The organism is Pseudanabaena mucicola FACHB-723, assembly GCF_014696385.1.
GTDB lineage: Bacteria > Cyanobacteriota > Cyanobacteriia > Pseudanabaenales > Pseudanabaenaceae > Pseudanabaena.
The window spans coordinates 1-57,671 of the sequence record NZ_JACJQB010000022.1 but is presented as its reverse complement, the minus strand read 5'-3'; the positions used below and the strand labels follow the sequence as shown (position 1 = coordinate 57,671).

At 43.3% G+C, this 57,671-nt stretch carries 48 protein-coding genes and 2 tRNA genes (1 of these 50 running past the window's edge); 24 read left to right on the top strand and 26 right to left on the bottom strand.

Annotation, left to right across the window (positions count from 1 at the left end; all coding sequences use genetic code 11):
• The 3 genes from H6F41_RS11725 to H6F41_RS11715 form a co-directional block, all read right to left on the bottom strand.
• Nucleotides 1-525, bottom strand: the 5' portion of a protein-coding gene (locus H6F41_RS11725; protein ID WP_190403660.1) for a tetratricopeptide repeat protein. It extends 330 nt beyond the left edge of the window; 525 of the gene's 855 nt are visible here — the first part of the coding sequence; it begins with the start codon at nt 523-525; its stop codon lies beyond the left edge, outside the window.
• Between the two features lie 89 nt (nt 526-614).
• Nucleotides 615-1,349: a methyltransferase domain-containing protein gene (locus tag H6F41_RS11720; RefSeq protein WP_190403659.1), complete on the bottom strand. Its 735-nt coding sequence runs from the start codon at nt 1,347-1,349 to the stop codon at nt 615-617.
• 75 nt (nt 1,350-1,424) lie between these two features.
• A complete protein-coding gene (locus H6F41_RS11715) occupies nt 1,425-2,531 on the bottom strand; it encodes a type III polyketide synthase (protein WP_190403658.1) in 1,107 nt (368 codons plus the stop codon).
• Nucleotides 2,532-2,675: 144 nt separating this feature from the next.
• On the opposite strand from H6F41_RS11715, the gene H6F41_RS11710 reads away from it, so the two are divergent.
• A complete protein-coding gene (locus tag H6F41_RS11710) occupies nt 2,676-5,696 on the top strand; it encodes a CHAT domain-containing protein (RefSeq protein WP_190403657.1) in 3,021 nt (1,006 codons plus the stop codon).
• Nucleotides 5,697-5,703: 7 nt separating this feature from the next.
• Here H6F41_RS11710 and H6F41_RS11705 read toward each other — a convergent pair whose 3' ends face one another.
• Nucleotides 5,704-6,357 carry a helix-turn-helix transcriptional regulator gene (locus H6F41_RS11705; RefSeq protein ID WP_190403656.1) on the bottom strand — a complete coding sequence of 218 codons (654 nt, stop codon included), beginning with the start codon at nt 6,355-6,357 and terminating at the stop codon, nt 5,704-5,706.
• 173 nt (nt 6,358-6,530) lie between these two features.
• Between H6F41_RS11705 and H6F41_RS11700 the strand changes: the two genes are divergently transcribed.
• Complete coding sequence (locus H6F41_RS11700; RefSeq protein ID WP_190403655.1) at nt 6,531-7,508, top strand: histone deacetylase family protein; 978 nt, start codon at nt 6,531-6,533, stop codon at nt 7,506-7,508.
• 76 nt (nt 7,509-7,584) lie between these two features.
• Here the strand turns inward: H6F41_RS11700 and rpsR are convergent, their stop codons facing one another.
• The 6 genes from rpsR to lnt form a co-directional block, all read right to left on the bottom strand.
• Nucleotides 7,585-7,806, bottom strand: a complete 222-nt coding sequence (gene rpsR, locus H6F41_RS11695; protein WP_055074037.1) for a 30S ribosomal protein S18 — start codon at nt 7,804-7,806, stop codon at nt 7,585-7,587.
• A gap of 44 nt (nt 7,807-7,850) precedes the next feature.
• A complete protein-coding gene (gene rpmG, locus H6F41_RS11690) occupies nt 7,851-8,045 on the bottom strand; it encodes a 50S ribosomal protein L33 (RefSeq protein WP_094535841.1) in 195 nt (64 codons plus the stop codon).
• 52 nt (nt 8,046-8,097) lie between these two features.
• Entirely contained in the window at nt 8,098-8,547 is a 450-nt protein-coding gene (locus H6F41_RS11685; RefSeq protein ID WP_190403654.1) for a DUF29 domain-containing protein, read from the bottom strand.
• A 42-nt stretch (nt 8,548-8,589) separates the two neighbouring features.
• Nucleotides 8,590-9,648 (bottom strand): DUF3326 domain-containing protein, encoded by a 1,059-nt coding sequence (locus H6F41_RS11680; RefSeq protein ID WP_190403653.1) that lies wholly within the window; start codon nt 9,646-9,648, stop codon nt 8,590-8,592.
• A 32-nt stretch (nt 9,649-9,680) separates the two neighbouring features.
• A complete protein-coding gene (locus H6F41_RS11675) occupies nt 9,681-11,387 on the bottom strand; it encodes an ABC transporter ATP-binding protein (protein ID WP_190403664.1) in 1,707 nt (568 codons plus the stop codon).
• Between the two features lie 146 nt (nt 11,388-11,533).
• Nucleotides 11,534-13,072: an apolipoprotein N-acyltransferase gene (gene lnt, locus H6F41_RS11670; protein WP_190403652.1), complete on the bottom strand. Its 1,539-nt coding sequence runs from the start codon at nt 13,070-13,072 to the stop codon at nt 11,534-11,536.
• 133 nt (nt 13,073-13,205) lie between these two features.
• Here lnt and H6F41_RS11665 point away from each other — a divergent pair, with 133 nt between their 5' ends.
• Complete coding sequence (locus H6F41_RS11665; protein WP_322095910.1) at nt 13,206-14,528, top strand: class I SAM-dependent methyltransferase; 1,323 nt, start codon at nt 13,206-13,208, stop codon at nt 14,526-14,528.
• A gap of 145 nt (nt 14,529-14,673) precedes the next feature.
• Here H6F41_RS11665 and H6F41_RS11660 read toward each other — a convergent pair whose 3' ends face one another.
• The 4 genes from H6F41_RS11660 to thrC all read right to left on the bottom strand — a co-directional run bounded on the left by H6F41_RS11660 (nt 14,674) and on the right by thrC (nt 20,607).
• A complete protein-coding gene (locus H6F41_RS11660; RefSeq protein WP_190403651.1) occupies nt 14,674-16,602 on the bottom strand; it encodes a CHASE2 domain-containing protein in 1,929 nt (642 codons plus the stop codon).
• Between the two features lie 174 nt (nt 16,603-16,776).
• Complete coding sequence (locus H6F41_RS11655; protein WP_190403650.1) at nt 16,777-17,790, bottom strand: type I glyceraldehyde-3-phosphate dehydrogenase; 1,014 nt, start codon at nt 17,788-17,790, stop codon at nt 16,777-16,779.
• Between the two features lie 492 nt (nt 17,791-18,282).
• Nucleotides 18,283-19,200, bottom strand: a complete 918-nt coding sequence (locus H6F41_RS11650; RefSeq protein ID WP_190403649.1) for an EAL domain-containing protein — start codon at nt 19,198-19,200, stop codon at nt 18,283-18,285.
• Nucleotides 19,201-19,299: 99 nt separating this feature from the next.
• Complete coding sequence (gene thrC / locus H6F41_RS11645; protein ID WP_190403648.1) at nt 19,300-20,607, bottom strand: threonine synthase; 1,308 nt, start codon at nt 20,605-20,607, stop codon at nt 19,300-19,302.
• Nucleotides 20,608-20,996: 389 nt separating this feature from the next.
• On the opposite strand from thrC, the gene H6F41_RS11640 reads away from it, so the two are divergent.
• Together H6F41_RS11640 and H6F41_RS11635 are read left to right on the top strand one after the other, a co-directional pair.
• Nucleotides 20,997-21,482: a T3SS (YopN, CesT) and YbjN peptide-binding chaperone 1 gene (locus H6F41_RS11640; RefSeq protein ID WP_190403647.1), complete on the top strand. Its 486-nt coding sequence runs from the start codon at nt 20,997-20,999 to the stop codon at nt 21,480-21,482.
• Nucleotides 21,483-21,698: 216 nt separating this feature from the next.
• On the top strand, nt 21,699-22,865 hold the full coding sequence (locus H6F41_RS11635; protein WP_190403646.1) for a homocysteine biosynthesis protein: 1,167 nt from the start codon (nt 21,699-21,701) through the stop codon (nt 22,863-22,865).
• Nucleotides 22,866-22,908: 43 nt separating this feature from the next.
• On the opposite strand, the gene H6F41_RS11630 is transcribed toward H6F41_RS11635, so the two are convergent.
• Nucleotides 22,909-24,147: a dicarboxylate/amino acid:cation symporter gene (locus tag H6F41_RS11630; RefSeq protein ID WP_190403645.1), complete on the bottom strand. Its 1,239-nt coding sequence runs from the start codon at nt 24,145-24,147 to the stop codon at nt 22,909-22,911.
• Between the two features lie 239 nt (nt 24,148-24,386).
• Here H6F41_RS11630 and H6F41_RS11625 point away from each other — a divergent pair, with 239 nt between their 5' ends.
• Complete coding sequence (locus tag H6F41_RS11625) at nt 24,387-25,211, top strand: fumarylacetoacetate hydrolase family protein (RefSeq protein ID WP_190403644.1); 825 nt, start codon at nt 24,387-24,389, stop codon at nt 25,209-25,211.
• A 223-nt stretch (nt 25,212-25,434) separates the two neighbouring features.
• Nucleotides 25,435-26,253, top strand: coding sequence for a COP23 domain-containing protein (locus H6F41_RS11620; protein WP_242023024.1), 819 nt, complete (start codon nt 25,435-25,437; stop codon nt 26,251-26,253).
• 55 nt (nt 26,254-26,308) lie between these two features.
• Here the strand turns inward: H6F41_RS11620 and H6F41_RS11615 are convergent, their stop codons facing one another.
• Nucleotides 26,309-27,511: a phosphoglycerate kinase gene (locus H6F41_RS11615; protein WP_190403643.1), complete on the bottom strand. Its 1,203-nt coding sequence runs from the start codon at nt 27,509-27,511 to the stop codon at nt 26,309-26,311.
• 203 nt (nt 27,512-27,714) lie between these two features.
• Here H6F41_RS11615 and tgt point away from each other — a divergent pair, with 203 nt between their 5' ends.
• The 7 genes from tgt to H6F41_RS11580 all read left to right on the top strand — a co-directional run bounded on the left by tgt (nt 27,715) and on the right by H6F41_RS11580 (nt 36,114).
• On the top strand, nt 27,715-28,833 hold the full coding sequence (gene tgt, locus H6F41_RS11610; protein WP_322095909.1) for a tRNA guanosine(34) transglycosylase Tgt: 1,119 nt from the start codon (nt 27,715-27,717) through the stop codon (nt 28,831-28,833).
• Nucleotides 28,834-28,867: 34 nt separating this feature from the next.
• On the top strand, nt 28,868-29,224 hold the full coding sequence (locus H6F41_RS11605) for a LapA family protein (protein ID WP_190403642.1): 357 nt from the start codon (nt 28,868-28,870) through the stop codon (nt 29,222-29,224).
• A gap of 156 nt (nt 29,225-29,380) precedes the next feature.
• Nucleotides 29,381-31,120: an iron uptake porin gene (locus tag H6F41_RS11600; protein ID WP_190403641.1), complete on the top strand. Its 1,740-nt coding sequence runs from the start codon at nt 29,381-29,383 to the stop codon at nt 31,118-31,120.
• Between the two features lie 307 nt (nt 31,121-31,427).
• Nucleotides 31,428-32,618 (top strand): BMP family ABC transporter substrate-binding protein, encoded by a 1,191-nt coding sequence (locus tag H6F41_RS11595; RefSeq protein WP_190403640.1) that lies wholly within the window; start codon nt 31,428-31,430, stop codon nt 32,616-32,618.
• A gap of 80 nt (nt 32,619-32,698) precedes the next feature.
• On the top strand, nt 32,699-33,790 hold the full coding sequence (locus tag H6F41_RS11590) for an ABC transporter permease (RefSeq protein ID WP_190403639.1): 1,092 nt from the start codon (nt 32,699-32,701) through the stop codon (nt 33,788-33,790).
• A gap of 25 nt (nt 33,791-33,815) precedes the next feature.
• Nucleotides 33,816-34,742, top strand: coding sequence for an ABC transporter permease (locus H6F41_RS11585; protein ID WP_190403638.1), 927 nt, complete (start codon nt 33,816-33,818; stop codon nt 34,740-34,742).
• Between the two features lie 103 nt (nt 34,743-34,845).
• Nucleotides 34,846-36,114 (top strand): DNA cytosine methyltransferase, encoded by a 1,269-nt coding sequence (locus H6F41_RS11580; RefSeq protein ID WP_190403637.1) that lies wholly within the window; start codon nt 34,846-34,848, stop codon nt 36,112-36,114.
• Between the two features lie 41 nt (nt 36,115-36,155).
• Here the strand turns inward: H6F41_RS11580 and cysS are convergent, their stop codons facing one another.
• From cysS to H6F41_RS11560, 4 genes are all read right to left on the bottom strand, one after another.
• Nucleotides 36,156-37,598: a cysteine--tRNA ligase gene (gene cysS, locus H6F41_RS11575; protein ID WP_190403636.1), complete on the bottom strand. Its 1,443-nt coding sequence runs from the start codon at nt 37,596-37,598 to the stop codon at nt 36,156-36,158.
• Between the two features lie 132 nt (nt 37,599-37,730).
• Nucleotides 37,731-40,925 carry an efflux RND transporter permease subunit gene (locus tag H6F41_RS11570; protein WP_190403635.1) on the bottom strand — a complete coding sequence of 1,065 codons (3,195 nt, stop codon included), beginning with the start codon at nt 40,923-40,925 and terminating at the stop codon, nt 37,731-37,733.
• A gap of 229 nt (nt 40,926-41,154) precedes the next feature.
• Complete coding sequence (locus H6F41_RS11565; RefSeq protein ID WP_408962541.1) at nt 41,155-41,598, bottom strand: diacylglycerol kinase family protein; 444 nt, start codon at nt 41,596-41,598, stop codon at nt 41,155-41,157.
• A 246-nt stretch (nt 41,599-41,844) separates the two neighbouring features.
• Nucleotides 41,845-42,738 carry a tetratricopeptide repeat protein gene (locus H6F41_RS11560; RefSeq protein WP_190403633.1) on the bottom strand — a complete coding sequence of 298 codons (894 nt, stop codon included), beginning with the start codon at nt 42,736-42,738 and terminating at the stop codon, nt 41,845-41,847.
• Between the two features lie 347 nt (nt 42,739-43,085).
• On the opposite strand from H6F41_RS11560, the gene psb30 reads away from it, so the two are divergent.
• Nucleotides 43,086-43,217 (top strand): photosystem II reaction center protein Ycf12/Psb30, encoded by a 132-nt coding sequence (gene psb30, locus H6F41_RS11555; protein ID WP_071590161.1) that lies wholly within the window; start codon nt 43,086-43,088, stop codon nt 43,215-43,217.
• Nucleotides 43,218-43,287: 70 nt separating this feature from the next.
• Here psb30 and H6F41_RS11550 read toward each other — a convergent pair whose 3' ends face one another.
• Nucleotides 43,288-44,853: a YcjF family protein gene (locus tag H6F41_RS11550; RefSeq protein ID WP_190403632.1), complete on the bottom strand. Its 1,566-nt coding sequence runs from the start codon at nt 44,851-44,853 to the stop codon at nt 43,288-43,290.
• A gap of 188 nt (nt 44,854-45,041) precedes the next feature.
• Here H6F41_RS11550 and H6F41_RS11545 point away from each other — a divergent pair, with 188 nt between their 5' ends.
• Nucleotides 45,042-45,596: a shikimate kinase gene (locus tag H6F41_RS11545; RefSeq protein ID WP_190403631.1), complete on the top strand. Its 555-nt coding sequence runs from the start codon at nt 45,042-45,044 to the stop codon at nt 45,594-45,596.
• 45 nt (nt 45,597-45,641) lie between these two features.
• On the opposite strand, the gene H6F41_RS11540 is transcribed toward H6F41_RS11545, so the two are convergent.
• A complete protein-coding gene (locus H6F41_RS11540; RefSeq protein WP_190403630.1) occupies nt 45,642-47,330 on the bottom strand; it encodes an NB-ARC domain-containing protein in 1,689 nt (562 codons plus the stop codon).
• Nucleotides 47,331-48,312: 982 nt separating this feature from the next.
• Here H6F41_RS11540 and H6F41_RS11535 point away from each other — a divergent pair.
• From H6F41_RS11535 to H6F41_RS11520, 4 genes are all read left to right on the top strand, one after another.
• Nucleotides 48,313-48,681, top strand: coding sequence for a hypothetical protein (locus tag H6F41_RS11535; protein ID WP_190403629.1), 369 nt, complete (start codon nt 48,313-48,315; stop codon nt 48,679-48,681).
• Nucleotides 48,682-48,803: 122 nt separating this feature from the next.
• On the top strand, nt 48,804-49,187 hold the full coding sequence (locus H6F41_RS11530; protein WP_190403628.1) for a hypothetical protein: 384 nt from the start codon (nt 48,804-48,806) through the stop codon (nt 49,185-49,187).
• A 149-nt stretch (nt 49,188-49,336) separates the two neighbouring features.
• A complete protein-coding gene (gene mscL / locus H6F41_RS11525; protein ID WP_190403627.1) occupies nt 49,337-49,780 on the top strand; it encodes a large conductance mechanosensitive channel protein MscL in 444 nt (147 codons plus the stop codon).
• 107 nt (nt 49,781-49,887) lie between these two features.
• Nucleotides 49,888-50,922, top strand: a complete 1,035-nt coding sequence (locus H6F41_RS11520) for a hypothetical protein (RefSeq protein WP_190403626.1) — start codon at nt 49,888-49,890, stop codon at nt 50,920-50,922.
• Nucleotides 50,923-50,986: 64 nt separating this feature from the next.
• Here H6F41_RS11520 and H6F41_RS11515 read toward each other — a convergent pair whose 3' ends face one another.
• Nucleotides 50,987-52,447 (bottom strand): type IV pilus twitching motility protein PilT, encoded by a 1,461-nt coding sequence (locus tag H6F41_RS11515; RefSeq protein ID WP_190403625.1) that lies wholly within the window; start codon nt 52,445-52,447, stop codon nt 50,987-50,989.
• A gap of 155 nt (nt 52,448-52,602) precedes the next feature.
• On the opposite strand from H6F41_RS11515, the gene map reads away from it, so the two are divergent.
• The 3 genes from map to H6F41_RS11500 all read left to right on the top strand — a co-directional run bounded on the left by map (nt 52,603) and on the right by H6F41_RS11500 (nt 55,383).
• Nucleotides 52,603-53,448, top strand: a complete 846-nt coding sequence (map, locus tag H6F41_RS11510) for a type I methionyl aminopeptidase (RefSeq protein WP_190403624.1) — start codon at nt 52,603-52,605, stop codon at nt 53,446-53,448.
• 92 nt (nt 53,449-53,540) lie between these two features.
• Nucleotides 53,541-54,218, top strand: coding sequence for an SDR family oxidoreductase (locus tag H6F41_RS11505; RefSeq protein WP_190403623.1), 678 nt, complete (start codon nt 53,541-53,543; stop codon nt 54,216-54,218).
• Between the two features lie 7 nt (nt 54,219-54,225).
• The gene (locus H6F41_RS11500) at nt 54,226-55,383 is read left to right on the top strand and encodes a LysM peptidoglycan-binding domain-containing protein (RefSeq protein WP_190403622.1); all 1,158 of its coding nucleotides are present in this window, start codon (nt 54,226-54,228) and stop codon (nt 55,381-55,383) included.
• A 21-nt stretch (nt 55,384-55,404) separates the two neighbouring features.
• Here the strand turns inward: H6F41_RS11500 and H6F41_RS11495 are convergent, their stop codons facing one another.
• Nucleotides 55,405-56,178, bottom strand: coding sequence for a hypothetical protein (locus H6F41_RS11495; RefSeq protein WP_190403621.1), 774 nt, complete (start codon nt 56,176-56,178; stop codon nt 55,405-55,407).
• Between the two features lie 92 nt (nt 56,179-56,270).
• Here H6F41_RS11495 and H6F41_RS11490 point away from each other — a divergent pair.
• A tRNA-Ile gene (locus H6F41_RS11490) sits at nt 56,271-56,342 on the top strand.
• Nucleotides 56,343-56,570: 228 nt separating this feature from the next.
• Here the strand turns inward: H6F41_RS11490 and H6F41_RS11485 are convergent.
• A tRNA-Pro gene (locus H6F41_RS11485) sits at nt 56,571-56,644 on the bottom strand.
• A gap of 393 nt (nt 56,645-57,037) precedes the next feature.
• Nucleotides 57,038-57,541: a hypothetical protein gene (locus tag H6F41_RS11480; protein ID WP_190403620.1), complete on the bottom strand. Its 504-nt coding sequence runs from the start codon at nt 57,539-57,541 to the stop codon at nt 57,038-57,040.
• Between the last annotated feature and the right edge of the window lie 130 nt (nt 57,542-57,671).

Here is a 57,671-nt window from a genome sequence, read left to right as displayed (position 1 = left end):
AGCAGTTTCCGCAGTTTTGAGGGTATCTTGCAAAAGCCCGATCGCCGCTTCAGGTCGTTTGTCGGTTAACTCAATACTAACCAAGCTCTGAATGGCAGGAAGAAAACCGGGTTTGGTGGTCAGAATCTTGCGATATTCTGCCGAGGCATTTTGGGGATCTTTCAGTTCAATATAGGTACGTGCCAAGGTCATCCGATATTCAGGCTGATCGGGGAAAGTATCAGCGAGGGTTTGTAGTGGCTCGATTGTTTCTTTGACATTTCCTAATTGGTTTCTGAGATTAACTAGACCAATTAATGCAGTTTGATTTTTAGGATCGCTTTTTAGTACAGCCTCAAAACCTTCGATTTGAATCTTGATACGTTCTTGTTCTGAAGCATTTTGAGCAGAATTATTAGCTGGTTGTTGCGTTGGTGGTGCGAAGAGTCCGCCAATTAGTGGTGCAATTGATACGCCCAAAAATGAGAGCGTAACTACGATCAAGACACCGTTAATAATCCATTGTCTTGCTGTACGTTGTGACACGATATTTACCCTAAATTCAAATACATCATAGTTTACAACAATTGATGAAGTGCAACGCTCCGCGTTGCGCTTCATCAACAATCAAGAGGTTAGACAATGCTATGTAAAACCCAGCGAAAGGCATAGCGCCACTTTAGCGAAAACTTGGTTAAACCTGCGGCGGTAGCAATACTTTGCAATTCAGGTGATTTGAAACCACGCAAAACTGAGAGTGGCGCATCATTGCGTACCATCGGGGCAGCAGGTAATAGTCGGGTCAGAGCATAGATGCCGTAATAGGCGAGAGGATGACGATGGAGGTCATTCACCACAATTCCCTGTTTGGAGACACGCTGCATCGATCGCAAAATTTGGACTGCGTTGTCATGGGCAAAGTGATGCAAAAACATGGCTGCGATCGCAATATCAAACTGATCGTCGGCATAGGGAAGTGCCAAGGCATCAGCAACCTCGACTTTGATTTTGCGATAAAACTCTGCGGGCAATCGTTTTTGCAAGGCTTGACGGGCATAGTCTACGGTGACAGGATTGGCATCGATTGCCACAATTTCGACATTGATCGGCGGTGATTGAGCTGCTGCCCACCGCACAATATATTCAGGAAAATCACCAATACCTGTCCCTAAATCAAGAATGCGGATTGGCTGTTGAGTGTGGGCTTGCGATCGCAAAAAAGGAGCAAGCACCTCCATTGTGGTGGCATAACCACCGAGCAGTTGATTGATCGGACGCAGTTGCTCAAGGGCATCGGTAAGGCGTTCATCCTGAATTGAGAAATCATCCATCAACTCATCTTGATCGGTACGAATTTGAAATGAAGGCATATATATTCCTAATTAAACTTTTCCTAATTAAACTTTTTGGAAATCAGATAGCGTGCAACAAAAGATTGAGAATACTTACACTGTTTGGAATAGACAACCTTCAATCGATAGTCCTGGTCCAAATGCTAGGGCAATTCCATGATGTAATGCAGGATTGGTTGCCTGATTTTCAAGAATCTGTTTGAGGATAAAGAGAACTGTTGGTGAACTCATATTCCCATAGCGGCGCAAAACTTCATAGGAATCAGAGACCATAGCATCGCTAAGCTCACAAGCGGTTTGAATCTTTTCAATAATTCTTCTTCCCCCTGGATGAATTGCCCAAAAATCTAGATCTTCCTGCTTAAGATGATATTGACTTAAGAAGGTCTGGAGATACTTGGGGACATGCTCTACGACTACATCAGGGACTTTTGGAGATAATCCCATTAAAAAGCCAGTATCCCCAATTGTCCAGTTCATCATTTCCTCTGTATTCTCTATCAACTGACTTGATCCAGCCGTGTAAGTGAGTTTCCCTTCTGCCTGTGAAAATGGTTGTGCAGTCAGGATAGCGGCGGCGGAACCATCGGAAAAAATAGCATTGATAATTGTATTCTCTAGGGTGTCTGCAACTTGAAAATGTAGTGAACATAATTCCACACAAACCAAGAGAACTTTAGCGCAGTGATTGCCTTGACAAATGGCATGAGCCGTTTGTAGCCCATTAAAAGCCGCATGGCAACCCATAAAGCCGATCATCGTCCGTGAAACCGTCGGCTCTAAACCTAGTTGCTTAATGAGTTGAATATCTACCCCCGGCGCAGTGAAACCAGTACAACTCACGACCACCAAATGCGTAATTTCCTTGACGCTGAGATTTGTCTTTGCGATCGCAAGTTGGGCAGCTTGCAGGGCAATTTGGGGTGCGTATTTTGTATATATTTGATTGCGCCTAAAGCTGGTGGGGGCTGGGGTCAGTTCCCAATTTTGAGGATATAGTTCAAATTTCTGCAAATCTCCGCCATAGTCGGGAATGCAGCTATAGCGATAATCGATGCCTGAGTTCGCATAAATTGCAGGTATTCTTTTTCTAATCGCAGGTGATAGACTTTCAGTGTGGAGCATAAAGTCTGCTGCTTGAGACTGAGTAAGCTTATGGGGAGGATTGGCAGTCGCAATCGATTCTAAAACTGTATACATCGGTTTAAACTGCCTAGGCTATGCTGTGAGAACTTTTACAAAGTTTTGCAGATATCTGCAAAATGTATATTTATGATTTTACTTGGGATACCAGCTAGAAATACGCGATTTCTGATTTGATCCACTTTCTCCCCAAAGCTAATTATGCTATATCGCTCCGTCTTAGCAATTTTCCTCATGGCGATCGCCATACCTAGCCCAGCTCAGGCAAAAAATAAGGTTGCAATCCCTTTGCCCCATGCCACAACGCAAAATGTGCATCTGCCCGAACGATTAGCCGAAGGAAAACCCTCATTAAAACAAGGTTTTGAGCTAGTAATTCAGGCAAGACAACAGTTACAGAATGGTCAAAAGGAACAGGGGTTGCAATTATTTCAAAAAGCGATCGCAATTTTTCAGCAAGAAGGAGATCGGCTATCGGAGGCGAGAACTGGCAACTTCATTGGCAATGTCTATCTAGATTTACAGAAAACCGATTTAGCGATTGCTTCCTATCAAAATGCTTTTAAGATTATTCGAGAAATTCAGCTACAAGATGCTGAAGAAAATCGTCGGGTTAGATCTGATGAAGCGCTAATTTTGCAAAATCTTGCCTTTGCCTTCAATCGAGCTAATAATTGGCAACAGGCAATTACCACCTATGAGCAAGCCCTTACAAGAGTGCGCTTAATCTCAGATCAGGCACGAGAATTAACAATTCTCAATAATATTGGCAATATTCAAGTGGAAATTGGTCAATTTAGCCAAGGATTGGAACGATTACAAGAGGCTTTAGCTATTTATGAAGCAAATAACAATCAAAAGGGAACCGCAGGAGTCTTACTAAATATTGGGTTTGCCTATCGCCGCATGGGACAGTTCGAGAAAGCCTTGGACTTTTATCGCAAGTCACTAAAGATCGTAAGAGCCACAGGCGAACGTCGCATCGAAACTAGTATTTTCAATAATATGGCAGGTGTCTATCGCAGTCAGAGTAAATATTTAGAAGCTCTAAATGCCTACAAAGCTTCTCTAGAAATTTCGCAACAACTGAATTTGACTAGCCAAGAAGCAACAACTATCAACAATATTGCGACTGTCTATAAGGAATTAGGTCAACTAGATAATGCCTTAGACTTCTATGGCAGAGCTTTGCCTAAGATTCGGCAGCTCGGTGATCGGCAGCTAGAGAGTATTTTTCTGAGTAATATTGGTTCAGTTTACGATGATAAACGTGATGCTCAAAAAGCCCTCAGTTATTACAACCAAGCGCTCATGATTCATCAAGAACTGAATGACTTACCTGCACAGGGCATCACCCACAACAATATTGGTGAAGTCTATCGGTCTTTAAAACAGTATGAACAGGCTTTGGCAAACTATCAGAAAGCCTTAGAAATTGTGATTGCTATTGGCGATCTTTCGGCTGAAGCGAAAACTTTGAGTAATCTTGGCACGGTCTACGCTAATCTCAATCGCTATCCTGAAGCCTTCAATATCTACCAACAGGCGGCGACAATTCATCGTCAGTTAGGAGAACGACGCAGTGAAAGTATTGATCTCAGCAGTTTGGGAGATTTATTCACCCGATGGAAGCAACCAGAGTTAGCCATTCTCTTTTATAAGCAATCCGTGAATCTGCGCGAATCGATTCGCAAAGAATTGCGATCGCTATCTGTTGCCGATCAACAAACCTTTACGGGCACTGTTGCTGATACCTATCGCGATCTGGCTGATCTATTGCTCAAGCAAAACCGCATTCTCGAAGCACAACAGGTACTGGATTTGCTGAAGGTGCAGGAATTAGACGATTATCTGCAAAATGTACGCGGTAATAACGAAACAGCTAAGGGTATTGAGTTTCTTGCGGCTGAACAAAGATTTTTGGCGGATTATAATGCAATTCAATCCCGTTCCATTCAATCAGGTAAAGAACAACTAGAAATCCTCAAAATCACGCAGAAAAATCGCACACCGCAACAAATTCAGCGTCTACAGGAATTGCGAGAGGTGCAAGAACGGGCGGCGAAACAGATCGACAACTATATTCAAAGTCCTGCGGTGACAACGATTCTTTCCCAAGTCAATCAAACGGGCGATCGCAATCAGGTCAATCTCCAGCAATTTAGCGATCTACAAAAGAATTTGCAACTGCGATCGCAAAAAGCTGCAATTCTCTACCCACTAGTCCTTGATGATCGCCTAGAGCTAATTTTGGTTACTGCTGAAGGTGCGCCAATTCGTCGCACTGTGGCAATTTCTAAAGAGGAACTCAATCGAGCCATTATTACTTTCCGCATCGATGTACGTGACCCTAGTTCCCTCGATATATTAGACTCAGCTCATCAACTCTATACATTGCTGATTGAGCCGATCGCGGCGGATTTAGAAAAAGCTAATGTGCAAACAATTATCTATGCCCCCGATGGACAGTTGCGTTACTTACCAATAGCCGCCCTCCATGATCGCCAACAATGGCTCGTAGAACGCTATGCCATTAATACAATTACCGCCGCTAGCCTGACCAATTTAAGCAATCGCGATCGCAATAATCAGCTCCGTGTACTGGCGGGTGCATTTACCTCTGGCAAATATGTTTTTAAGGTAAATGGACAAACCTTTGACTTTGCGGGATTACCCTTTGCGGGGCAAGAAGTAAACAATCTTGTGGCTAAATTACCTGAGACGACCAAATTTATTGATCGCAATTTTAGTGCGAGTTCTACAGTTTCTAAATTCAAGGATTACAACATCATCCATCTCGCCACCCATGCCGCCTTTGTCAATGGTAAACCCGAAGATTCCTTTGTCATGTTTGGCGATGGCAGTCGTGTATCCCTCCGTGATGTCTCCACATGGTCACTGCAAAACGTCGATCTGGTCATCCTCAGCGCTTGCGAAACAGGGGTTGGCGGCAGACTTGGCAATGGCACTGAAATTATGGGTTTTGGCTATCAAATGGAATATGCAGGTGCAAAAGCGGCGATCGCATCGCTCTGGAAAGTCTCTGATGGCGGCACGCAGGCTTTAATGGACAATTTTTATGATATTCTTCCTAACCCGCAGTTGTCTAAGGCTGAAGTTCTAGCAAAGTCGCAAAGAGCAATGATTAAATCACCCCAAAATCGTGATTTTAGCCATCCTTACTATTGGTCGCCATTTATTATCATTGGCAATGGACTGTAGCCCCAAATCAATCGGGACGCACAAACCAAAGCCGTCGCTTGCCATCATGGGCAATACAATCAAGAACTAAATCTTTAACTTTAATTGGTAACCTCCCCGTTCTCCGCGCCCGTCGCAAACTACTGGGCGAACATTCTACAATTTTGGCAATTTCCGAAGTTGTCCAGAGCCTTGTGAATAAATCATCGGGATAAGAAGATATGCTCTGCGCGAGATCCTTCCAAGTTTGGACATAGGCGGCAGTTGCATCCGTATGCTGAATAACGGTGTCAGCATTGGCGCTGCTGTCGAGTTCCACTAATGCAGGTGGACGCGGATCTAGCTCTCCAAAAATATCCGTGTCAATATAAACCTGCACATTGAAGATGTCATCCCACCGCTTCCGAAAATCTGCCTGATTATCCCCCCCAATATCGTGTATTTCCGTTTCTTCTGAATCCGTAATGCTTTCAGGCAATTGCTCCGTATTTTCAATATTTATGAAAGGATGGTTAACAGCCCTTTTAATCTCAGAAATTAAATTGTCTAAAGAATTGGCGATATTTTGTTGGTTGTGTTGATCGTAGAGACTGATAATCTCTTGGATCTTTGATGCCAGTTCTTGGGGGACGGCTAGCATTTTTGTATCAATCGGCTGTTTTGACTGTAAAGAATCGACCACAGGATAGACCCAAGTAAAATTTGTTGCAGCACTACAAAAAGATTGCAGTCGAAGCTGTAGTTCAAAGCTGTAATTTTAAAAGTATAACGCTAGTCTTTAGGTAGATACCAAGGATAGCAAGTATTCATCCCAGTATTTATTTAAGTATTAATCAATTCCAAGTTATAACAACTATGTTTTCATCTCCCACCATTACTTCAGCCCAAAATAATTACAAATTTCCAATTATTTACTCTGAAGCTTTCTTAGAGCATGACACAGGTACTTATCATCCTGAAAAAGCAGGTCGCCTAACTGCAATCGTTGAAGCCCTCAAAAATTCTGCGATCGCAGAGCAATTAATTTGGCAAGAACCCACCGATATCCATAGCCGTAAGCAGTCAGGCATCGATATTTTGCAAGAAGTGCAGCGCTTTCATACAAAAGCCTATATCGACAGCTTACAAGCCATGACCATGATGGGCGGTGGCTATATCGACGGTGATACCATCGCCTCAGTTAATACCTATGATGTGGCACTTTTGGCGGTGAGTGCATGGCTGGATGGAGTCGATCTGGTGCTAGAGTCTGGTCGCCCTGCCTTTGTGCTAGCCCGTCCCCCCGGACACCATGCTCGCGCCCATACAGGCATGGGCTTTTGCATTTTTGGCAATGCTGCGATTGCCGCTATGTCAGCTTGCGATCGCAAAAACCTTGATCGCGTAGCTATTCTCGACTGGGACGTACATCACGGCAATGGTACACAGGAAGCCGTGTGGGAGCGTCACGATATTGCCTATGTATCCACTCACCAGTCGCCATTTTACCCAATGACAGGTCATCCCGATGAAACAGGCGCACATCGCAATATTTTGAATATTCCCATGCGATCGGGTGCTGCCATTGCGGAATATTTACCCGTCTTCACCAATCAAATCATCCCCTTTTTACAAGATTTTCAACCTGATCTTTTAATTGTCAGTGCAGGTTTCGATGCCAATGCCGATGACCCCTTAGCGAGCATTTTCCTCAAACCAGAGGATTTTGGGACTTTTACGCAACTATGCCTAGAAATTACCCCCAAAATTGTTTTTGGTCTAGAGGGTGGCTATGACTTTGATAGTCTTTCGCAATCGGTGGTTGCTGTGGTTGAGCAATGCCTAAAAAAATAGAGAGACGCATTGCGTCTCTCTATCTCTACAAACAAAAAAGAAAGGACGCATCGCGTCCTTTCTTTTTTAGTATTGTTTAGCCTTCTTTGTTGATGAAAGGAAGCAAGGCAACAACGCGAGCTTGTTTAATCGCAGTTGTTAAGGCGCGTTGCTGCTTTGCAGTTAAGCCTGTGATGCGACGGGGAAGAATTTTGCCACGTTCGGTGATGTACTTACGCAGTAATTCGACATCTTTATAGTCGATTTTGGCAGCAGGCGCAATCGGAGAGAGGCGCTTACGATAAAAAGAGGAGTTCATTGCCATAATTGGGATTACGCGGTTTTAATAATTAGGTTAAGGGACTATTTGATTTCTTTGTGAACGGTATGAGAGTTGCAATGAGGGCAGAACTTTTTGAGTTCTAATCTTGCGGTTGTATTACGACGATTTTTCATGGTCGTATAACGAGACACACCAGGAGAGCGCTTATTAGCATTGGTGCGACATTCGGTGCACTCTAGCGTAACGACAAGACGGACACCTTTGTTTTTAGCCATTTTTTTAGTTGTGAGATTACTTAAAAGTGCGATCTACAATTGTTACACAAAGTCATCCTATTTCTACGCCTATAGGAAAATTATTATCAAAAATCTGGGTGATCGCATAGGGACATACCTCAGGTAAGTCTTTATAATCTAAAGGTGTTTCCCGCACTACGAGATCCAAAGCCGACTCATAACCTTCGGATATTGCCTCATCTAAATAAGACTTTAGGCTAGGATTTTTTGTGATTAGCCTTTGGATTTGTCGTCTTTGCTCACGAATAGTCGATCGCCAACTCTTACCACGTAAATTTGGTTGTAAATCCCACTTGAGTAGATGTCCTAATAAAATTCCTAATCGATTTTCTAATTCTGATCTTTGCTGATTACCCAAAGACTCAATCTCTTCTGCTAAATTTTCTAAATCTAAGTCATCAAATTTGCCTAAGCGCAAACGCTCAACTTGATCAACTGTCCAACGATAAAAATCTGATTCATAAAGCAATTTGATTGTCATACCATATATTTTCCATGGAATACTCTTATTATTGTAAAGACATTAACAAAAAGTATTCCTCAAACTTTGGGGATTAATTCCAGATTTAATCGCTGCTAAAATTCCGATCGCTTCCCAATAATTATTAACTTGAATGCCATTTAAACCAAGTATTTCAGGGGTGACATCCAAAACCGTTTGATTTTCTCTAACAAAAATTGTCTGAACATGGGGCAATTGATTCAATGCTAGTAGCCCTGCCCCACCGCAAGCACTATAGGGCGTGATCATGACATTAATATCCGCAGCCGTCAGATCATTAGTTCTACACAAATCTCGCTTGGTAATGAGCTGTGGCGCACGACTCAACCCCACCAACACGCAGGGCAAAAATGTATAGCCCAATTCCTCCGCCGCCGCACGAGGTGACACACTCGGATCGAGGGGTAATGGTTGCAAGGCAGGAGCATGGGCGCAAGGTATGGCAAACTCACGCACAATCGCATGACTAATTACTGCTTCAGCACCCGCCAGAGCATCGACACCTTTGCCTTGGCGATAGTTCTGTAACGATTCACTATCAGGATCATCGGGAAACCTAGCAACAACTGCGATCGCAGTTACCTGTGCTTCTTGAATTAATTTTTCAGCAGCTCTCAATAAACTATCAAGATTGGCAACTGTTCCCCATGTCGCACCCGATTCTCCTGATCGCAATTCCACCCCTAGCGGCTGATCTGTCACTAAAATATCGCTAACATTCAAGCCTAGGGTTGCCTGTGCGGCGGCAATCGCTTGACGGTGACGTACTTCTAAATCCACCTCCATTCCGCGATCGAGAATCACCCCAATTCGATTAGAGCGCACAGGACGTAAACCCCATTCCCCCTTTGCCATCTGGTCGATCGCAAATCCTTCGGTATACAACACATTCGGCATCGACCAATATAAACTCGCACCATTTAAAACATTAGGATGCGTAATCAAGCAATCAGCAACCGAGGCGATCGTCCTTGCCACTGGTAATGCATCTCCTGCATAGCCGCCAATGGCAGCATTAATTCCTGTGGGGACAAGCAGTAATACATTAAACGGTGGCGAGGAGACTGAACTTGATAACATCTATATTTTTTGTCTTACTGGTCTTATTTGTTTTAACCAATGCTGTCAAATTGGCGAGCGTGCAGTTGGGAATAGCGCCCACCTTTTTGTAACAACTCATCATGGGTTCCCGATTCCACAATTTGACCTTGGTCAAGTACCAAAATGCGATCGCTATTTCTGATCGTGGCTAAGCGGTGGGCAATGATAAATACCGTCCGTCCCTGCATCAAGCGTTGTAAAGCTTCTTGGACAAGACTCTCAGACTCGGCATCTAGCGCCGATGTTGCCTCATCCAGAATCAGGATTTTGGGATTGTGCAGAACCGCGCGAGCAATAGAAATTCGTTGTCTCTGACCACCAGAAAGATTTACGCCACGCTCACCCACCCATGTGTCATAACCTTGGGGTAGTTCCATAATAAAATCATGGGCATTGGCAACACGCGCTGCATTTTCTACAGCTTTCGTATCATAATCCTTCTGTCCAAAGGCGATATTAGAGGCAACAGTTCCTGAAAAGAGGATATTTTCTTGAGGAACAAGCGCTAATTGGCGGCGAAGACTTTGAATCTGCACATCACGGATATCATAACCATCAATCAGAATTTTGCCAGACTTGACATCGTGAAAGCGCATGAGCAAATTCATCAATGTGGATTTACCTGCCCCCGAAGAGCCAACTAGGGCAATGGCTTCCCCTTGATGCGCGACAAGATTGATATCCGTGAGCACAGGACGATCATTTTGATAATGGAAGCAAACATTAATGTATTCGACTTTGCCTGTCACATCAGGAAGTGCGATCGCATTCGGCTTTTCCGTCACAATCGGCTGAATTTCAAAAATTTCAAAAATCCGATCCACAGAGGCTTCGGCCTGTTTGATTTCGTTATAGCTACCTGTAGTATTGGCGATCGGGTCAATTAATAGAGCGACACCCGCACCAAAAGCAACAAATTGTTCGGGCTTGAGCCAATTGTTAGAAATCAACCAACCACCCAGCAGAAATAGGAAACAAATCCCTGCAGCTTCTAAAAAACCAATTACTGGGTATTGAATAGCCCTTACCCGATCAGCAGCATATTTACGGCGGCTATTTTGCTCAGATTCCTGTTTAAATCGTTCGACTTCGTAAGATTCTGTGGCAAAGGCACGCACAAGTCGAATGCCGCTAAAAATCTCTGATAGCAGAGCCGCAAGGTTAGAAACTTGATCTTGACTGCGGCGGCTAAGGTTTAACATGCGATTGCCAAACCAAGCAATTAATAGAGCAATCAATGGCGCAACTGCTAAGGTCGTCAGCGTCAAAATCCAGTTTAAATAGATCATGTACGCCAGTACAAAGATTAATTGCAGGACTGACGGAATGAACTGATGAAAAAATTTGCCAATCACTTCACCAATGCGATCGATATCTTCGGTAAGACGATAGGACAGGTCACCAGTGCGTGATTCGGCGAAATAGTCGAGATCGAGGGTCTGCAAATGAGAGTAGACATCCACCCGCAAATCTCTCGCGGCATTCAGCGCCGCCTTTGCCATCATTGAGTCCTGTCCGTACTGCCCCAAGCCCCGAAAGACAAACATAACGACTGTGAAAATAGCGATTTGGATAATCCCATTCACATCACCTTTGCCTAGTGCCTGCGCGACTCGCCCCAATAGCTCGGCAAGCAGAGGCATCGTCCCAATAAATATCAATGTACATAAGAAAGCTTTAGCAATCAGAAAACGCTGGGGATAGACGTAATCTCGCATTTGCCAGTAAGAGGAGCGCTTTGCAGATTTTCCTGAAGATCGTTGTTTCAAACTTGTAGCTCAAATGATTAAAATTCGCCAAGGATTAGTTTTGCATTTTACAACGCTTTGCGCTGATCAAAGCCCAGATAAATTGTTGGCAAAAATCAAGAATAGAAGCGATGCCTAGTATAAATACCAATACTGACCAAACAGAGCAAAGGTGTCAGCCAATCACCCCACAACACATATAGAGTTTTGGTATCACGAAGATAAACAGTTTCTAGATGGGTTTCATAGGTATTCACATCAGAGAGCCAAACCGTGCGCCCATTCGGATCGACAAAGCCAGAATAACCAGTATTAGTTGCCCTCACTGCCCAGCGATCGCTTTCAATCGCTCTTGCCACATCCTGAGCATGGTGTTGGGCGGACATGTAGGGCGCAAAGTGAGCATTATTGGAAGCAGAGAGAATTAGTCTTCCACCTGCGGCGGTTTGAAAACGGAATGTGGCTGGATATGCCGATTCATAGCAAATCCCCACAATAAAGCGCCCCCAAGGAGTATCAACAAGTTGTTCACTCGAACCTGCATCAACTTCACCACGCAATGGTGATAGACGTTTAATTAAACTTCCTAAAATTGGCTTGAAGGGAATATATTCACCAATGGGAACAAGGCGCACTTTATCGTACTGCCCAAGAATTCGATCAGTACCATCAATTAAAAACAGGCTATTGGTATAGTTATTTGGGTCTTCGGCGTTAGGGTTGCGCGTTGTACCGAAGCCACCGAGCCAGACAGGAACGCGATATTTCTCAACAATGCGATCAAAGGGTTCTCTTCGTGGGTCGTAATTGGGATAGAGGAAAGAAATTGCGGTTTCAGGCGTGACAATCATTTCTGCACCCGATTGTGCTAGTTTCTCATAGCCCTTGGTATAGTTGTTAACGGCAATTTCCCAACCTTTAGGCTTTACAGTTAAGGCATTAGGGAAGTTACCCTGAATGATTCCTGCTTTAATGGGTTGACCATTGCTGCTGGTCATGCGATCGCGATTCATTTCCCATGTGCCATAGCTGACCATGGCGGCGATAAAAGCAATAATTGCGATCGTAAAACCGCGTCTCTCCCGCCAAGTTTTATGCAATAAAATCTCCGCTAACAGTCCATTGATCACCACAATCGCCGATGTCATCGTTTGCTGTCCAGAGATGCGGCTAATCTGCAATAGCAATAAATCGTGAGGGCTCTGGGTATAGCCTAGCGCTGTCCAATAGAGTGGTCCCCAGCTCCAAACAATCTCTAACCCGCTAAAGATGGCACAGGCAATCACAATTCGACTGGTCACATTTAACTGCTGTGTCAGCAATGACATGCCTCCTGCCCACAAGCCCGAGAGCACTGCTCCCCATGCTGTAATCAATACCCAAACTAAAGTGGCAATCCCGAAACTTGTCCACCAAGGTACACCCATCCATTCCATTGGGTGCACAGATGTAATCCAAAATAGAGCCATGCCGTGATAGCAACATCCCCAGACAAATCCCATGACGATCGCAGCTTTGACCTTGAGCTTTTGCGCCAACATCCACAATGGAATTAGGGCAATCCATGCTAACCACCATTGACTAAAGGGATCGGGAGTCAGTCCCATCAGCACTCCCCCAAGGGCAGCAAACAGGAGATTACGTAAATTGTGCATAGGAGGGTGATTGGAGCTTGACCGTCTATCTCACTATAAAAGGTTTGAGCTAAAACTTATTTGAACCTTCTTTAAAATACTAGACAGTTACAATTATGATGTAGCCAATGAATATGACAAAAGCAGAATTTTAGTGAACCTAGATCAATTTCTAATAACAGAAAAAGTCCGTCAACAGTTTGATAGTAGCCCCTATCCGCGTATCCCTTTGGAGCAGTCGCCCAAGGATAATGCTTATCAGTTATATATCCATAATTTAGTGACTGCTTTTTATCGGCGCGATCGCAAAATCATTGATCCAACAGGCAGGTTGATTTTAGATGCGGGATGCGGCTCTGGATATAAGTCTTTGATTTTGGCGGAGTCTAATCCTAATGCCAAGATTATTGGGGTGGATATATCGTCAGAGTCCGTGAAGCTAGCGGAACAAAGGCTGAAATATCATGGTTTTGACAATGCTGAATTTCATTGCGTATCAATTGAGAACTTGATTGATCTAGGCTATCAGTTTGACTACATAAACTGCGATGAGACTTTATATCTGATGCCTGACCCTGCGATTGCCCTAGCAGCAATGAAATCTGTTCTCAAACCTAATGGGATTATTCGCGCCAATTTGCATAGTGCTTTACAGAGAGAGAGCTTCTATCGGGCGCAGCAAGTGTTTAAGTTAATGGGGGTGATGGATGGGGACATTGGAGATCTAGAAATAGAGGCAGTAATTGAGACGATGCAAGCCCTGAAAGATAATGTTAATCTCAAAGTACAGACTTGGGATGCTAGTTTTTTGGGAGAAGCTGGCAAAGAGAAGATATTAACAAATCAGTTATTACAAGGAGATAAGGGATTTGCAATCGCAGATTTATTTTCGGCACTAAGAAAGTCTGAACTAGAATTTGTGAGTATGGTTAACTGGCGAGACTGGAATCTGAGGGAGCTTTTTAAAGAGTCGGATAGCTTGCCGTTAGTTTGGGAAATGAGTTTACCCGATGTAAGTATTGAAGATCAGTTGCGGATGTATGAGCTAATTAATCCAGTCCATCGCCTATTAGATTTTTGGTGTGGTCATAGCCGCCAATCACCTCAGATGACATCCTTTGAAGATGGGAATGAAGATGACTGGTATTCAGCAAGGGTCTACTTACATCCGCAGTTACAGACTCAACGATTTAGCGCTGATTTGCAAAGTTGTGTGATGCAATGTCGTACAGTTAACCTGAGTCAACATTTATCTTTGGTTAAGCCAATTGTGACCATTGATAGCTCTATGGCGGCTTGTCTATTGCCCTTACTCGATTCTCCGCAAACTATTGGCACTTTGAGCGAATATTACGCAAAAATCAGACCAGTCAATCCGCTCACTTTGCGATCGCAGAGTATAGTCGAGATATTACCTTTGGTACAAAATACTATTTGCGATTTAGAGAGCTTGGGATATTTGATAATAGAGCAATAATTTTATGAACATTGAGGTGAGCAAAGTTGTCTAGATTGCAAAACTAGAAGAAGTGCGATCGCAAATTTTGCTAGAATCTCGCACACCAAATTAGATCGACCGCTTTCCATTCTGGATTTACGATCATTGCTTGATTTTCATGCCCTCACGATTCAACTGAGCAGTGTCCGATAACGCGATAAATTTCTGTCTCATGTTTTTTGCCCTTGAGCGCATACTTTCCTACAAATTCCGTGTGGAAACGCTCATCTAAATGATGATGGGTGTCTTCACTGATTAAGATATGATTTGGTCCGCCATCAACTTCTTTGTTAAAGCTTTCTAACCTTGCCGCCACATTCACGGTATCGCCCAAAACTGAATATTCAAGGCGTTCAGTGCTGCCCAAACTTCCTGCAATCACAACACCAGAGTTAATACCAATGCCAGTACCGACGGGGGGTAGCCCCTGTGCCACCCACGTATCATTCATTGCCGATAGCTTGCGAGCAATTGCGATCGCAGCAGTAACTGCCGCTTGGGCATCGTGGGTACGCTCAGATGCTTCGGTATGCGGAATTGGTACGCCAAAAACCGCCATGACCGCATCCCCAATATATTTGTCGATCATGCCACCATGGGCAATTACTTCATTGGCAATCGCACCCAGATAAGTATTCAGCCAATCTAAGGTTTCTCTGGGGGATTGGGCTTCTGCGGCTGTACTAAAGTTCCGCATGTCCGTAAATAGGACAGTCACATAGACTTCTTGACCTGCAATTCTCCCTGCTTGCATAAACTGTTCGCGATTTTTCCAAATCACATCAACCAATTCCTTGGACACATGGCGTGAAAATAAGCCCACTAATAATTTCCGCTCCGATTGCTGGATTGCTAGTTGATAGGCAGTGACAAGGACATTTGCCGTAATCAGACCTAACAATGTCGGAAATAATGGTAGCCACAGCGCTTGTCCAAACGCCCAAAGTCCACCTCCCACTAATCCCACTACAGCAACGCCTAGCAACCCCAGATTTTTACCTGCGTTTTGAATAAAGGCTGCCATTGTGCCACCGATGATTGTCCAAGCCACAATCCAGAGCATTTCCCAATTGTTGTGCCATACCTGAATAAATTTTTGATCATTTAAGGTGGCGCTGACCAAATGACTGACGATATTGGCATGGATTTCCACCCCATACATCACTTCCCCATCAACAGTTACAGGTGTTGGATAACTATCCTTGAGGCTTTCTGCGGTTACGCCAATCAGAACAATGCGATCGCGCAAACGTTCAGGGGCAACTAAACCACTAATAACATCATCCGCCTGAATATGTTCAAATCCTCTCGGTCTGCCACGGTAGCGAATCATAATCTGATAGCCACTATCATCCTCTTGCCGATAAGCGCCATAGTCAGCCGTCAATCGCGGAATGATTTGCTTACCTGCTGTAAATTGAATCGCTGAGGGATTAAATTCTATTTGGGTATTGTGAATCTTTTGGAGATAAAAATTGGCAATTTCAAAGGCAAAGGAGCCAGTATCGCCCACGATCGAAGCGCGGCGCACGATTGCCCCTTTGTCGGTCAGCAAATTGACATAGCCATGTAGACTAATTTTCTCTAAATCCTTCGCAGGTGCAACCCCACTACGCCCCTCTACCGTCGCTACAAATTTGGCATTAACGACATTACCCGCATTTTTAACTGCCTCGATTAGTTCTTCACGCCCCTCTAACACAGGTAAATCTAAATATTTATCAATACCAATTACCGCAGGTTTTGCGATCGCAAGTTGATTGATAAGCTTGGCGAATAGCCGATCACTAAAGGGCCAGCGCAATTTTTGAATATCCGCCTCAGAAATTTCCACAATAACAATGCGTGGGTCGGCGGATTCCTGCAATTGCGATCGCATCAAGCTGTCATACACCCATAGCTCAGGCTGTTTTAAAACACCACTGTTCCTGAGTCCAACGATCCCCAAAGAAAATGCCACAGTAATCACCCCAGCCACAATTGGCTGATGATTACGTTTATACAAACTTTTACACAGATCCCCAAAATTTACCAAAGGAACAGGAAGTTTCATTTTGATTGCCATATAAAATTGCTATTTGCAAATTAAGGAGTTCGGCATAATTAAACTTAAAATCCAGAAGCTTGTGTCACCTGCTTAGTGGGCGATACAAGCTTTGTCTTTTAGCTACGCTAAATATCAAAAAAGAGAGGGGAGCGCTTGGCACTCCCCTCTCTTTTTGATTTCTTACTTCCAGTTCTTAGCAACAATTTCAGCCAAGTCAACTACACGTTGGCTATAGCCCCATTCGTTGTCATACCATGCGACAACCTTAACCATGTTGCCGCCCATGACCATAGTCAAGGATGAGTCAACAATTGAAGATGCATCAGTACCACGGTAGTCAATGGAAACCAAAGGCAATTCGTTATACTCTAAAATTCCCTTCATTGAACCTTCAGCAGCAGCACGGAAAGCTTCGTTAACTTCTTGAGCAATAGTTTTCTTTTCAACTTCTACGACAAAGTCAACGACAGAAACGTTAGGAGTTGGTACGCGCAATGCAATCCCATTGAGCTTACCTGCGAGTTCTGGCAATACGAGAGCTACTGCCTTAGCTGCACCCGTGGATGTAGGGACAATGCTCAAAGCTGCTGCTCTAGCACGACGCAGATCACGGTGGCTAGCATCTAGCAAACGTTGGTCACCTGTGTAACTGTGGGTGGTGGTCATCACACCCTTAACAATACCGAAGTTTTCGAGGAGAACTTTAGCAACAGGGGCTAAGCAGTTGGTCGTACAGCTAGCGTTACTGATGATGTTGTGGATATCGTGGTTGTATTGGTCTTCGTTGACACCAACAACAAACGTACCATCTTCATTTTTGCCAGGGGCTGTAATTAAGACTTTCTTTGCACCAGCATTGATATGTCTGCTAGCGCCCACCTTATCAATGAATACACCAGTAGATTCAATAACTAGATCAATACCCCAATCTTTCCAAGGCAAATTGTCAGGATTGCGATCGGAGACGGTTTTGATGGTTTTACCATTAACAGTAATGGTGGTGTCATCAGCACTAACTTCGCCAGCAAATTTGCCCAGCATGGAGTCGTACTTGAGCAAGTGAGCGTTGGTACGGGGATCGGATGTATCGTTAAGTCCAACTAGTTCTATGTTTGTATCTGTGCGCCCAGCCCAGCATCTGAGGAAGTTGCGTCCGATACGTCCAAATCCGTTAATCGCTACCCTGATAGTCACTTTTTATCGCCCTTTATGTAAATTTAACTTTTTACTTTAATCTGATGCCTATGATACCGAAAAACCGTACCTAATTTATTGGCTCTTTGGGCAAATTTTTGATCTTTTCCAAAAATGTAGCCTTGCCAGTAATTTCGTTAATTTTGAGGATATTTTTACTGAGACATGATCAGCGTCATGCTGATACTAATACTTTCTCAGTGTAAGAAATAGCGTTGCGGCTCTTCGTGCCGCAACGCTATTTCTTATTTTTATATGTCTATTTCTTCGTTGGAAAGGGAGTATCTAAACGATCAATCTTGTCATGATCATGAATAATTATGAATAATTTGAGTGAAATCTCTGACTGAATCATTATTTTCTCCTTTAAGCCTTTGGTAGTCATAGATATGGGGAACCTTTGACTAGATCTCTTGAAACAATGAAATTAAGGTGAAAAAACATTCGTAGAGTGATTTATCCCAATGCTATTGAGTCAATATCCTACAGTAATTATTTGCCATCAAACAGAGATTGAATAAATTCAATAATTACTTCCCAAGCATGGCGATCTTGGAAAAAATTTATACCCAAGAAACTTTTGATAATATACAACACGATCAAAACAGCGATAATTCTTACCAAAATTAAACCAACTAAACCAAAGGTTTTGGGCTTATTCTGCGGTCTACTTAACGAATATCCCTGTACACCTTTAATTCCTAAATCATTAGCAAACTTCAGCGATAAATTATCATCAATTCCCTTCAGCACCGTTTGCTTTTGAAAAACCTTACTTGTATATGAAATTGCCATAGCAAGCTGCTTTTGTGCCAAAGTTAAAGGTTTTAGTGCAAAGCTGCGATCGAGTTTAATGATATTGACTGGTAACTCTTGCAATTGTGATAGTGGAAAAAATTTACCTGTAAAATTATCAATTACCACCGAACACCCCATCATTCGCAATTCTGTCATAAATGGCAATACCAATGCTTGATTTTGAGACAGCATTGACTCTTCGATCTCAAAGCTAATTCTTGGAGGCTTGACTTGATATTCCATTAGCCATTTATGTAGCTGAGTCAAAAAATCATGATCCTCGAAAATCTCATTGGATAGATTAATAGAAACAGTTACACTGGCTTGTTTAGAAAGTATAGCAATCGATTTCTCCACCACAATTCTATCTAATTGCTTGAGTAACTGTGTATTTTGCAGAGCCATTAACAATTCCTGCGGCTGACGCAAATCTCCCTTCTCATCACGCCAGCGAAACAGTACCTCATTATGTAAAACTTTGCCCGTTGATAACTCATAAACTGGTTGAAACCACAACTCAAACTTTTCCGCTTCGAGTCGAATCTCTGGAAATTCTTCTTCTATCTGAAGTTCAATATGAGCAGTCGTCAGAGGATTAAATTCAGTTTCCATATACAAGCAGTTTAACGTTTACCTGAGCTACAAGACTTCATACAAAATAAGAGCAGCGCGTAGCGCTGCTCTTATTTTAAGGAACATAATCAAATCAAACTAAACAGAAACTGTTTGCCACTCTAGTTTGTCTAATGTGTGTGAACGCTCTAGCGCCCGCTCGAAACTATCCAGCTTTGGCTCGATCAAGAAAGGTTCACCAACATAACCCTGAATTGCCTCTTGAGTTTTTAATCCGTTACCTGTGATGTAGACAACGGTAGTTTCTTCAGGATCAATTTTGCCAGCTTCAACCAACTTCTTGAGAACTGCAATTGTCGTTCCGCCAGCAGTCTCTGTAAAAATGCCTTCAGTTTCAGCAAGTAACTTCATAGCTTGGATGATTTCATCATCATTGACTGATTCGATATTGCCGTTAGTCTTGTGAGCAATGTCGATCGCATAGACACCATCGGCAGGATTACCGATCGCAATACTCTTGGCAATGGTCTTAGGCTTAACAGGTGTAATAAAATCACGACCTTCTTTGAATGCCGAAGCGATGGGTGAGCAACCTTCTGCCTGTGCACCACTAAAACGAACGGGTTTATCTTCGACTAAGCCCACCTTCACAAATTCATTAAAGCCTTTGTAGATTTTGGTGAACAATGAACCAGAAGCTAAAGGTGCAACGATGTGATCAGGCAGCTTCCAGCCTAGTTGCTCGATCACTTCATAGCCAAGGGTCTTAGAACCTTCAGAATAGTAAGGACGCAAGTTAATATTCACAAAGCCCCAACCGTGAGTATTGGCGACTTCAGAGCAGAGACGGTTTACTTGGTCATAGTTACCATGGACAGCAAATACTTTGGGGTTGTAAATAGTTGTGCCGAGGACTTTACCTGCTTCGAGATCGGAGGGGATAAAGACACAACACTCTAAACCTGCATGGGCAGCGATCGCGGCAGTGGAGTTTGCCAAGTTACCAGTGCTAGCACAGGCGACGGTGGTAAAGCCAAGCTCGCGGGCGCGGCTGAGAGCGACGGATACTACCCGATCCTTAAAGCTCAAAGTAGGCATGTTGACCGCATCATTTTTAATGTAGAGATTTTTGATGCCGAGACGTTTGGCAAGGCGATTTGCCTTGATCAGGGGGGTCATGCCAGTGGATACGTCAATGTAGTTGTCAGTCTTGACGGGCAAGAAGTCACGATAGCGCCAAATTGAGAGAGGGCCAGCTTGGATCGTTTCACGGCTGACTTTCGCTGCGATCGCATCGTAGTTGTAGGCAACTTCAAGGGGACCAAAGCACAGTTCGCAAACATGCATCGCCTTGGCTTCATACTCTGCACCGCACTCTTTGCACTTGAGATTACTGAAGGTGTCAACACGCTCGCTGGTGTAAGGAGAAACAATCGTTGCAGTCATGGTCTTGGGTGCCTCTTGGTTGCCTTGTCGGTTATCGAAGGTTTTTTGTTTGCATTTTTCTTAAGTTGTCGCCAAGACTAGCATGGTCTTTTAAAGGTCGTCAAATATACCAGACTAAAAAAGTCGGATATATACTCAAGTGTTGAAATTATTGGCTAGCAATCATTTATAGCTGTAGTCAATCTTGTTAAGACCTGAAACTTAAAAGAAGAGGGCGGTACTTCTTGCTACCACTCATCTTCTGTACATGACGATGAAAATATAAATTTGACGATTTACCCTATGAAAATGTGACTGCGTATGGGTATAGTCTGATTAGCCCAGCCACTGAATTGATCGCCTGATCGCCAAAATCACCAGTCTTTACTTAACCCATGGAGGCAAATAACTTGAAATTTGAAACTAGCGCTCAAGAAGCCTGCTATGAAAAAGTAGTAACGTGGATACAAGAGATATTTGGTAAATATCCCTGCGCTCGTCAAGATACTCCGGGATTGGGGATATTTGTCGGATCGGCATTGATAGAGGTATTGATTTTTCCTTGGGAGGATGACGATGCAATTATTAACACAAGATCGTATGTGGTGGCAGGAGCAGAATTAAAGCCAGATCTGATGCGCTATCTCCTCGAAGAAAATGCCAAGATGATCTTTGGAGCCTTTGGGATCTCCCCAGATAGCGAAATTCTTTTTGAACATTCAATTGTCGGTTCAACCTGTGACATGAAAGAACTCGAATCTTCCGTCAAGGCAGTTATGGAAATTGCTGACGAATATGACGACAAGATTGTCAGTCGATGGGGTGGAAAAAGAGCTTTAGACCGAATCCATGCAGGTACTTTATCCAATAAGGGATGGTCATTGCCCACATTATAATCAACATGTAAAACATCCAGTTCTCTAAATTGTGGATATCTAAGTGACAGCTTTAATTCCTGATAACTTATACCAATTCACAAAAGTGTAGTCCACACTTTTGTGAATTAAAAACCAAACCCAGTATGGGTTTTTAAATAAAGAAATGGCGTAGCCATTTCTTTATTTGGTATTAAAGCGCTATATTCTAAAACAATTGCCACCTAGCCAAATTCTATGCCTCAAACGATCGCTGATATTAATGCCAAAATCAAAGCTGGTAAGGCTAAAGTCCTCACTGCCACCGAACTCAAAGCTCTTGTTGCTGATGTTGGTGTTACCCAAGCCGCTAAGCAAGTAGATGTGATCGTTACGGGGACATTCGAGCCAATGGAGTCGTCAGGGGCAATTATTAACCTAGGACATACCGATCCTCCGATCAAAATTCGGACTTGCTGGATTGATGGTGTGCCTGCCTATGCAGGATTTGGGGCCGTAGATATTTATTTGGGGGCAACCCAAGAAGCTGATCCCAGTGATGAAGCTCCTCAATATCGCGGCGGCGGTCATGTCATTGCCGATTTGATCGCGGGTAAGACAGTTCCTTTTAAAGCCATTGGTCACCCCAATGACTGCTACCCTCGCGCTAATTTTGAAACGACGATTACCAAAGAATCTATCAACCAATTCTATCTATTTAATCCCCGCAATCTCTACCAAAACTTTATCGTCGGTGTTAATGGTGGCGAAGAGACTCTCTATACTTATCTTGGTCCATTACAACCACGCTTAGGCAATGCTGTTTATTCTAACCCTGGGGCAATTTCGCCATTATGGAATGATCCTGACTTGCAATTGATTGGGATTGGCACCAGAATTTTTATGGGCGGTGGTATTGGTTACGTGGCTTGGGAGGGAACTCAACATTTCCCATTACAAAAACGACTCGAAAATCGTACTCCTATTGGGCCTGCGGCGACTCTTGCATTAATCGGCGACGCGAAGCAAATGACTCCTGAGTGGGTGAGAGGTTGCTATTTCCGTAACTATGGTGCGTCGTTAATGATGGGTGTGGCAGTGCCATTACCTGTCATCAATGAAGAAGTAGTTGCGAGAGCTGCGGTTTTAGATGAAGAGCTAGTTGCCCCAGTAATTGACTTCTCCATTCCCCGACGGGTACGCCCCATTTTCGGTTCAGTTTCCTATGCCCAACTCAAGTCTGGCAAAATTGCGATCGCAGGTCAAACTGTCCGCACTGCGCCTTTAGCCAGCTTGCATTTATCTGAGGAAGCAGCGAAAACCTTGAAGGATTGGATCTTAAAGGCGCAATTTACCTTAACTGAGCCAGTAGCGATGTTGCCAGATGATCGCACATTTTTACCGCAGGATGTGCGCGGATTCTAGATAATTTCCATCGAAAAATCTGCTTTGTAGATTTTTCGATGGCTTATGCGGCAGAAATTTTTTCTACTTCAGGTACAGGAATTACTTCAGCTTCCCAACGGCTGAGAATAATTGCATTAACACTATTTCCAATAATATTCACGACAGTCTTAAAGCCATCGGTCAGACGATCGATGCCTGCAACTAAGGCGATCGCTTCGAGTGGTAAGCCTGCTGCTGATAGCACTGTTGCCATGGTGATTAGCGCAGAACCCGGCACTCCTGGTGTACTGAAAGAAACTAGCAAACTACTAACTGCGATCGCAGTTAGTAGTGAAGGCGTGAGCGGTACTTGGTAAATTTGAGTAACAAATAAAGCATTAAATCCCTGTAAAATTGCCGCGCCATCACGTTTAAGCGCCGTCCCAAGGGGAATCGCAAAACTGGCAATTTCTTCGCGCAAACCATAATTTTCTTGAATATTTTGCAACACCACAGGTAAAGCAGCATTGGAACTAGCTGTGCCAAAGGCTAGGGCGATTGCTTCGGAAAGACTGCGTAAAAATCTAAGTGGATCAGCTTTGAGAAAGAACAGTGCTAGCAGGTCTAAGCAAATCATGATCGAAGAAGCTATAAACAATCCTAAAACGTAGAGAAACAGCTTGGCGATTAGTTCTAAACCCTGTGTGGCAATTACCGAACTCATCAACGCAAAAACACCTAAAGGAGCGACATACAAAATAATTGATAGCGTTTTTTCGCTGATATGATAGATGCTCTCAATCAGATCTATAAAGGGTCTTGCCTTCTCCTTAGCTAGTTGTACACCAATTCCCAATAACACTGCCGAAAAGATAATTTGCAATAAATTACCTGTACTGAGCGCCTCTAATGGATTGACAGGAATCAAGCTCACTAGCCAAGATGTTAAGGAAGGAGTTTCTGTAATACTAATACTTTCTGCATTGGAGAAACCTGTAACACCGCTCCCTGGTTGCAGAATATAGGCTGTTCCCATACCCACACATAGCGCAATTGAACTAGTAACCACATAACTAGTCATTAGCTTGGCGGTATATCTGCCCACCTGCCCCGCCCCTTGCAGTCTGGTTAGTCCCATAATTAATGAAGAAAAGACAATCGGCACTACGACAAACTGGATTAACCTTAAAAAAGACTCTCCAATTGGAGCTAAAAAATTTTGATCAATTAAGGCAATGCTTGAGGGGAAAGAGGTATTGAGAATAGTTCCAAAAATAACGCCAACACCCAGCGAAAGAAGGATAAATGTCGATAAATTCATATGATGACTGGCTAGTTTGCGATCGCAATATTAAAGATTTGCTGTCCAATGGTGGCTAATGATTGACTTAAGTTAACCCAAGCAACCCCAAAAGAAAGTCCAGTATGAACTAGCTTGTGCCGTCTACCAAGTGGACGGCACAAGCTTTGTGGTTTTGGTCTTAAGGTTTATCAAGGCTATTACGATATAATCAAGTTTGCTGGGTTGTCCCTCTTGATGTTTAAACAGATAAAAATGCTATGGCGGATCGTTACGTTCGCGTAAAAACTTCCCAAGGACAAGTTCATTATGGACTGTTGGAGTTAAATCAATCTGTACAGGTACTAAATGCAGCACCTTGGCTAGGAGGAGAACCGAACGGGGAATTACTCGCTCCAGACACCTATCAATTGCTAGCTCCCTGCGAGCCAAGTAAGATTGTCGCTGTAGGTAAAAACTATTCAGCTCACGCCGCCGAAATGGGCGGCGAAGTCCCCAAAGAGCCAATTATATTTCTCAAGCCCACTACCACCATCATTGCTCCTGACGACGAAATCGCGATACCACCGCAATCAAAGCGGGTGGAATATGAGGGGGAATTAGCATTGGTGATTGGCTCCCGTTGTTTTAATCTCACGCCAAAACAAGCAATTGCCGCCATCTGGGGCTATACGATCGCCAATGATGTGACGGCTAGAGACTTACAAAGAAGTGATAGTCAATGGACTAGAGGCAAAGGCTTCGATACATTCTGTCCCTTAGGTCCATGGATTGTCCAAGAAATTAGTCCCACGGCAATGATCCAAACCTTTGTCAATGAATTTAAAAAACCTTTTCAATCGGCCGCCATCGAAGAGATGGTATTTGCCCCAGATTACCTCGTTTCCTACATCAGTCAGATTATGACCCTATTACCCGGAGACATTATTCTTACAGGTACACCTGAAGGGGTGGGACCAATGCAGGAAGGCGATCGCATTTACATCGAAATTGAGGGGATCGGTAAGTTGCAAAATACGGTAGTTTTGCGATCGCCTTTACCAGTGGACGACGACGATATCGAAGAGCTTGAAGTTGATACTTAGTTGCAGAAAATAGTCGAAAACTGATTAATTTATCGGGAACATCTTGTTTATAAACTCAGTCATAGAAACATAAATATCTAGATGACAAAAATAGACTCAATACAATAGGCATAACTACGTAAGAGTCTCCGAAGGTAAATAGAAAAGTAAATAACAAGTAAACAAACATATCTGGGGGGAGACTGTTGATTTGCTTACCGATCCTCACACAACCACTAATCCTATGAATAACCACAATTTTGCCACCCGTTTGCTCAAATCGCTAAGTTGTCTGTCGGTAATCACCCTGAGTTTACCGTTAGCAGCAATGCCGCTCTTTGCTCAAATTATTCCTGTTGAGACAACACCCAGTAGCACACCAGCCCCTAGCGCCACACCATCGACTATTCCTGATACAAATCCCAACGATAAAGCCGCAAACCCTACTGACAACAAAACTGCGCGTTTTAGCTGTCAAGTCCGAGACGGCAGACCTATCGTCGTCTATCAGCCCAAGAGTCAACCTCAAAAATATTTTCCATGGGCTGCTCCTAGCCTGATGGGAGATGGTTGGTCGCCTGAGCGTCGTTGTAATGAAATTAGCCGCCGATTAGAGTTATATCGTCCTGACGGTCTGCTAGAAATGAGAACCAGCACCGAAAATGGCTATAACGTGATTTGTGCCACCACCGACAAAAATCCATCCTGTCGCATTGTCCTCACAGTTCCCAATGGACAAGACCCGATCGCAACTCGTGATCAAGTATTTGGTAATCTTGCCACTGCCGATAGTGGTCAACAAACTACCGCAGTTAATACCTATCGCGGTCGCGATCGCAGTTTGAATGACATTACCAATGATCTTGGTTTAGGCATTGATCTATCTAGCATTAATGGCGTACTTGGCTCAGTATTATCGCCCAATCGCCCTGTGTCAAATGTGCGTAGCGGTAACTTGTACCTCAAGCCATTCCTCGATCCTAGCGATGGTGGTACAGGTGCAAATTTAGCTAATACTGGTTTCTCTAACGGTAGAAGACTCAATCCTGATAACTTTCGCTAACACAATATAAAAAAGAGGGTAGCGCTTAGCGCTACCCTCTTTTTTTCTGAAAATATTATGCTTCGTTCAAAGCAGCAATACCAGGAAGGACTTTACCTTCGAGCAATTCCAAGCTTGCGCCACCACCAGTAGAGATGTGGCTCATCTTGTCAGCAACACCAACCTTCTCAACCGCAGCAACGGAGTCGCCGCCACCGATGATCGTGATTGTGCCTTTGCCAGTGAGATCAGCCAAAGTATGGGCGATCGCTTCAGTGCCAACTGCAAACTTATCAAACTCAAATACACCCATAGGGCCGTTCCAAATTGCGGACTTACAATCTGCAAGCGCATCTTGGAATACTTTCACGGAGTCAGGTCCAATATCTAGCCCCATCCAGCCATCAGGAATATTGTTGATACTAACGGTTTGAGCATTAGCATCGGGCTTGAAATTGTCAGCAACGACAACATCTGTAGGAAGCAGGAACTTGACACCACGTTCCGCGGCTTTCTTTTCGAGGGCACGAGCCAAGTCTAGTTTGTCTTCTTCCACCAAAGAGTTGCCAACACTCAAGCCACGAGCTTTGTAGAATGTGAAGATCATGCCGCCACCGAGCAGTAGCACATCAACCTTATCGAGTAAAGTTTCGATTACACCAATTTTGCTCGAAACCTTAGAACCGCCAACAATCGCTGCCAGAGGACGCTTAGGATTGTCGATCGCACCACTGAGGTATTGCAATTCTTTATCGAGCAAGAACCCAGCAACGGAGGTGCTGATGTACTTAGTTACGCCTTCTGTCGAAGCATGGGCGCGGTGGGCTGTGCCAAATGCATCGTTAACATAGATATCAGCTAAAGAGGCAAGTTTTTTCGCAAATTCAGGATCATTCTTTTCTTCTTCAGGATAGAAGCGCACGTTTTCTAGCAGTGCAACATCGCCATTGCCAAGGGCATTAACTTGAGCGGCAACGGCATCGCCAATGCAATCATCGGTTTTCACTACAGGCTTGCCAAGCAATTCGGATAAACGTACTGCCACAGAATTAAGGCGCAGGCTCTCGGTAACGCCTTTGGGTCTGCCAAAGTGACTAGTGAGAATTACACGAGCGCCCGCTTCGGTCAAGTATTTAATGGTTGGCAAAGCAGCACGAATCCGTGTATCGTCAGTGATCTTGCCGTTTTCGTCTTGAGGAACGTTAAAGTCAACTCTTACTAAAACTTTTTTGCCTGCCAATTCCGCAGCAGTCAAACTTGCAATATTTTTCTTTGCCATAAATATTTATCTCCGAAGTATATAAAGTTGCTTTTTTACAATATCTTAATAAGTTTACCGAACTGGGTACAGTTTCAAAGCAAATTAAAAGCAAAAATCGTAAACAAGAGTTTTGCTGATTGAGAGGGAGTTTTAGGCTGTATTGGGAGGCTGGAGTGCGATACAATTGCTGATGGTCTCAAAAAACGTTTGTAAATTTAGGATTGTCAGCTCTGAATAACTTCACTTTTAAATTAGAGTGCCAATGCCGTCACACTGATGCCAGAGTTGGGCAATTTCATACACCCCATGGAGTTGTGCATACGCCTCGATTTATGCCCGTCGGCACATTAGCAAATGTCAAAACTGTCACACCGCAACAACTGCAAGACTGTAAAGCAGAGATGGTTTTGGCAAATACCTATCACCTTCATCTTCAACCTGGTGAGGATATTGTTGCCCAGGCAGGGGGGTTACATAAATTTATGAATTGGGATGGCCCAATTTTGACTGATTCAGGCGGATTTCAAGTATTTAGCCTCAGTGAAATTCGTTCAATTAATGAGGAAGGCGTACAGTTTCGCTCTCCCCGTGATGGCGACATGATCAACCTCACTCCTGAAAAGTCCATTCAAATTCAGAATCAATTGGGCGCAGATGTGATCATGGCTTTTGATGAATGCGCTCCCTATCCCGCTACCTACGATGCCATTAAGCTTGCAGGAGAACGCACCACCCGATGGCTGGAACGTTGCATCAAAGCTCACGATCGCCAAAATGATCAGGCTTTATTTGGCATCGTCCAAGGTGGCGTATATCTAGATTTGCGCCAAAAATCGGCAAGGGAGTTGATCCAGTTTGATTTACCAGGCTATGCAATTGGTGGGGTCAGTGTCGGCGAGCCGCCAGAACTGATCGAGAAAATTGTCAAAGCGATTACACCACTGTTGCCAGTCAATAAACCGCGTTATCTGATGGGAGTTGGCACATATAAGGAGATGGCGCAAGCGGTAGCCGCAGGGATGGACTTATTTGATTGTGTGATTCCGACTAGATTGGCAAGACATAATGTTGCCCTAGTCCGTGGTGAGCGTTGGAATCTCAAGAATCAAAAATTTAAGCGAGATTTTACGCCAATTGATCAGGAATGTCCTTGCTATGCCTGTCAAAACTTTTCCCGTGCTTATATTAGTCATTTAGTGCGATCGCAAGAAATTCTTGGCTTTACTCTATTGTCAATTCACAATATTACGGAACTAATTCGCTTTACCGAGCAAATGCGTCAAGCCATCATTGATGGGCAGTTTGTCGAAAAATTTGGTCATTATCTTAGTGATACTTAGCCACAAACTGAAAATATCTTGAGGATTACCGATAATGCGTTTATTTCTGTATGTCTTTCTTTGGATATTGACGCTTGCGATCGCAATTTTTGCATCCCAAAATATTACTACCGTTAGTTTGCGACTATTCGGTTTTGAATCAATCAAACTACCTCTAGGTTTATTGTTAATTTTCAGTGCAGGATTAGGCGCAACCATCGCCAGTCTGAGCCAAACCTCAATTGATCTACAAACTCTAACAATACCGAAACTTTCTGTTTTTTCTGACAAAAAGAATTTATTTGTCAAAAAAACAGAAGCTAAAACATCAACATTCAAAAAAAATATTTCTGTGAATCGTAATCGCTATAAAGATGACTTTGATAGTGATTGGGATGATGATTGGGACTAGATTGTATTTACTAATACATTTACTTATTAGTGATTTTGTTAGTTTCTGTAATATTGTTTTTTAGCATTATGACTAAATATTAATATTCGTCTTCCATTGCGATATTAGTATTATTTTATTTGCTAAATTTTAATTGTTTTTCTATGGTGTGAAAGGATGAAAAAAATTAGTAAGCTCTCAGTCCTTTTGGGGCTGGGTCTAGTTGCTACAGCAACAGGCGTAAACGCAGAGACTGAAAAAGCTCATATTCAAACTCAGTCTGCACAATCTTCTGTGGAGATGGTGCAACCATCTTTATCTGAATCAGAAGTAAAACTGAAAGATTCTAAAACTATTAGTCAAATTAATGCAGAACTAAAGAGTTCTGCGAAATTGGCTCAAAATGTCACATCCGTCTCTCAATTGAGTGACGTTCGCCCTACCGATTGGGCATTTACAGCCTTGCAATCCCTTGTAGAGCGCTATGGTTGTATTGCTGGATATCCTGACAGTACATTTCGCGGCAATCAAGCCACTAGCCGTTATGAGTTTGCTGCTGGTCTAAATGCTTGTTTAGACAAAATTAACGAGATCATCTCCGCAGGTCTAGCCGATAAGGTCAGCCAAGAGGATCTCGCCACCTTGCAAAAGCTACAAGAAGAGTTTGCTGCTGAACTAGCAACCCTTCGTGGTCGTGTTGATGCCCTCGATGCTAAGGTTGCCAAGCTCGAAGCCCAACAATTCTCCACCACCACCAAACTCAGCGGCTTGGCATTTTTCAATGTAACAGCTGGTTCGGGTGCAAATGTAAAGAAAGATCCTACAGGAACTCCCGTTGGAAATGCACCAAACACAACTATGAGTGGTTTGGTTTGGCTGACCCTGAATACCTCATTTACAGGTAAGGATAGTTTAGTAACTCAACTCGCTGTTGGTAATGGTAATTCAGCGTACTCCAATGCCTACGGATCAGCTGGTTTCTTCAATACGACAGCTACTACATTTACTAATCAATCAGCAGGTCCAGCTGGGACAAACAACGTATTTGTTCTACGAGAGTTATCTTACCAATTCCCTGTATTTGAAAAAGCTAGTTTAGTTGTCGGTCCTCGCCTCAACTTCTATAAGTATTTTGATGGAAACAGATTCATTTATCCTTGGAATACAACTTTTGCTTCTATCAACAACTCGTTGTTGACCGATGCAAAGCGCGGAGCTGGCGCAATATTCATGACTCCTCTAGGCGAGATGTTCGACTTCAAAGTTGGCTACTTGGCAGAAAGTAACGAATTTTTCGCTGCGGCTGATTCTTCAGCAGCAAATCCAAATCGAGGCTTGTTTGGTGGAACCAATAATTTAACAGCAGAAATTGGTTTCAAACCAAGTGATGCCTTTAAGCTCCGACTCATTTACAGTCGTGGAAATATTGCTGGAAATGGTGGAACCACCATTGGAGGTACTCCATCGTTTCAAGGTATAGCGACTGTTGCGACTGGTATAAATAATGCACAGTCAGATGTTTTCGCTGCTAACTTTGATTGGTTGGTTACTAAAGGCTTTGGTCTGTTTGGTAGATATGGATATGGAACTACTAACATCAACCTGACTGCTGGTGGCTCCACCAGTGTCAATCAGTACACTTTCCAAGTTGGTGCTGCTTTCCCTGACTTGTTCAAAGAAGGCGCTCTTGGCATGATCTCCTTTGCTGTTCCCTACAAGTTTGGAGACAGTAGTAACGTAGTTACTTCTGGTAGAGGTAATGATGGTACTCAACTCGATCTTGAAGCATCTTACGTGTATCCTGTCACTAAGAATATTTCCCTAGTGCCTTCTGCTTACTTCATCTTTAGTCCAAATAATTTCTCCGATAACCCAACTGTGTTTATTGGTAACTTGCAAGCAGTATTTAGCTTCTAATTACGAAATCTAAAGTTTTGCTCAATAAAAGGGTGTGCCAAGCACGCCCTTTTGTGTTTCAAAGACATTGCTCTCTATCCGAGAATTAAAAGTAGCATAGCTATTTTTAATTCTAAAATTCTTTGCTGAGATTGTTTATTAATTCCCAAAAGTGTTGTCACGTTTTCGTGAATTGCTATTAGTAGTTCAGGTTAGTATTAATACATTTATGATCTGTGATATTTGCTAAATTCTAGAAATACTGTAAATAATCCGTCTTGGTTTTATTTAACTCGCGGTACATTCAATCTTTCTAAGGTGTGAAGGCATGAGTCCAATTTATATCCCCCGTCGTAAGTTTATTAGAGGTGCGATCGCAACAGCAGCTTTCGGTGCAACTTCCCAACTTTGGGTGGGTTGTACAGAGCAAACACCAACACCAAACACAACAGGTACAACAGGTGCAACGGGTACAACAACAGATTCAGCATTAAATATTGGGTTTATCTATGTTGGACCAAAGGATGATTTTGGCTATAGTCAAGCTCATTTTGAAGGTTCTGAAATAATTGCTAAACTGCCGAATGTCAAAACAGTTAACGAAGCAAGTGTTGCGGAAACTGCGACAGTTCAGGAAACCATGCTCAGCATGATTAATCAGAATGGCGTATCAGTTCTTTTTCCAACATCATTTGGATATTTTGATCCCCATATTCTCAAGATTGCCGCCGAAAATCCTAAAGTGCAGTTCTTCCATTGTGGTGGCATGTATGAGGAAGGTAAGCATCCTAAGAATGTGGGAAGCTACTACGGATACATTGATGAAGCGCAATATGTCGCAGGTGTAGTAGCTGGTTTGACAACTAAGTCTGGCAAATTAGGATTTGTAGCGGCGAAACCGATTCCACAGGTACTTCGGAATATCAATAGCTATACCCTGGGTGCTCGCAGTGTCAACCCCAAGGCAACTGTACAAGTCATCTTCACGGGTGATTGGTCTATCCCTGTTAAGGAAGCGGAAGCCTCGAATAGCATGATTGACCAAGGTGTAGATGTGTTGACTTGTCACGTTGACAGCCCGAAAGTGGTCATGGAAACTGCTGAAAAACGGAAGATATTCTGCACTGGCTATCATACCAATCAATCCAAACTTGCACCTAATGGCTATCTCACAGGTGCGGAATGGAATTGGGGAAATATCTATACCAAGTATGTTGAGGATTTTAAAGCTGGTAAGTCCGTTGTTGATGGTGGTATTCCTCATTTAGTGCGCGGTGGACTGAAGGAGGGTTTCTGTAAGATTTCTGAATTTGGTAGTGCTGTTAGTGCTGAAGCCAAGAAGGAAGCTGAGAAGGTGATTGCGAAGTTTATGGATGGTTCCATGATCATCTATGCGGGCGAAATCAAGGATAACACTGGTAAGGTTGTCATTGAGAAGGATAAACAATTCAAACAGAAAGATATTGATCTAGAAAAGATGAATTGGTTGGTTGAAGGAGTAATTGGTAGCATTGGCTAGCAATTGATTCTAGGAGTCTTGCGGTAAATAAAAGATCGCAAGACTCTCTCATTTTGATGCATATCTATGGGTATATAACTATGGGTTTTCGCGATCATTGGCGTTCTCGATCTGAAAACATTGTGATTCCGATCGCAGCATTGATTGTCTCATTATTTGTATTTGGAATTTTCTGCGCTATACAAGGAAAAAATCCGATCGCAATTTACGGGACGATTTATCAATCTGCTTTCGGCAATAGCTTTTCTTGGCAAGGAACCTTAATTCGGTCAGCACCATTGATGTTGACATCCCTATGTACGGCCTTGCCTGCCATGTTAGGACTGACTATTATTGGCAATGAAGGCGCATTAATCGTGGGTGGTCTAGGTGCTATCGCAGTTGGGTTGTCGATATCGGCACTACCACCGATGCTGGTACAGATTGGGATGGCAATGGGCGGTCTGCTAGCGGGCGGACTATGGATTACTTTTGTGGGCGCAATTAGATATTATCGTGGCGTAAATGAAACGATTAGTAGCTTGTTGATGAACTATATTGCGATCGCATTGCTGAACACCCTTGTCGAGGGGCCCATGCGCGATCCCGCAAGTTTAAATAAGCCTTCTAGTTTTCCCCTTGAAGCAATCAACATGCTTCAGAATATTCCCAATACTCGCGTCCATTACGGTTTGATTTATGGGTTAGTTGCCTGTGCAATCGGCTACTTTTTGATGAAGCGTACTACTTTTGGATTTGCCGTTCGTACTGTTGGTGGCAATATCCGCGCTGCCAAAATAGCTGGCTTACCCGTGGGCAAACTTACCTTAATCATCAGCTTCTTGGGTGGCTCCTGTGCAGGTTTAGCGGGCATGGTAGAAATTGCCGCAGTGCATGGGAGTGCGAATTCTTCTCTTAATTCCGATTATGGCTATAGCGGTATTTTAGTTGCCTTTATTGCCAGACAAAACCCATTGGTTGCTGTACTGGTCGCTGTACTCATGGGTGGCATTCTTGCCAGTGGTAGCGCCCTTCAGCGTTCGTTTGGTTTACCAGATGCCACAGTTTTACTTTTCCAAGGAATTGTCTTCTTAGCAATTCTCTTTAGTGAGTCACTGTATGGTCGCCTAGACTTTTTTAAGGATCGTGAACCTGAAGTCGAAATTCAAAATTCGGTAAGTAGTTCAGTATAAGTAAACTTAAAAATAACTCAAAACTATGACAGATACTTCACTAGGCTGGATGAGTGTGCCTCTTGCAATTCTGGCAGGGACATTTCGAGGGAGCGCGCCATTTCTATTTGTTAGTTTGGGTGAATGTCTCACCGAAAAAGCAGGCAAGATTAATCTGGGACTGGAAGGAACTTTGCTAACAGGCGCGATGACTGCCTATGCCGTCTCATATTTGACTAAATCACCTTGGCTGGGCGTTATTGCCGCAGGGATGGCAGGTGTTGGCTTAGGTCTAATCCATGCATGGTTGTCACAACGCCCAAGGGTAAGTGATGTTGCTGTAGGGATTGCCATGATTATCTTTGGTAGTGGCATTGCGTTCTTTTTTGGCAAGTCATTTATTCAGCCCAAAGCAATTCCCTTACCTGTATTTGAATTAGGCAATTGGAGTAGCTATCCACAGGTGCAAGATGCACTCAAGATTAGTCCTTTGTTATTAATTGGTATTGCGATCGCACCGTTAATGCAGTGGTTTTTTAGTTCTACCCGTTTGGGGCTATATGTGCGTGCCGTAGGCGATAGCCCCAGTGCCGCGAGAGCGATGGGAATTTCTGTAGTTGGTGTCAGAACTGGAGCCATTGTGGCAGGCAGTTTTTTAGCAGGAATTGGCGGTGCAAGTTTATCTCTTTATTATCCTGGGCTTTGGTCAGAAAGAATCTCTAGTGGTCAAGGTTTGATGGCGGTTGCCCTTGTAATTTTTGCACGATGGCAGCCAGTCCATTGCCTATGGGCATCATTATTGTTTGGAGGCGCACAGGCAATTGGTCCTGCATTACAAGCTGTGGGAGTCACTTCCTACTATTACCTATTTAATGCCGCTCCATACATCATGACCTTGATCATCACGATCGCAACTTGTTCACCACGTAGGACATTAACTGGCTCGCCAGGAGCTTTAGGGACGAATGAATAACTTAAACTTTAAAAGCCTTGCAAAGCAAGGCTTTTAAAGTTTAAGCAGGTTGCCGCTATATTACAATGGCTTTCTGTGCTGATATCTAGATGCTTTGTGGACTATGGGAAATCAACGACCGATCGCAGTGGATTTATTTGCAGGGGCGGGCGGGATGACGCTGGGGTTTGAGCAAGCTGGATTTGATGTACTTGCTGCCGTGGAGATCGATCCGATTCACTGTGCCACCCATGAATATAACTTCCCGATGTGGAAGGTGATTTGTCGCAGCATTATCGATATTTCAGGGGATGACATTCGCCACAAGTCGCAAATAGGCGATCGCAAAATTGATGTTGTCTTTGGGGGACCACCCTGTCAAGGTTTTTCATTAATCGGTAAACGCGCCATTGATGATCCGCGCAATGAGTTAATCGTGCATTTCATGCGTTTGGTGCTTGAGCTGCATCCCAAATATTTTGTAATGGAGAACGTGAAGGGTCTAACCATCGGTGATCACCAACAGGTTATCAATGATGTTATTGCCAATTTTGAAGACAACGGTTATCAAATTCTGAGACCCTATCAAGTTCTCAATGCTTCCTATTTTGGCATTCCCCAAAATCGTGAGCGACTTTTTCTGATTGGTTGTCAACAAGAACTAATACTTCCTAAATATCCATCGGCTAAGACAAAACCAGCTAAAGTCAAGAATGTGCCGAAGGAATTTGTCCATTTACCCGATAGTCCGACTGTTCATGAAGCGATCGCAGATTTACCTGATCTTGATCAATATCCTGAATTAATCAAGCATGATGCTTGCATTGTGGAGTTTGCGGAACCAAAGAGTGATTACAGTGCCTATTTAAGAGGTTTACGCACCGATTTTCATGACTTCTCCTATCCTCGTGACTCCGATCGCAATTTACTAACTTCTAGTATGGCTACTGCCCATAGCCCTGCTTCCATTGAGAGATTTCGCGCAACGGCCCATGGCAAACTTGACAAGGTGAGCCACTTTTTAAAACTCGATCCCCATGGTATATCCAATACTTTAAGGGCAGGGACACCTAGCACCCGTGGAGGGTTTACGGCTCCGCGTCCAATCCATCCCTATGCGCCACGTTGCATCACCGTCCGCGAAGCTGCGCGATTACATTCCTATCCCGACTGGTTTCGATTCCATAGCACCAAGTGGCATGGATTTCGGCAAATAGGTAATTCTGTCCCTCCGTTATTAGCGAGATCGGTTGCTGTGCAAATTATGCAGGTTTTAGGAAATCAAATCTCCAAGCCTGAGCAGTCAATTTCGCTCATTGATGACGGTGGACTTCACCTAAAAATGTTGAGGGCAGCCAAGCGATATGGAGTTAGTTCTCATTTAAAGCTTTAGCTGATAACGCTCGCAATACGGGTGTTATCAGCTTTTAGGTTTTATGCCTTCAGCCAGCGAGTAGTTCCATCTTTTTGATCTACTAAAGTAATTCCTTTGTCTTTGAGATAATTACGAATGCGATCGCCCTCTTGATAGTTCTTTGCCTTCTTTGCCTCAATTCGTTGCTGAATTAATGCCTCAATTTCTACTTCACTAATGCTTTCTGATGAAGTTTTGCGATCGCAAATATCAGCAACAAAGCCCAAAACCTCAGTCATATAGCTCAGGGCTTTCCACTCCCGCAAAAGTACCTCTGAACTTGCCGCAGCTTTACCAGCATGGGAAATCGAGTTGCGCTCGGCGCGTAACTTTTTGGCGAGTTCAAACACATGGGATATCGCCACCGAAGTATTAAAGTCATCATCCATCGCCTCCTCAAAACCTGCGATCGCATCTGCCACAGAATTGCGATCGGCAACCTCTAGATTTTGCCAACCCAATTTTGTGCCAAAATCCGCTGCAAATAACATACCATCGCGAATCGTCTCCCATCCTTTAGTCGCTGCATTAATCGCATCTTCAGTAAAGTCAATCGGCTGGCGATATTGGGCTTGCAAAATGAATAGGCGGATTGCCATGGGGTCAAAATAGCCAAACAAATCACGAACCGTTTTGAAATTGTTTAATGACTTTGACATCTTCTCGCCATCGATATTCACGAAACCGTTATGCATCCAATATTTAGCAAGGTTTTTACCATAGCCCGCCTCCGACTGCGCGATTTCATTTTCATGGTGAGGGAATTGTAAATCTGCGCCACCCGCATGGATATCAATGGTTTCACCTAAATGCGATCGCACCATTGCCGAACATTCAATATGCCATCCGGGGCGACCATTCCCCCAAGGCGATTCCCAAAAAGGTTCGTTGGGTTTTGCAGACTTCCAAAGAGCAAAGTCAAAGGGATAGCGTTTCTGTTCTTCTTGCTCATCAACTCTTCCACTTGCCCCCGCCTGCATATCTGCAAGTTTGCGCCCCGACAGCTTGCCATAGCTAGGAAATTTCTGCACGGCGTAATAGACATCCCCACCAGAGGCATAGGCATAGTCTTGATCAATTAACTTCTGAATCAAGTCAATAATTTCAGGAATTGACTCCGTAGCACGGGGATAGACATTGGCTGGAGCAATATTTAGCCTTGCCATATCTTCATCGTAGGTGGCGATAAATTGATTAGCAATCGCCTGCATCGTGGTATTTCGTTCCTGCGCCCGCTTCAAAATCTTGTCATCAATATCAGTAATATTTTGTACAAACTGAACTTGATATTTAGTTCCTAAATAGCGTCGAATCATATCCCAAACCACATAGGCTCTGGCATGACCTAAATGGCAATAATCATAGACAGTTACCCCACAAACATACATCTTGACCATCCCCGCGTTGATGGGAATAAATTCTTCTTTGCGTCGGCTGAGTGTGTTGTAAATGCGGAGGGTCATGGGGATTTTTGAATAAAAAAACTTTGAATAAAAAAACGATATCGCACCTGATGTAACGGGCGCGACATAATTATACAGTAGCTAAAATATCGTAACTAAAAAGGGGAGTGTAAAGCGCCCCCCTCATATTCGCTATGGCTTAAGATGATGCACACCGATCTTCATGCGCTCTTCAATTTTTTTGATCACGATGTAAAGCACAGGCACAATAAACAAGCTCAGTAAGGTGGCAACACACATCCCGCCCATTACTGCCGTACCAATTGATTGCCGCGCTGCTGCTCCTGCTCCTGTGGCAATCACCAAGGGAAAGATACCAATGATCGTGGAGAATGCAGTCATCAAAATCGGGCGCAAACGTTGCTGAGCCGCCTCAACAGCCGCCTTGGTAATACTCAATCCCTGCTCTTGCAATTGGTTAGCAAATTCCACAATCAGAATTGCATTTTTACTTGCCATGCCAATCAGCATCACCAAACCGATTTGGGTGTAGACATCATTGGCAAAACTAGGATTAAACAAACTACGTAGCATGACTGCTAACAGCGCTCCCAGCACCGCTAACGGTACAGTCAACATAATGATCGTCGGATCAATATAGTTCTCGTATTGCGCGGCCAGCACCAGAAATACAAAGACAATCCCTAAACCAAAAATAAAGAAGGCGCTACTACCAGAGCCAATTTCCTCAAGGGATAAGCCTGACCATTCGTAGCCAAAGCTTTTGGGTAAGACTTCGTCAGCAATTTTAGTAATCGCATCGATGGCTTGACCAGAACTAACTCCGGGGGCAGTGTTGCCTGTGATCTGCACAGAACGGAACAGATTGTAATGGTTAATAATCGAAGGTCCAACGGTTTGGGTTACGGTTACCAAATTACTGAGGGGAATCATCTGATTGTTACTAGAGCGCACATATAGTTTATTGATATCCTCAGGATTAGCGCGGAACTGAGCATCGGCTTGGATATAGACCCGATAGGTACGCCCAAAGGTGTTGAAATCATTAACATATTGCGAACCGAGTAAGGTCTGCAATGTACTGTAAATATCCTGCAAAGATACTTGCAGCGCATTAGCCTTAACTCGATCAACCTCCACAGTTAACTGTGGCGTATTGCCATTAAAGTTCGGACGCAATCCTGCCAACATCGGACGACTCGGTTCAGGATAGGTACTGGCTTTACCCAAGAACGCTCCCATGGTTTTCTCGATTTCAGGGAAGCCTTGATTTACCTTGTCCTGAAGTTGGAACTCAAAGCCACCATAGTTACTCAAGCCTTGAATCGCAGGTGGTGGGAAGGGAACCACAAAGGCTTCTTTGATCGAAATTAGTTCAGGCAGTAACCCAAAGGGTTGTGGCGCAAATCCACCAATTAGTTCAGTTGCCGATCGCGATCGCTCTTTCCACGGTTTTAGGGTGGTAAAGACAATCCCGTTGTTGGGGGTGTTGCCACTAAAGCTAAAGCCAGCAATCGCAAAAATATTTTCAATTTCAGGATAGGCGGGCTGTCCCTTGTCATCTTTACGACGCAGAATACCCTCAATGTTGTCCAGCACTTTTTCGGTATAGTTGAGCGAAACACCTTCAGGTGCTTGCACAATCGTAATGAAATAGCCCTGATCTTCCTGTGGTAAGAAGCCTCTGGGCACAATCGTATAAACCCAGTAGGTCATAAATAGTGCGATCGCAAAGCCGATCATCACAAAGCCCTTGAACTTGGTGGACTTGCCCACGAGCCAAGCATATTTATCGCGAGTGCCATCAATCACCCAGTTCACCCGATCAAAGAACCAATTTTTATGTTCTTGATTTTGTCTTAGCAATAAAGCCGCCAAAGTTGGCGAAAGCGTCAGGGCATTAAAGGTCGATACCGTAATCGAAAAAGCAATCGTCAAGGCGAATTGTTTGTACAACTGACCTGTGGTTCCGGGGAAAAAGGCGACTGGCACAAATACCGCAATCAATACCAGCGAACTAGCAATGATCGCGCCTTGCAGTTCTTGCATCGATTCGATGGCAGCTTGGATTGGTGACTCACCCTTTTCTTGAATCCGACGGGTGATGTCTTCGACCACCACGATCGCATCGTCCACAACCAGTCCCGACGCGAGGGTTAGCCCAAACAGCGTCAGAGTATTGATATTAAAATCAAGCAGTTTAATAAAAATGAAGGTTCCCACTAGCGACACAGGAATTGCGATCGCAGGAATCAGGGTCGAGCGCCAGTTTTGCAAGAACAAGAAAATAATCACAATCACCAATGCGATCGCAATCAACAAGGAAACAATAACTTCTTCCGTTCCCGCCTCAATAAAAGTAGTGGTATCAAAGGCAATCTCATAATTCAAACCGGGAGGGAAGCTAGGCTTCAATTCCTGCAATACCTTCTTTACAGCTTTGGCAACATCCAAGGCATTCGCATCGGGTAACTGCGAAACCCCTAACCCAATCCCCCTAGTTCCATTAAATCGTAGGGACGATCCATAGTTTTCTGCTCCCAATTCCACACGCCCGACATCTCGCAGCTTAATTGGCGAACCATCACTACTACTTCTAATTACAATTTCTGCAAATTCGTCAATGCTCTTAAGTCTGCCATTTGCCGAAACCGATAATTGATATTGCTGATCAGGCAGGTTGGGTTGTTGTCCAATTTGTCCGACACCCACCTGTAGATTTTGCTGCTGAATTGCCGATGCCACATCCTGCGCTGTGAGTCCTCGCGCTGATAGACGATTGGGATCAAGCCAAATACGCATTGCATATTTGCGTTCCCCAAAGATAATCACATTGCCAACGCCATTGACTTTTTTTATCGCATCAACAATGTATAGATCTGCGTAGTTGCTCAGATATAGATCGTCATACTCTCCTTTCTCGGCATACACACCGATCGCAAACAAAAAGCCTGATGACTCCTTGCTAACTCTGACTCCCGTTTGCTGTACTGGTCCTGGTAAGCGCGACTCCACTGTTGATACACGGTTTTGGACATCAACGGCTGCCAAGTCTTTATTTTTATCAAGATCAAAAACAAGATCCACCGAACTAGTTCCATTATTAGAACTAGTCGAAGTGATATAACGTACTCCTTCAATTCCATTGAGTTCTCTTTCGAGAATATTGGTAACGGTAGACTCGACTACCTCAGCATTTGCGCCAATATAGTTAGCGGTTACGGTGACTTTGGGCGGCGTAATTTCAGGATACTGAGCGACGGGTAGGAGAAATATACATACCGCGCCCAATAGCGTAATTACAACAGAGCAGACCGTCGCAAATACAGGTCTTCTGATAAAAAAAGTAGAAATTGATAGCAGCATGGATAGGAACGAGGAGATGAAAAATTGTGAAGGTGTAACCTAGCTGCTGACTGCAATAAAAAATGCCTTAATTATTAACTCATATAGCAAAGCAAGTTTTACTGAGGACATAAAACCAGAAGATGAGTGGTGGCGCTTCGCGCCGCCACTCGCTTTAGCTAACTCTTTTTTTCTATATTACCTAAAAGTTAATAAGCCTACCTAACATGGACTTTAGGTTATTAAAGCCTTACAGAAAATATTGCCAAATGTATTGCCAAATATGGGGCAATAGTAACACGCATGCGATCAGCAACGCAGCAAGTGCTGCAACTAAAACTGCTCCTGCGGCACAATCCTTGGCAATTTTGGCTAACTGATGAAATTCCCGCCCCACTGTTAAATCGACAACTGCCTCTAAGGCTGTATTTAACAACTCTAGTACCAAAACTAAGGCACTTGTTAAACTAATAATCGCGAAAGCAACTGCGGATATCTGAAAAAATAGACTCAAAGATAATGCGATCGCACCAATGATTAGATGAATCCGAAAATTACGCTGTGTACGAAAAGCATAGCTCACGCCTTGACCAGCATATTTGAAGCTGAGTAGTAAATTCGTCGCAATTTGAAAAGAATCATTACGCTTTGCCGCACCCTGCTCAGATTTTCCCAATTCATCAATCTTGGTCATTGGCTCAATTAAAAAAACTGATTTCAACAAAAATAGTCTTGATAGCGATAAATCATTGTTCATGGAGATTATTTCCCACTGACTTTGCCAAGCACTTGCCAAGATCTTAACTCTAGAAGGCGAGTTTACCTAAAATTATCGCAAATTATTTAAGTAGCTAAGCATAATTAAAGCCCTAAAACCTGTGACACACGCGCAGCGTGCGCCACAGGTTTTAGGGCTTTATATTTAATTGCGCCCAGTTACTTAATTGCCACGAGTGCGGGGAAGTTGACGGGTTGCTAAGTCACTTTCGTCAAGGATTTTCTTTACTTGAGGTTGTTCCAAGATTTTTTTGACATCGGCAACTAAACGATCACCCCACAGATTTTCAACTAAGTAGGGGATTTTGCCATAGCGTGGATCAATTTTCATGGCTTCAACCGCCAGTGCAAGCCCTTTATTGCGATCGCCTTTACGATAAAAAGCAGTGGCTAATGCTAGGGTTGGCTCGGCGGCGAGAAATTCAATTTTTTCAGCCTGTTTTAGGGATGCTTCCCATTTAGCGATCGCTTGATCGACATTGCCCCGCTCATACTCCACTAGACCAATGTTGTTGGTTGCTGCCCAAAACTGATTGTCGAGCGCTAGTACATCGTTATAGACCTTGACGGCTTCATCATAGCGCTTGGTCAAAAAGTAAGCATTGCCCAAGTCAAACATGGCTGCGGGGGCTTTTGGCTCAATGCTTAACCCACTTTTGAGATTACTGATGGCTTCGGGATAGTTTTTGTTGCGGAGATAGGCAGCCCCCAGACTAAACAGAATACTCGGCTCATCTTTTTTGAGATCATGGGCAACTTTCAAAGCTGCGATCGCTTCTGAATACTGCTCTTTGCGGAGGTAGATACTACCGAGAATTCCCTGAGTTTGAAATGCCTTGGGTGCTAGTTGGGCAGCTAGCCGAGCGCGTGGTAAAGCTAGATCATATTGCTCAAATTGAGCAAGTTGTGCCGCCTCCCTTGCCAAGCCAAACGCTTGCTCTTCTAAATTCCCAAAATTAATCCCTGCGGTATGGGGCAGGAGAGCTTGCGCGCATATGGGGGCGGCTCCAAAGCCAACCGATGCAAGTAGTGACAGCAACCAAATTCGATAACGCACAGGTATAACTCTTACCAATTGTGAATGTTTTGAATATACTCCCAATGATAACCCTTCTTCATTAAAACCTGTGAATAACTAACCCCTGTAAGGGGCTTACTCTCTTTCCACTAAAGAAATATACATACAAAACTAAGAATTAGCGTTGCGGTGCGAAGCACCGCAACGCTAATTCTTCACTGGAAGGGCGTAAAAGCTAAAAATGGTGTTGCTATTTTTGTCAATGCTTTACTGAGATTTGCGATCGCAAGCTGCAAATTTTAGAGAGACGCTTTTTTGCGTATCGATGCTTGCTAGAATAACTCTAGAATTTTGTTTGATTTATTAATCATATTTAAGAAACCGCTATGGACTTCGTAACATCCCTATTTTCCAGCATTAATTTTCAGCTAATTTTCCAATTGACTTGCTTAGCCTTGATTGTTATTTCTGGTCCCGTCATCATTTTCTTGCTATCTGCCAACAGTGGCGATTTGTAATTGGCAATTTGTAATTATTTATCAAAAAAGGGGTGGCGCAATGCGCCACCCCTTTTTTGGTTTTTTGTTCTTATGTGCTGACTAAACGTTGGGAAACGCTGTGGATAAAGTTAAAGAAAAACTGCTCGCCTTGCAGAGATTTAAATGTTCTTTGGCAAATTTGCTGAAGGGAATTGATTGCAATGGGATTATCACTAATTGCAGTTTGGGGTTGTTGCTCTAGGTATTCGATGAAGCTCAGACCGCCAATGTGGGTGAGATAGGCAGCCGTGATCGCTTGCACCGAGCCACCGAGTGCGTAGGTAATTGCATTGACCTTAAAGCAAGATGCGATCGCAGAAGTCGCAATTTCGACACAGCCAAGTTGCAAGAGTTGTTGAGCGAGGGTGACTGCTAGCTGTTGGGCTTGTTTAAAACTGAGGGGACGGTCATAAATTTTGGCAAGATCGAGCAACATTTGCGTATTGATCGCTGCACCTGCTAATAGATCAAGGGCAGGAATTGGATTAGCAAATACGGTGGTGGCGGCGACTAGTTGATAGCGATTAATCAAAGTTGCTGCATCTTGACGACGTTCTAAATTGATTGTGCCGTTAATTTCTTGCCACAGGTTTTCAATCTGTAATTGTGTATTGCGAATTAACAAATCCTCCCATTCATGGGACAAAATCGATTCGATTCTTTCCTTTAGACTGCTCACGTCGGGCGGTACATCTTCCCACCATTCTTGCAAGGTGGCGCTATCAGCACTATCGGCATTAGCATATTGACGCACCTTGATCGGTGTGGGGTGAGCGCATATCGCCACGATATCGATGGGCGCAAGAGTGGTCGTAAATTGTTGGGTGCGTTCCTTTAATTTTGCTAGAACCTGTTCGCGATCGCAGGGTAAATATAGGTCAGTTTTATTAAATGCCAAAATTACCCGCTTACCCAAATTCGCAAGGGAATCTAACTCGCGGTATTCACTATTTGTTAAATCTCCTGCGGTCACAAATATGATCAAATCGGAGTTACGCGATATTTTGAGAGCATCCAACTCTCTTTGCTGACCAACTGCACCCATTTCTTGGATGCCCGAAGTATCGAGCAGAGAAATTTGCCGTTTGAGTTTGGTCTCTGAGTTTTTGTTGGCGTTTTGATGGATAACCGCCGCCGCTTCCAAATCTTGGTAAGTATATTCTTGGCGAGTGATAGTGGTGCCGATCGCTGCTCCAGTTTTGCCAACGTTGCGCCCTAGTAAAGCATTAATGACTGAGGTTTTGCCTGCCGAGCCTGTGCCAAAAATAACGATCCGAAAATGATTTTTTTGCAAGTCATGGCTAATTTGTTGGGCTTGAGCATTGAGGGACTGGCGTTTAAGCAGATCACTAATTTTTGCGATCGCAATTTGCGCTTGGTCCAATTGCTTAAATAAATAGGCGCGATCGATGACTATGGGTTTATCTAGCACGGCGGCGAAACTCTGGCGCACATTAACAAACAATAGTGTGCCACCCACCATCATTGTGGTAATGCTCAAGAGATGCCAGTCATGTTCAAGGGAAAATAGGGCATTGGCGATCGCCACTATGCCAATGATGCCTAAGCCTAATAGCAATTTTTTACGAGACAAGACTGTGGGAGAGTTCAGCATTCACGTTCACTTTAATCACCAAAATAGCAATATGCTTAAACAGAATATAGGACATAAAACCAAAGGATGGGTTGCGGCGCTTTGCGCTGCGACTAACTGCTTGGGTTTCATTTGTCCCAGTCTATGCATAGGTTGCCAATAAAGATTTTAGGCGATCTTTTCAACAAAGATACTTAGATTCAAATTAAATGCTTAACGGAACGAATATATTTTTAATTGGGATGATGGGTGCAGGTAAAAGCACTATCGGCAAGCTTTTGGCTCAAAAATTAGGCTACAACTTTTTAGATACTGATCCACTAATCGAGCAATGTGCAGGGAAATCAATTCCTGAAATATTTGCCAACGATGGCGAGGAAGCCTTTCGCGATCTAGAGCAACAGGTACTCGCACAGGTTTCGTCCTATACCCGTTTAGTAGTGGCAACAGGTGGCGGCGCTGTGATGCGATCGATCAATTGGTCTCATTTACATGATGGCATTGTTGTGTGGATTGATGTGCCGATCGAAAATTTGCATTCTCGCCTTCAAACAGCCTCGGAGGTACGCCCATTGCTAAAAACTGCCGATCCTTTGCAAACTCTTACGGAGATTTATAATCAACGCCGCGATCGCTATGCCCAAGCCGATATTTCGATCATGGTTACAGGGAATGAAAGTGCCGCAGAGGTAAGTGAGCGACTATTATCCATGATTGAGACAAGGATTGCTCCCGATCGCCTCAAACAAGAAGAGTCAGATTAAATATAAAAGCTTGGTGCACACGCAGTGTGCGCCAAGCTTTTATATTTACATGGTCAAACGAGGATCTCGATCCATTGGCTCATCAAATCGATTGAGGCTCTTGTCGTAGGCACTTTGAGATGCTTTCCAAATCTGGTGAATATTTGACTGGGCATACCCGATCGCAGTTTTGCGATCGCACAAAGCTGTCCATAGTTGATTCAATGCATCTTGTAAAGCTGCGGCAGTGCCATAATGGGCAGCCAATCGTTCCGTTAGTGGTTCTAAAATTTGACTGATTTGTTCGGCGCGAGTATAGTCGTCAGCGCGTTGTTGGACAAGGGCATAGCTAATTAAGAAATCAGGCTGATGCTGGGTAATCGCGGCAAACGCCATATCAACCAAATGACAGGTCATGTATTCCATAACCAGAGGCTGCTGTTTAAAAGTAATGCCATCCTTATCAATCAGTGATCGCCCATGCAAAGACATAGTGGCTTCGAGAATTTGCGATCGCAAAATCATCGGTACAATGTCGTGCCACAAACGAGTTGCGGTAGTTGCGCCGCGCTCAATGGCAATCCAGCACATAATTTGCTTTTCTAGCGGCGACAACCTTACATATTGCTGAGTCATCAAGCTACGGATATTGCCAAAGACCATGGCATCTTGAAGACAAAACTCTTGGATATCTCCATCAAAACCGTTCTGAATCAAGTTTGCCACAGTGGACAATGCCTGAGGGTTGCCACTATAAAACTCGATAAGCTGAGTAACTTCATCGCTGTTCTCCAAATCTTTGCCAAAAAGTTGACGGGCAGATTCTCCTAAACCAGTTAAGCGTAGAGACTGAACAATGGGATTGCCAATTTGGGTTGGCAACACATCCGCAGGTTGTTCTCGGCTAGTTAAAACCAAGCAACTTTGATGACGAATTTGGGCAAATTGACGAAATAATTCGCCGTAGCCTTCATAGCCTTCGAGATACTGGCTAGTCTCACCATTGCCTAACACTGCTTCGACATCATCGAAAACAATCAAGCATCTCCATTGCTTCAAGCATTGAATCAATAGTCCAAACAACTGATCAAGATCTTGGGGAATATTTGCGATCGCTTGATTTGTAAAAAAGCTGATTAATTCAGCAAGCAATACTTCTAGCTTTGGTGTATGGGCGAGGGATCGCCAAATAATGCGCTGAAAATTTGGTTGCACCTGCTCAGCCAATTTTGCCACAAAGGTAGTTTTACCAATGCCGCCCATACCAATCACATTAAGTAGCCGACAGTGACTATGGACAATCAAATTTTCGGCAATTTCCAAGTCTTGAGTGCGCCCATAAAATACAGAAGTATCAATTGCATTACCCCAGTCACAGAAACCTTGCTCAGAGGAAACACCCGCATTCACGAAGTTAAATACTTCGCGGGCGTTATGTGTGGCGACAGCCCTATCAGTGACTTCATGGTTAATCTCAGGCTCAGGCAAATGAAAATGCTTGGCGTTAGCACTAATCACAACTTGCAAATTTTTCTTGGTGATTTTCTCACCAAAAGTTGTGCTGAGTAAATTCCATAAACGGTAACCAACGTCGCGCACATAGGAAGGGTCATAGCCACAGAGTTCGGCAATCTCTTCATAGGTTTTGCCTTCCCACGAATAGAGAAGTACTTTCTGCTCAAGATCTTTGAGTCGCTTGCGTCCCATTGCCGCGTAAATAATTTTTGACGCATCGTCAAAGGAAATGATAGTCATCGGGATAATTCCTGAAATCAAATTTTATGTCTGGATTCAATCGATCATGATGGGAGTAATTCCGACTCTCATCTACAAGCTGCTATATTGCAAAATATAGATAAACGAATTTGGCAATTTCTTGGTGTAAGAAATTACTTGAGAATGTGGTCATTCCATGTGCAGTTAGATTAAATTAGGGACTATGGACAGCTAATTAAAAACTGTCTAATAGCCGTAAATGCTTGAGTTCAAACCTACAAGTATGACTCGACTCTTTGAGTAATGTTAAGTGATGCGCGCAAGAGTAAGAAATTGCCTTTTTATTTCTGGCGTAACTCATCTACCCATGAGTTACATAGACATTGGAACGCTGTACTGGCAGTATTTGCGATCGCAGTTGTTTATTCATAAAGCTTAGCTCCGTTAACTCCTCTAAAAAAAACATGTCTCGGTCGGATGGATAATATCGAAAGTTATGATAACTCTCAAAATTCAAACAAATAGTGCTTAATATTGCTATTTATCTGAATTTTGGTCTCTGATTTAACAATACATGAAAACCAAGCGCATTACTGATGAAATATTACTAATTACAGCAATTGTCATTAGTTACAATCAATATATTCTTGTTTTTCACGTTAGATAAATAGCACATATTTTTGTATTTGCAACATGTTTTTGAACTTTTTATAAAACTTATATGTTTGTTTTATATATGTAAACGCTCGTTGTTTGTAAAAGATATTTTGGGGTTAACTTGTCCATAAATATGTCATGAATCTGTATGAAATATAAATGCAAATCTTGCAAGGACAGAGCTTGTAAGTAAAAACTCAATTTCATGCATTTTCTGACATAGACTCTGATCTTTTCTTGTGTGCAAAATCTGCCTTGACAACTATGCTGGCTGTCAGCCGAAGTCTGTCCAAATTGGATCTAAATTCCAATGTCTCCCACACTTCCTATTCCATGAGTCAAATTCGAGTAGAGGCATTGAAATATGAGAGTTGCCAATCGTTTGCCGTCACAGCATATTGAGCTATTACTTCTCAATTCGCCATCCGCAACCTCACGAGGTTCTCTGCGACCACATATTGCCGCTCGCTTTGATCAGGTACTTGATGAAGTGGAAGAATTCTTACTGACTTGTAATCACGAAGAGGTGTGTGCTTTCTGGAACTCACTTAATCAGTTGCGTCAATGTTTACAGCATCCGCCCTGCCAATCGGAAGTACCGCAATTTCTAGCTTTTAGACGGAAGCAACGGGACTTTGATCGAATTCTAGAAGTTCTCGCTGATCTGCCCTACCCCAAAATGCATCTATCTAATTATTTAGATGAACCGTCAAAGATACACACACTAAGCTAGCTGAACAAGGGGCTGAAGCCCCTTGTCTGTAAATCACCAGTATGAGAATTGAGAATTGCTGTATAGCAGTATCGGCATTATCAAAAAAAATTTAAACCATAACTTATTGATAGGAAGAATATATGCAAGGTGATGCCTTTCCTACTCCACCAATTTATGCCCATCATTTTCAACCAAGGTTGATTAAAAGCCATTCTGAACAGTACGAAGAAGAGAGCTTTTATCTGAATCATCTGTTGAGTAAAATTGAAACTTTGATGACAGAATGCTCATTTGAGGAATCGAAATCCTTTTGGGCGGCGGCTGATCGCATGAAGATCAAGCATCAAGTAATTGAATCGATGCAAAAAATTGAAAGCCTATTTTTAGATTTAGCAACTAACTCCATTGATGCGCCAGAGTTGATTGAGGAGCTGTCTCAAAGCTTGCTCTATACCAATGAAAAGTCTAATCGCCACAGAAAATTAGACATGCCTAGATTTCCTAGACTGACTGATATTAAGTAGTCCAGCATAAATAACCTTAAAACCCAGAAGCGTGAGTTGCCTACTTCGCGGGCGACTCACGCTCTGATTTTTGGCTTTGAGGCTAGCACTTTGCAATGTAGAATTATGGCGATCAATCAAATAACTCTAAAATTGCGGAGTGTATCTCTATGGCTTTACAAAACGGCAAACGTGCGGCCGGTGGTTTTCTGAAGGACTTTCGGGAATTTATCTTGAAGGGCAACGTCATCGATCTCGCTGTCGCCGTGATTATTGGTGGTGCTTTTGGCAAGATTGTGACCTCTTTAATTGAAGATATCATTACGCCTGTAATTTTGAACCCAGCCCTAAAAGCCGCTAGGGTTGAAGACTTGGCAAATCTCCAAGTTCAGGGAATCAAGTACGGCTTGTTTATTTCTGCTGTAATTAATTTCTTGGTAATTGCCTTTGTGATTTTCTTGATGATCCGTTCCTTTGAGTCAATTAAACGCAAAGCGAAACGTGAAGAAGCGATCGCAGAGGCTAATGCTGAAGCGGTAGAAACCAAGCCAGATCCTCAAGAACGTTTAACACTTGCTGTTGAGAGATTAGCGGAAATTATGGAATCAAAGTAATTAACTGCTGAGCTACTTATCTCAAAACAAATCATCCTATGGCGTGTATCTATTTTGAGATTTAGAGCTTTATTGATGGGAACGATCCTGCTAGCCTGCTCTTGATAATGCTATTTAGACAATTCACAAAACAATTTCAGCGCTTTCTTTCCATAGCTTCTGTACTAATAATTGCGATCGCAGTTAATGCTTGTAATAGCGATAATCAATCCAAACCTAATCAAGAAACAGCAAGTAGTCAAGCTATTCCTGTGTTCCTATTACTGCAATCATCCCCTGATGGCAAGACTATCGAAGGTGTTGTGCCATCGGATTTAGTCGAGCAATTGGGAAGCTTGGATCGAGTTGTGAAGTCTATTCCTGCGGGAAGTAATTTTACATTAACTCAATTTGGCAAGCCATTGGGAACATTTGCCATCAGTGAAGTTAAAGGTTCGGAAACCTTTGGTGCGATCGCTAGCTTTAAGGTGCAAACACCTCCAGAAAAGAATCAAGATCAATCTGGAAATCCATCTACAAAGTCTATTGATTCTGAAATATTGCGCCAAACAAATTTAACAATTGTGGCGAGTGATCAGATTGATCCCAGTGGCGATCGCAATTACTTTTTTAACTGCCCTAGCAAAATTCAACCCCTTGTATTGGCTAAATCTCGCAATCTATTCGTAAAGTTAGGCGCAAATCAAGAGTCAACATCACAAATTGCGATCGCATCGCTAACCTGTGCCGATCTCGACAGCGATAATCAGCCCGAAATCATTGCAGGATTGCGCCTTGATAATGCGATTCGTCCCGTTGGCTTTGATACTCAGGCATGGCAAGAATTTTTATCTCTGCCCGCCCTCAAGCGACAGGAATATAGCATGTTAGTGATGTTGCGTCGTGCTGCTGATAATGACTGGGTAGCTGAGCCAATCTTGACTCACACAAGGGCGCTATCCTATATCAATGACAGTGTGAGTAGCTATGCACTATTTGGTATTCAGTCTCTTAATGGCGATCGTTATCCCGAAATAGTAGTTCAGGAAATTGGCTTAAATTCCATTGATGTACATGTATTTACGCCGAGTGTTGATGCTGTGGGCAAGTGGCAATGGCGTAGTTATTATCGTAATCAGCGCTCTTTAAATATTTTTCAATAAAAAATTGAGCCGTCCGCGTAGCGGACGGCTCAATTTTTTATTTTAGGAAGTACAACTTCTTGATTTACATCCGACCACGTAGCATTTGTGCCATTTCATTGGGCTTAGGAGAGTTCTCTACTGCTGTCTCTTCAGTAATGCGACCATCCTCATAGAGCTTATAGAGAGATTGATTCATATTGACCATGCCCTCATAGGTACATTTAGGAATGATCGCCTCAATTTCATCTACATCACCACGCTTGATATAGTCACGAACTGCATCAGTGTTGATCATGATTTCATGGACTGCGGCTCGCTTACCATCAGTGGTTCGCACCAATGACTGCGCGATAACACCCACCAATGACTCGGCAACCTGAATCCGCATTGGCCCCTGCTGTTCAGGTTCATAGAGATTGAGAATACGTTCAATCGTCTTAACCGCGCTATTGGTGTGTAGAGTTCCAAAGACCAAGTGACCAGTTTGAGCCGCTTTGAGAGCCGTATTCACGGTTTCCTTGTCGCGCATTTCCCCAATTAGGATGATATCAGGATCTTCGCGCAGCGCTGCTTTAAGAGCATTATCAAACTTGAGAGTATGGATACCAACTTCCCGTTGTTTGATGAGTGCTTTTTTACTTTGGTGGACAAATTCAATCGGATCTTCGATGGAAATTAAGTGTTTCTGCATCTCCGAGTTGATGAAGTCCACCATCGCTGCCAAGGTTGTCGATTTACCTGAACCTGTTGGGCCAGTGACCAAAATCAAACCTTTGTGGGTATAGCAAAGTTCGCGGAATACCTCTGGTAAGCCAAGCTGATCGATCGACAAAATCTTGAGGGGAATTAGTCGCAACACCATCGCTGCTCCGCGTAACGAATCAAAAATATTGATTCGACAACGGGCAAATTCGTACTGAGTTGCACCGTCAAACTCTAGGGTGTCGCGAAATTGCTGGATTTGTTTCTCATCCATAATTTCCGTCAACCAAGTGTCAAAGGTTGGTTTGTCTGGCACAGGATATTGCTCCTGTGTCACCATCAACCCTCGACTACGAAATCTAATTGGCTCATTCACGCCCGCATGAATATCGGAGCATCCTTGCTCATGGGCATCTCTGACAATTTGGGCAAGGGTGGGTTGACCAGAACTGCGTTGTAAAATTGCGGGAACACCAATCCCTGGCAAGTTTGGTGGCGGACCTGGACGGATAGGAGGGCGAGGATTTGGTGGTGGTGGCACACTCGTAATTTGTGTATCCGTAGGAATTGATAATTGAGCTTGCCGTGCGGCGGCGGCAGCCCGTGCCTCTTGTGCCTGTTTCATTTTGGCTTGCTGCATGGCTTGTTGTTGGGCAGGACTCATTGTCCTTGCCTGTGCAGCAGCTTGGGCTTGTGGGTTTGGAGGAGCTTGCGGATTGGCAGGAGGAGGTGCAACACGTTGCTGGGCAGGTGGCGGTGCAGCAGGATTTGTGCGGGGGGCTTGTGGCACACCGCCACCAGAGGAATTTGGCTGTGAGGGAGGTATCCCAGATTGCGTCATAGTTGAACCTCGAAAATTGCTGTAGTTAGGGATTGAGTTTGATGAGGAGCTTTTTGCTGTGTCAATTCTGCTATTTGACCTAAAAATAACCAATCCTGTTACTTAATAGGCTAAAAATATATTAGCCCTTGTAAATACTATCCCTCAAATAATTAATGAATATTCTCAGTGCCCTGCGATCTAAACCGAGCGCAGAAAGCAAAAAACCTGCTAAGCAATCGACTCCTAAGCAAACAAAAGGTATTGAAATTAAGTCTCAGCGTGAGTTGGACTACATGCGTGAATCGTCGCGGATTGTCGCCACTGTACTCAAGGAAATTTCGGAGATTATTGCTCCGGGGATGACCACTCTAGATCTGGATGCCCATGCAGAAAAAAGAATTCGTGAGATGGGTGCTGTCCCTAGCTTTAAGGGTTATTGTGGTTTTCCTGCCAGTATTTGCTCTAGCATTAATAATGAAGTAGTACATGGCATACCTAATGCTAGAAAGGTGATTAAGCTCGGTGATGTGGTCAAGATTGATACTGGTGCTTTTAAAAACGGTTTTCACGGTGATTCTTGCATCACGATTGCGGTGGGTAATGTGAGTGAGAAGGCAGCTAAGTTAATACGTGTCGCCGAAGAAGCTCTGTATAAGGGGATTGAGCAGGTTAAGCCCGGTAATTGTATGCTCGATTTGGCTGGGGCAATCGAGGATCATGTAAAGTCAAATGGTTTTGCGATTGTCGAAGATTTTACTGGGCATGGGGTAGGTCGGAATCTGCACGAAGAGCCTTCGGTATTTAATTTCCGTACCCATCAGTTGCCCAATGTTCGTTTTCGCCCCGGGATGACCTTGGCGATTGAGCCTATTTTGAATGCTGGTTCTAAGCGAGTCAGGGTCTTGGCTGATAAGTGGACAGCGGTAACCGTTGACAATCAACTTTCGGCACAGTTTGAGCATACTGTGTTGGTTACTGAGACTGGTTACGAGATTTTTACCGATCGCAGCAAAGTTTAATTACATAATAAAAAGATAAATAGAGGGGGTGCTTTGCGCCCCCTCTATTTATCTTTTTATGCCCACGCAAGTCAAATAATGTATGTGAGTTTATGCAAAATATTTTTTTAGCAGGTGCGAGCCGTGGCGTTGGGCGCGAGATTGCCAAACTGTTACTAGAACATGAGCCACCATCTGTAAGCCTCACAGTTCTCATGCGAAATCCTACCTATACCGTTGAACTAGAAGCTTTGGGTGCAAAGGTGTTGTTGGGAGATGCCTTGAACTATGCAGATATTGAAGCGGCAATGTTACAGAAAAGTGCAATCGATATAGTGATTACGACTATGGGCGGATTACCGAGCGATCGCAGTGAACGAGCCGACTGTGAAGGCAATAAAAATCTGATTGATGCTGCGGTTAAGGCAGGAGTCAAAAAATTTATTTTGGTGTCTTCGATTGGTAGTGGCAATAGTGTGGTGGCGATTGCTCCGCAGGTATTGCAGACCTTGGGCGCAATTCTCAAAGAAAAAGAAAAAGCTGAACAACATCTAGTTGCCAGTGGCTTAGCCTACACGATTATTCGTCCTGGGGGATTGAAGTCCGAAGTTGCCACAGGAAATGCTGTGCTGACGGAAGATCCTACGGTTGCAGGAATCATTCATCGTGCTGATGTCGCAAAACTAGTTTGCGATTGCATCAATTCTGACAAGGCGAGTAATAAAGTCTTTTCAGCAGTTGATCGTAATATGCTGTTTAAGCCATTAGAGTTTGAGGCGTTCGAGTTGTGAGATAGCTATGCAGGAATATATTGTTAAAGCTGGAGATACACTATCTGCGATCGCAAAACGTTTTTTGGGTGCAAATGGTGATTGGCGCGAAATTGCCCGTCTCAACAACATTACCAATCCTTCAAGTTTGCAAATCGGACAAAGACTATTAATTCCAAGCGCGGCAAATCTACCTAATCCGCCTAAATCTGAAGTGGTGATGGTGAGGAATACCTTGCAAGGAGTTTATCCACCCAATAAAATTGCCATCTCTTTTACAACTGTTGGTAGCGATGTGATTGCTAAGCTGTCAAATACAGGTCAGCAGGAAGCATTTGCGAAAACAAGAGATCTCGGCTTGTTTCGGGTAGGTATTTTTAAACTACGCGACTTTATCGCCTATGGGTCAGGGCTATTGCAACAGTTACAACTCAGTAGTTCGGAAATTAAAGTGATGCTAGTTACATCCGCTAATGAAGGTAGCCTTGATGCGATTAACACTTGGGATAGTCAGTATTTGAGCTTTGGGATCTTTCAATGGACTTTAGGAACAGCAGGACAACAGGGAGAGTTACCTGCTTTGTTGACAAATTTAAAAAGGCTTTATCCGTCGGAATTTCAATATTATTTTGGTCAATTTGGGCTTGATGCCACTTCTTTAGATGGGGTTACAGGTTGGTTATCCCTCAATGGCAATCGTCTGGTTAATGCCGCCGACAAAAATCTGATGCGTCAGCCCCTATGGGCATTGCGATTTGCGATCGCAGGCATGGATGCGTTGGTGCAATCAGTGCAGGTACTCCACGCCATTTCCCGTTTAGATCGCTTTTACTTTACCCCCACGCCAACTTTGCAAGGATTTGCCTTGTCACAGATCTTAAACTCGGAATTTGCGGTGGCGCTACTGCTCGATCATCACGTCAACCGTCCTAGCCATGTTCTGCCCTGTGTGGCTGAGGCAATTTCGCGATCGCGTTTAACCCCTGCCCAAATTACTCAAAGCTCTGCTGATTATGAGTTATTAATTATTCAAAACTATTTAGCTGTTCGGGCAACCTTTGGCGGCGCAAGTGCCATGACTAAATCTCAGGAACGTGGTGAATTATCTAGACAAGCTGTTGTATCTGGCAATCTAGCTGCACAAAAATTTTCTTTTCGTTCTAATCGTCAACTTAGAGCAAAATAAGACTATTTTCTGCCTTTGCTATTAGCGTCGATTGGTTTCTATAGGTCTGCTGGGTTGTGGCTCAGCGATAAAGAAGCTTCCATTGGGTGACGATGGCACTATTTCTAATACTTCAATTGTGACTTGATTCGGAGAAGCTTCAGTTTGTTCTTGCCACCTACTAACCATAGGGGTCATCTGCATTGATGTAGATGGCGTTGATAAAGCTGCTGATGTAAGAGATGCGTTGCTGTCATTGCTAGCAATTGGTTGCTCAAAATTGCGGTTATAAACTTGACTGCTGCTGTATACCCTCTGCCTTAATGCTGCAATCCGATTCGCAATTCTTTCATCTGCATTAGCAGAAATGGCGAGGGGGTCACGCATGGATGCATAGGCGCGATCAACTTTCGCAGCAATGCGCTTGCGATCGCTAATATTTGCCTTGGCAACGAAAGCTGGTCTGGTCAACCCGCCTAACTCTTGCTGCGATCGCAATTTCATTGCGTCAATGGCTTGCGACTCGTCTAACAGAAATGAATTACTAGAGGTGGGTTGATTGCTTGGTGATGGTTTGGGAGATGTTTTAGGGGAAGAATTAGGATTTGCGATCGGTGTGGGATTTGGTAGTTTTACACCTGCTGGAGCTGGCTTGACACCTTCAAGTGCTTGTTTGCCAAAACTGTAGGCAACTATACCCGCAGTTGCACCGACACATAACATTGCTAATAGCACTAATAAACTGTAGCCAAGCCTAAATTTTTTAGGTGGCTTTTTTTTCCTGCGGGGAGATCTTTCTGCTTTAGGTGTTGCCATTAGAAACTTATTTAGCTAATAATTGCTATCAGGCAATCTACAAGGTGGCTTGTTGATAGCATATAATACTTACGTCTATAATCACAATATGACCAAGGTTGGCTGACTGGTAAAGCAAACGACTCATAATCGTTGATATGTCGGTTCGATTCCGACACCTTGGATTAGCTAAACAGCACAATAGAAAAATATAAAGTTTGGGTTTGCTATAAACCTTTGCGTTCTCTATTCAAGAAAGGAAAGCCCATTCGATTACCCCAAGCTTATATTTTGTAAAGCGCCCATGGTTGCAAAAAAAATCTCTCTTCAGTTGAATAGAAAAGAAAGATAGCGGCTTATTGAATTTTTTATTAAAAGGCTCTATATCTAAAAGATGTAGACCCTATAACTAATCGGAATGTTGGGATTTGAACCCAAGACCCCCACTACCCCAAAGTGGTGCGCTACCAAGCTGCGCTACATCCCGTTGCATTTTTGATGCTTTCCTATCATAACATGACTGTTAGCAAAATTTGCAAGTTTTTTCAAACTTGTCAGTCGATAATGCTATAAGCCGAACACATCAAGGGCTTGATGTAAATTCTAAGGGTTGTGAAAAATAAACGCTAAATATAGAGCCAAGCGCTGTATTTTTGACTGTCAAGTTGAACAAGGTGCGCCAACGTAATGTAACGAAACTTATTCAATCAAGTTAGACAACTACAAAATTCACCAACTTTTCGGTAACTGCGATAACTTTTTTTTGATTTCCTTCCCTTTCAGATACTTCTGTGCCGCTTCTGAACTACGCGCATATTCTTCCAATGCCTTGCTCATGATTGCTGTCGCTAGGTAGTTCTTAAAGCCTATGGTCTACCCATCAAGCAAATTTACGCAACATTTTGAAAAAGTAGGGAATATGATATTTCGCCGCAGATTCATCATCAGTTTGTTTTGCATAGAATTCTCTAGCAATTTCTAGTGAGAGTTGATCTCTATAATCAGAAATATCTCTACTCCATTCATCTCTTGGTTGCACTTGCTCCCAATATTCTTTTTTCACTTTTCGGATAGTTAGCAAACTAAAAATTAGTTCATGTTTTCTATTCTCATCTTTAGCATTTTGAAATTCATTTATCCAGCTATCTTTGAGTTTATCTATCCCACTAAAATCTAGTCCGCTACAATGATTAATGCGCGAACAAGCGATTACAAAGTTAGCTTGTAAATCAGCGTTTGAACATAGATCTTGAGACATTTCGAGATAAATATTTTCAAGTAGTAATTCGCTGTCTTTGTAAAGCGGCTGGATGGAATATCCATCAAATATTGATTGCAGCGCTGGGACTAAAAAGTATGCTTCTTTATGAATCAATCCTGTCACTAATATTTCATGAGGAGCTTGATCATTATTAGAAGGTATTTGTAAAATAAATATTAAGGAAGAGAACAAAATAAAACTCAGGGGAGAAAGTAGAAAAAAAGCAAAATGACAAAATGTCTAGGAAAAAATA

Coding starts and splice junctions, on each gene's coding strand:
- H6F41_RS11720 (WP_190403659.1), bottom strand. CDS start 1,349: ATGCCTTCATTTCAAATTCGTACCGATCAAGATGAGTTGATGGATGAT.
- H6F41_RS11715 (WP_190403658.1), bottom strand. CDS start 2,531: ATGTATACAGTTTTAGAATCGATTGCGACTGCCAATCCTCCCCATAAG.
- H6F41_RS11710 (WP_190403657.1), top strand. CDS start 2,676: ATGCTATATCGCTCCGTCTTAGCAATTTTCCTCATGGCGATCGCCATA.
- H6F41_RS11700 (WP_190403655.1), top strand. CDS start 6,531: ATGTTTTCATCTCCCACCATTACTTCAGCCCAAAATAATTACAAATTT.
- rpsR (WP_055074037.1), bottom strand. CDS start 7,806: ATGAACTCCTCTTTTTATCGTAAGCGCCTCTCTCCGATTGCGCCTGCT.
- rpmG (WP_094535841.1), bottom strand. CDS start 8,045: ATGGCTAAAAACAAAGGTGTCCGTCTTGTCGTTACGCTAGAGTGCACC.
- H6F41_RS11685 (WP_190403654.1), bottom strand. CDS start 8,547: ATGACAATCAAATTGCTTTATGAATCAGATTTTTATCGTTGGACAGTT.
- H6F41_RS11680 (WP_190403653.1), bottom strand. CDS start 9,648: ATGTTATCAAGTTCAGTCTCCTCGCCACCGTTTAATGTATTACTGCTT.
- H6F41_RS11675 (WP_190403664.1), bottom strand. CDS start 11,387: ATGCGAGATTACGTCTATCCCCAGCGTTTTCTGATTGCTAAAGCTTTC.
- lnt (WP_190403652.1), bottom strand. CDS start 13,072: ATGCACAATTTACGTAATCTCCTGTTTGCTGCCCTTGGGGGAGTGCTG.
- H6F41_RS11660 (WP_190403651.1), bottom strand. CDS start 16,602: ATGAAACTTCCTGTTCCTTTGGTAAATTTTGGGGATCTGTGTAAAAGT.
- H6F41_RS11650 (WP_190403649.1), bottom strand. CDS start 19,200: ATGGAAACTGAATTTAATCCTCTGACGACTGCTCATATTGAACTTCAG.
- thrC (WP_190403648.1), bottom strand. CDS start 20,607: ATGACTGCAACGATTGTTTCTCCTTACACCAGCGAGCGTGTTGACACC.
- H6F41_RS11635 (WP_190403646.1), top strand. CDS start 21,699: ATGCCTCAAACGATCGCTGATATTAATGCCAAAATCAAAGCTGGTAAG.
- H6F41_RS11630 (WP_190403645.1), bottom strand. CDS start 24,147: ATGAATTTATCGACATTTATCCTTCTTTCGCTGGGTGTTGGCGTTATT.
- H6F41_RS11625 (WP_190403644.1), top strand. CDS start 24,387: ATGGCGGATCGTTACGTTCGCGTAAAAACTTCCCAAGGACAAGTTCAT.
- H6F41_RS11620 (WP_242023024.1), top strand. CDS start 25,435: ATGAATAACCACAATTTTGCCACCCGTTTGCTCAAATCGCTAAGTTGT.
- H6F41_RS11615 (WP_190403643.1), bottom strand. CDS start 27,511: ATGGCAAAGAAAAATATTGCAAGTTTGACTGCTGCGGAATTGGCAGGC.
- H6F41_RS11605 (WP_190403642.1), top strand. CDS start 28,868: ATGCGTTTATTTCTGTATGTCTTTCTTTGGATATTGACGCTTGCGATC.
- H6F41_RS11600 (WP_190403641.1), top strand. CDS start 29,381: ATGAAAAAAATTAGTAAGCTCTCAGTCCTTTTGGGGCTGGGTCTAGTT.
- H6F41_RS11595 (WP_190403640.1), top strand. CDS start 31,428: ATGAGTCCAATTTATATCCCCCGTCGTAAGTTTATTAGAGGTGCGATC.
- H6F41_RS11590 (WP_190403639.1), top strand. CDS start 32,699: ATGGGTTTTCGCGATCATTGGCGTTCTCGATCTGAAAACATTGTGATT.
- H6F41_RS11585 (WP_190403638.1), top strand. CDS start 33,816: ATGACAGATACTTCACTAGGCTGGATGAGTGTGCCTCTTGCAATTCTG.
- H6F41_RS11580 (WP_190403637.1), top strand. CDS start 34,846: ATGGGAAATCAACGACCGATCGCAGTGGATTTATTTGCAGGGGCGGGC.
- cysS (WP_190403636.1), bottom strand. CDS start 37,598: ATGACCCTCCGCATTTACAACACACTCAGCCGACGCAAAGAAGAATTT.
- H6F41_RS11570 (WP_190403635.1), bottom strand. CDS start 40,925: ATGCTGCTATCAATTTCTACTTTTTTTATCAGAAGACCTGTATTTGCG.
- H6F41_RS11565 (WP_408962541.1), bottom strand. CDS start 41,598: ATGACCAAGATTGATGAATTGGGAAAATCTGAGCAGGGTGCGGCAAAG.
- psb30 (WP_071590161.1), top strand. CDS start 43,086: ATGGACTTCGTAACATCCCTATTTTCCAGCATTAATTTTCAGCTAATT.
- H6F41_RS11550 (WP_190403632.1), bottom strand. CDS start 44,853: ATGCTGAACTCTCCCACAGTCTTGTCTCGTAAAAAATTGCTATTAGGC.
- H6F41_RS11545 (WP_190403631.1), top strand. CDS start 45,042: ATGCTTAACGGAACGAATATATTTTTAATTGGGATGATGGGTGCAGGT.
- H6F41_RS11540 (WP_190403630.1), bottom strand. CDS start 47,330: ATGACTATCATTTCCTTTGACGATGCGTCAAAAATTATTTACGCGGCA.
- H6F41_RS11535 (WP_190403629.1), top strand. CDS start 48,313: ATGAGAGTTGCCAATCGTTTGCCGTCACAGCATATTGAGCTATTACTT.
- H6F41_RS11530 (WP_190403628.1), top strand. CDS start 48,804: ATGCAAGGTGATGCCTTTCCTACTCCACCAATTTATGCCCATCATTTT.
- mscL (WP_190403627.1), top strand. CDS start 49,337: ATGGCTTTACAAAACGGCAAACGTGCGGCCGGTGGTTTTCTGAAGGAC.
- H6F41_RS11520 (WP_190403626.1), top strand. CDS start 49,888: ATGCTATTTAGACAATTCACAAAACAATTTCAGCGCTTTCTTTCCATA.
- H6F41_RS11515 (WP_190403625.1), bottom strand. CDS start 52,447: ATGACGCAATCTGGGATACCTCCCTCACAGCCAAATTCCTCTGGTGGC.
- map (WP_190403624.1), top strand. CDS start 52,603: ATGAATATTCTCAGTGCCCTGCGATCTAAACCGAGCGCAGAAAGCAAA.
- H6F41_RS11505 (WP_190403623.1), top strand. CDS start 53,541: ATGCAAAATATTTTTTTAGCAGGTGCGAGCCGTGGCGTTGGGCGCGAG.
- H6F41_RS11500 (WP_190403622.1), top strand. CDS start 54,226: ATGCAGGAATATATTGTTAAAGCTGGAGATACACTATCTGCGATCGCA.
- H6F41_RS11495 (WP_190403621.1), bottom strand. CDS start 56,178: ATGGCAACACCTAAAGCAGAAAGATCTCCCCGCAGGAAAAAAAAGCCA.